This window comes from Streptomyces sp. NPDC058701 (genome assembly GCF_042715295.1).
Lineage (GTDB): Bacteria > Actinomycetota > Actinomycetes > Streptomycetales > Streptomycetaceae > Streptomyces.
The window spans coordinates 1-54,435 of sequence record NZ_JBHXSY010000036.1 but is presented as its reverse complement, the minus strand read 5'-3'; the positions used below and the strand labels follow the sequence as shown (position 1 = coordinate 54,435).

General features: G+C 73.6%; 57 protein-coding genes and 1 pseudogene (1 of these 58 only partly in view). 34 read left to right on the top strand and 24 right to left on the bottom strand.

The genetic code is table 11. The features are described from left to right. Nucleotides 1-99 carry the end of an amidohydrolase family protein gene (locus ACFWW8_RS29435; RefSeq protein WP_386533306.1) on the top strand. It extends 1,503 nt beyond the left edge of the window, so the window shows 99 of its 1,602 coding nt (coding positions 1,504-1,602); its start codon lies off the left edge, out of view; its stop codon occupies nt 97-99. Nucleotides 100-104: 5 nt separating this feature from the next. Next, complete coding sequence (locus ACFWW8_RS29430; protein WP_386533304.1) at nt 105-1,112, top strand: YdcF family protein; 1,008 nt, start codon at nt 105-107, stop codon at nt 1,110-1,112. 136 nt (nt 1,113-1,248) lie between these two features. Here ACFWW8_RS29430 and ACFWW8_RS29425 read toward each other — a convergent pair whose 3' ends face one another. Next, nucleotides 1,249-2,631, bottom strand: a complete 1,383-nt coding sequence (locus ACFWW8_RS29425; RefSeq protein WP_386533302.1) for a carbohydrate-binding protein — start codon at nt 2,629-2,631, stop codon at nt 1,249-1,251. Nucleotides 2,632-2,819: 188 nt separating this feature from the next. Between ACFWW8_RS29425 and ACFWW8_RS29420 the strand changes: the two genes are divergently transcribed. Continuing rightward, the gene (locus tag ACFWW8_RS29420) at nt 2,820-3,005 is read left to right on the top strand and encodes a hypothetical protein (RefSeq protein ID WP_386533300.1); all 186 of its coding nucleotides are present in this window, start codon (nt 2,820-2,822) and stop codon (nt 3,003-3,005) included. Nucleotides 3,006-3,226: 221 nt separating this feature from the next. Further along, entirely contained in the window at nt 3,227-4,093 is an 867-nt protein-coding gene (locus ACFWW8_RS29415) for a helix-turn-helix domain-containing protein (RefSeq protein WP_386533297.1), read from the top strand. A 118-nt stretch (nt 4,094-4,211) separates the two neighbouring features. On the opposite strand, the gene ACFWW8_RS29410 is transcribed toward ACFWW8_RS29415, so the two are convergent. Then, nucleotides 4,212-4,847 carry a TOPRIM nucleotidyl transferase/hydrolase domain-containing protein gene (locus ACFWW8_RS29410; protein WP_386533294.1) on the bottom strand — a complete coding sequence of 212 codons (636 nt, stop codon included), beginning with the start codon at nt 4,845-4,847 and terminating at the stop codon, nt 4,212-4,214. A 17-nt stretch (nt 4,848-4,864) separates the two neighbouring features. Next, complete coding sequence (locus tag ACFWW8_RS29405) at nt 4,865-5,821, bottom strand: LysR family transcriptional regulator (protein WP_386533292.1); 957 nt, start codon at nt 5,819-5,821, stop codon at nt 4,865-4,867. A gap of 107 nt (nt 5,822-5,928) precedes the next feature. On the opposite strand from ACFWW8_RS29405, the gene ACFWW8_RS29400 reads away from it, so the two are divergent. Together ACFWW8_RS29400 and ACFWW8_RS29395 are read left to right on the top strand one after the other, a co-directional pair. Next, nucleotides 5,929-6,375, top strand: coding sequence for a nitroreductase family deazaflavin-dependent oxidoreductase (locus ACFWW8_RS29400; protein WP_386533289.1), 447 nt, complete (start codon nt 5,929-5,931; stop codon nt 6,373-6,375). Between the two features lie 83 nt (nt 6,376-6,458). Then, nucleotides 6,459-7,097: a hypothetical protein gene (locus ACFWW8_RS29395; protein WP_386533286.1), complete on the top strand. Its 639-nt coding sequence runs from the start codon at nt 6,459-6,461 to the stop codon at nt 7,095-7,097. Here the strand turns inward: ACFWW8_RS29395 and ACFWW8_RS29390 are convergent. Further along, a complete protein-coding gene (locus ACFWW8_RS29390) occupies nt 7,018-7,509 on the bottom strand; it encodes an ATP-binding protein (protein WP_386533283.1) in 492 nt (163 codons plus the stop codon). The two genes, ACFWW8_RS29395 and ACFWW8_RS29390, sit on opposite strands and share 80 nt — an antisense overlap. Before the next feature lie 104 nt (nt 7,510-7,613). Here ACFWW8_RS29390 and ACFWW8_RS29385 point away from each other — a divergent pair, with 104 nt between their 5' ends. The 3 genes from ACFWW8_RS29385 to ACFWW8_RS29375 all read left to right on the top strand — a co-directional run bounded on the left by ACFWW8_RS29385 (nt 7,614) and on the right by ACFWW8_RS29375 (nt 9,103). Beyond that, a complete protein-coding gene (locus ACFWW8_RS29385) occupies nt 7,614-8,408 on the top strand; it encodes a Scr1 family TA system antitoxin-like transcriptional regulator (protein WP_386533280.1) in 795 nt (264 codons plus the stop codon). Next, complete coding sequence (locus ACFWW8_RS29380) at nt 8,405-8,659, top strand: DUF397 domain-containing protein (protein ID WP_386533278.1); 255 nt, start codon at nt 8,405-8,407, stop codon at nt 8,657-8,659. Before ACFWW8_RS29385 ends, ACFWW8_RS29380 begins: the two co-directional genes overlap by 4 nt. A 63-nt stretch (nt 8,660-8,722) precedes the next feature. Beyond that, complete coding sequence (locus tag ACFWW8_RS29375) at nt 8,723-9,103, top strand: DUF6083 domain-containing protein (protein ID WP_386533275.1); 381 nt, start codon at nt 8,723-8,725, stop codon at nt 9,101-9,103. On the opposite strand, the gene ACFWW8_RS29370 is transcribed toward ACFWW8_RS29375, so the two are convergent. Further along, entirely contained in the window at nt 9,061-9,627 is a 567-nt protein-coding gene (locus tag ACFWW8_RS29370; RefSeq protein WP_386533273.1) for a GNAT family N-acetyltransferase, read from the bottom strand. The genes ACFWW8_RS29375 and ACFWW8_RS29370 overlap by 43 nt on opposite strands. 257 nt (nt 9,628-9,884) lie before the next feature. Between ACFWW8_RS29370 and ACFWW8_RS29365 the strand changes: the two genes are divergently transcribed. The 4 genes from ACFWW8_RS29365 (at nt 9,885) to ACFWW8_RS29350 (ending at nt 13,032) form a co-directional block, all read left to right on the top strand. Beyond that, on the top strand, nt 9,885-10,484 hold the full coding sequence (locus ACFWW8_RS29365; protein ID WP_386533270.1) for a TetR/AcrR family transcriptional regulator: 600 nt from the start codon (nt 9,885-9,887) through the stop codon (nt 10,482-10,484). Further along, entirely contained in the window at nt 10,481-11,032 is a 552-nt protein-coding gene (locus ACFWW8_RS29360; RefSeq protein WP_386533267.1) for a dihydrofolate reductase family protein, read from the top strand. The genes ACFWW8_RS29365 and ACFWW8_RS29360 overlap by 4 nt, the downstream gene beginning before the upstream one ends. A 252-nt stretch (nt 11,033-11,284) precedes the next feature. After that, nucleotides 11,285-12,496 (top strand): pyridoxal phosphate-dependent aminotransferase, encoded by a 1,212-nt coding sequence (locus tag ACFWW8_RS29355; protein WP_351273347.1) that lies wholly within the window; start codon nt 11,285-11,287, stop codon nt 12,494-12,496. Between the two features lie 143 nt (nt 12,497-12,639). Next, entirely contained in the window at nt 12,640-13,032 is a 393-nt protein-coding gene (locus ACFWW8_RS29350; RefSeq protein WP_386533264.1) for a hypothetical protein, read from the top strand. Nucleotides 13,033-13,195: 163 nt separating this feature from the next. On the opposite strand, the gene ACFWW8_RS29345 is transcribed toward ACFWW8_RS29350, so the two are convergent. Further along, the gene (locus ACFWW8_RS29345; RefSeq protein ID WP_386533261.1) at nt 13,196-13,642 is read right to left on the bottom strand and encodes a hypothetical protein; all 447 of its coding nucleotides are present in this window, start codon (nt 13,640-13,642) and stop codon (nt 13,196-13,198) included. 143 nt (nt 13,643-13,785) lie between these two features. On the opposite strand from ACFWW8_RS29345, the gene ACFWW8_RS29340 reads away from it, so the two are divergent. Genes ACFWW8_RS29340 through ACFWW8_RS29325 form a run of 4 tightly spaced genes read left to right on the top strand, consistent with a single transcriptional unit; the run spans nt 13,786 to nt 18,308 of the window. After that, nucleotides 13,786-14,877, top strand: coding sequence for a hypothetical protein (locus tag ACFWW8_RS29340; protein WP_386533259.1), 1,092 nt, complete (start codon nt 13,786-13,788; stop codon nt 14,875-14,877). A gap of 2 nt (nt 14,878-14,879) precedes the next feature. After that, a complete protein-coding gene (locus ACFWW8_RS29335; protein WP_386533366.1) occupies nt 14,880-16,064 on the top strand; it encodes a toxic anion resistance protein in 1,185 nt (394 codons plus the stop codon). Continuing rightward, nucleotides 16,061-17,716 (top strand): substrate-binding domain-containing protein, encoded by a 1,656-nt coding sequence (locus ACFWW8_RS29330; protein WP_386533256.1) that lies wholly within the window; start codon nt 16,061-16,063, stop codon nt 17,714-17,716. The genes ACFWW8_RS29335 and ACFWW8_RS29330 overlap by 4 nt, the downstream gene beginning before the upstream one ends. Continuing rightward, nucleotides 17,703-18,308, top strand: coding sequence for a hypothetical protein (locus tag ACFWW8_RS29325; protein ID WP_386533254.1), 606 nt, complete (start codon nt 17,703-17,705; stop codon nt 18,306-18,308). The genes ACFWW8_RS29330 and ACFWW8_RS29325 overlap by 14 nt, the downstream gene beginning before the upstream one ends. Before the next feature lie 73 nt (nt 18,309-18,381). Here the strand turns inward: ACFWW8_RS29325 and ACFWW8_RS29320 are convergent, their stop codons facing one another. Beyond that, complete coding sequence (locus ACFWW8_RS29320) at nt 18,382-20,226, bottom strand: phosphoenolpyruvate carboxykinase (GTP) (RefSeq protein ID WP_386533251.1); 1,845 nt, start codon at nt 20,224-20,226, stop codon at nt 18,382-18,384. A gap of 350 nt (nt 20,227-20,576) precedes the next feature. On the opposite strand from ACFWW8_RS29320, the gene ACFWW8_RS29315 reads away from it, so the two are divergent. Next, nucleotides 20,577-21,194 (top strand): hemolysin III family protein, encoded by a 618-nt coding sequence (locus ACFWW8_RS29315; RefSeq protein WP_386533363.1) that lies wholly within the window; start codon nt 20,577-20,579, stop codon nt 21,192-21,194. Between the two features lie 43 nt (nt 21,195-21,237). On the opposite strand, the gene ACFWW8_RS29310 is transcribed toward ACFWW8_RS29315, so the two are convergent. Beyond that, nucleotides 21,238-23,307, bottom strand: a complete 2,070-nt coding sequence (locus ACFWW8_RS29310) for a thioredoxin domain-containing protein (RefSeq protein WP_386533249.1) — start codon at nt 23,305-23,307, stop codon at nt 21,238-21,240. Between the two features lie 151 nt (nt 23,308-23,458). Between ACFWW8_RS29310 and ACFWW8_RS29305 the strand changes: the two are divergent. Next, a pseudogene (locus ACFWW8_RS29305) lies at nt 23,459-23,824 on the top strand (Uma2 family endonuclease); the annotation flags it as partial. Between the two features lie 9 nt (nt 23,825-23,833). Here ACFWW8_RS29305 and ACFWW8_RS29300 read toward each other — a convergent pair. Then, entirely contained in the window at nt 23,834-24,664 is an 831-nt protein-coding gene (locus ACFWW8_RS29300; RefSeq protein WP_386533247.1) for a DUF4344 domain-containing metallopeptidase, read from the bottom strand. A gap of 155 nt (nt 24,665-24,819) precedes the next feature. Between ACFWW8_RS29300 and ACFWW8_RS29295 the strand changes: the two genes are divergently transcribed. Further along, nucleotides 24,820-28,212: a tetratricopeptide repeat protein gene (locus ACFWW8_RS29295; RefSeq protein WP_386533243.1), complete on the top strand. Its 3,393-nt coding sequence runs from the start codon at nt 24,820-24,822 to the stop codon at nt 28,210-28,212. A 151-nt stretch (nt 28,213-28,363) separates the two neighbouring features. Here ACFWW8_RS29295 and ACFWW8_RS29290 read toward each other — a convergent pair whose 3' ends face one another. Both ACFWW8_RS29290 and mca read right to left on the bottom strand, forming a co-directional pair. Further along, nucleotides 28,364-28,594, bottom strand: coding sequence for a hypothetical protein (locus tag ACFWW8_RS29290; protein ID WP_386533242.1), 231 nt, complete (start codon nt 28,592-28,594; stop codon nt 28,364-28,366). A gap of 2 nt (nt 28,595-28,596) precedes the next feature. Then, nucleotides 28,597-29,478 carry a mycothiol conjugate amidase Mca gene (gene mca, locus ACFWW8_RS29285; RefSeq protein ID WP_386533239.1) on the bottom strand — a complete coding sequence of 294 codons (882 nt, stop codon included), beginning with the start codon at nt 29,476-29,478 and terminating at the stop codon, nt 28,597-28,599. A gap of 118 nt (nt 29,479-29,596) precedes the next feature. On the opposite strand from mca, the gene ACFWW8_RS29280 reads away from it, so the two are divergent. Both ACFWW8_RS29280 and greA read left to right on the top strand, forming a co-directional pair. Continuing rightward, entirely contained in the window at nt 29,597-30,016 is a 420-nt protein-coding gene (locus ACFWW8_RS29280) for a DUF4307 domain-containing protein (protein WP_386533237.1), read from the top strand. Nucleotides 30,017-30,271: 255 nt separating this feature from the next. Further along, nucleotides 30,272-30,769 (top strand): transcription elongation factor GreA, encoded by a 498-nt coding sequence (gene greA, locus ACFWW8_RS29275; RefSeq protein WP_386533235.1) that lies wholly within the window; start codon nt 30,272-30,274, stop codon nt 30,767-30,769. Between the two features lie 85 nt (nt 30,770-30,854). On the opposite strand, the gene ACFWW8_RS29270 is transcribed toward greA, so the two are convergent. The 3 genes from ACFWW8_RS29270 to ilvA all read right to left on the bottom strand — a co-directional run bounded on the left by ACFWW8_RS29270 (nt 30,855) and on the right by ilvA (nt 34,245). Continuing rightward, the gene (locus tag ACFWW8_RS29270) at nt 30,855-31,724 is read right to left on the bottom strand and encodes an ABC transporter permease (protein WP_386533232.1); all 870 of its coding nucleotides are present in this window, start codon (nt 31,722-31,724) and stop codon (nt 30,855-30,857) included. Next, nucleotides 31,721-32,752 (bottom strand): ATP-binding cassette domain-containing protein, encoded by a 1,032-nt coding sequence (locus ACFWW8_RS29265; protein ID WP_386533229.1) that lies wholly within the window; start codon nt 32,750-32,752, stop codon nt 31,721-31,723. Before ACFWW8_RS29265 ends, ACFWW8_RS29270 begins: the two co-directional genes overlap by 4 nt. Nucleotides 32,753-33,012: 260 nt before the next feature. Then, the gene (gene ilvA, locus ACFWW8_RS29260) at nt 33,013-34,245 is read right to left on the bottom strand and encodes a threonine ammonia-lyase (protein WP_386533226.1); all 1,233 of its coding nucleotides are present in this window, start codon (nt 34,243-34,245) and stop codon (nt 33,013-33,015) included. A 236-nt stretch (nt 34,246-34,481) separates the two neighbouring features. Between ilvA and ACFWW8_RS29255 the strand changes: the two genes are divergently transcribed. From ACFWW8_RS29255 to ACFWW8_RS29245, 3 genes are read left to right on the top strand one after another with little or no spacing between them, the layout of a single operon-like run. Beyond that, complete coding sequence (locus tag ACFWW8_RS29255) at nt 34,482-35,003, top strand: MarR family winged helix-turn-helix transcriptional regulator (protein ID WP_386533224.1); 522 nt, start codon at nt 34,482-34,484, stop codon at nt 35,001-35,003. A gap of 59 nt (nt 35,004-35,062) precedes the next feature. Next, nucleotides 35,063-35,485 carry a sigma factor-like helix-turn-helix DNA-binding protein gene (locus tag ACFWW8_RS29250; protein WP_386533221.1) on the top strand — a complete coding sequence of 141 codons (423 nt, stop codon included), beginning with the start codon at nt 35,063-35,065 and terminating at the stop codon, nt 35,483-35,485. After that, entirely contained in the window at nt 35,482-35,736 is a 255-nt protein-coding gene (locus ACFWW8_RS29245) for a hypothetical protein (protein WP_386533218.1), read from the top strand. The genes ACFWW8_RS29250 and ACFWW8_RS29245 overlap by 4 nt, the downstream gene beginning before the upstream one ends. A 234-nt stretch (nt 35,737-35,970) precedes the next feature. Here ACFWW8_RS29245 and ACFWW8_RS29240 read toward each other — a convergent pair whose 3' ends face one another. Then, nucleotides 35,971-37,128, bottom strand: coding sequence for a cystathionine gamma-synthase (locus ACFWW8_RS29240; RefSeq protein ID WP_386533215.1), 1,158 nt, complete (start codon nt 37,126-37,128; stop codon nt 35,971-35,973). A gap of 73 nt (nt 37,129-37,201) precedes the next feature. Between ACFWW8_RS29240 and ACFWW8_RS29235 the strand changes: the two genes are divergently transcribed. Together ACFWW8_RS29235 and msrA are read left to right on the top strand one after the other, a co-directional pair. Then, nucleotides 37,202-38,308: a hypothetical protein gene (locus ACFWW8_RS29235; protein WP_386533212.1), complete on the top strand. Its 1,107-nt coding sequence runs from the start codon at nt 37,202-37,204 to the stop codon at nt 38,306-38,308. 180 nt (nt 38,309-38,488) lie between these two features. Then, a complete protein-coding gene (gene msrA, locus ACFWW8_RS29230; protein ID WP_386533209.1) occupies nt 38,489-39,151 on the top strand; it encodes a peptide-methionine (S)-S-oxide reductase MsrA in 663 nt (220 codons plus the stop codon). Nucleotides 39,152-39,261: 110 nt separating this feature from the next. On the opposite strand, the gene ACFWW8_RS29225 is transcribed toward msrA, so the two are convergent. After that, nucleotides 39,262-40,308 (bottom strand): NAD(P)-dependent alcohol dehydrogenase, encoded by a 1,047-nt coding sequence (locus ACFWW8_RS29225; protein ID WP_386533206.1) that lies wholly within the window; start codon nt 40,306-40,308, stop codon nt 39,262-39,264. A 238-nt stretch (nt 40,309-40,546) separates the two neighbouring features. On the opposite strand from ACFWW8_RS29225, the gene ACFWW8_RS29220 reads away from it, so the two are divergent. Beyond that, on the top strand, nt 40,547-41,443 hold the full coding sequence (locus ACFWW8_RS29220; RefSeq protein ID WP_386533204.1) for a helix-turn-helix domain-containing protein: 897 nt from the start codon (nt 40,547-40,549) through the stop codon (nt 41,441-41,443). A gap of 94 nt (nt 41,444-41,537) precedes the next feature. Here the strand turns inward: ACFWW8_RS29220 and ACFWW8_RS29215 are convergent, their stop codons facing one another. Then, nucleotides 41,538-42,794 carry an Ig-like domain-containing protein gene (locus ACFWW8_RS29215; protein WP_386533201.1) on the bottom strand — a complete coding sequence of 419 codons (1,257 nt, stop codon included), beginning with the start codon at nt 42,792-42,794 and terminating at the stop codon, nt 41,538-41,540. Between the two features lie 146 nt (nt 42,795-42,940). After that, nucleotides 42,941-43,282 carry a hypothetical protein gene (locus ACFWW8_RS29210; protein WP_386533198.1) on the bottom strand — a complete coding sequence of 114 codons (342 nt, stop codon included), beginning with the start codon at nt 43,280-43,282 and terminating at the stop codon, nt 42,941-42,943. A gap of 107 nt (nt 43,283-43,389) precedes the next feature. On the opposite strand from ACFWW8_RS29210, the gene ACFWW8_RS29205 reads away from it, so the two are divergent. Then, complete coding sequence (locus ACFWW8_RS29205) at nt 43,390-43,725, top strand: hypothetical protein (RefSeq protein ID WP_386533195.1); 336 nt, start codon at nt 43,390-43,392, stop codon at nt 43,723-43,725. Nucleotides 43,726-43,828: 103 nt separating this feature from the next. Here the strand turns inward: ACFWW8_RS29205 and hutH are convergent, their stop codons facing one another. The 5 genes from hutH to ACFWW8_RS29180 form a co-directional block, all read right to left on the bottom strand. Beyond that, nucleotides 43,829-45,370 (bottom strand): histidine ammonia-lyase, encoded by a 1,542-nt coding sequence (gene hutH / locus ACFWW8_RS29200; RefSeq protein WP_386533360.1) that lies wholly within the window; start codon nt 45,368-45,370, stop codon nt 43,829-43,831. A 188-nt stretch (nt 45,371-45,558) separates the two neighbouring features. Beyond that, on the bottom strand, nt 45,559-46,671 hold the full coding sequence (locus ACFWW8_RS29195) for a diguanylate cyclase domain-containing protein (RefSeq protein WP_386533192.1): 1,113 nt from the start codon (nt 46,669-46,671) through the stop codon (nt 45,559-45,561). Nucleotides 46,672-47,229: 558 nt separating this feature from the next. After that, on the bottom strand, nt 47,230-48,033 hold the full coding sequence (locus ACFWW8_RS29190; RefSeq protein WP_386533189.1) for an enoyl-CoA hydratase/isomerase family protein: 804 nt from the start codon (nt 48,031-48,033) through the stop codon (nt 47,230-47,232). Nucleotides 48,034-48,334: 301 nt separating this feature from the next. Further along, entirely contained in the window at nt 48,335-49,492 is a 1,158-nt protein-coding gene (locus tag ACFWW8_RS29185; protein WP_383932227.1) for an adenylate/guanylate cyclase domain-containing protein, read from the bottom strand. A 245-nt stretch (nt 49,493-49,737) separates the two neighbouring features. Beyond that, the gene (locus ACFWW8_RS29180) at nt 49,738-50,604 is read right to left on the bottom strand and encodes a biotin--[acetyl-CoA-carboxylase] ligase (RefSeq protein WP_386533186.1); all 867 of its coding nucleotides are present in this window, start codon (nt 50,602-50,604) and stop codon (nt 49,738-49,740) included. A 131-nt stretch (nt 50,605-50,735) separates the two neighbouring features. On the opposite strand from ACFWW8_RS29180, the gene ACFWW8_RS29175 reads away from it, so the two are divergent. The 4 genes from ACFWW8_RS29175 to ACFWW8_RS29160 all read left to right on the top strand — a co-directional run bounded on the left by ACFWW8_RS29175 (nt 50,736) and on the right by ACFWW8_RS29160 (nt 53,547). Then, entirely contained in the window at nt 50,736-52,331 is a 1,596-nt protein-coding gene (locus ACFWW8_RS29175) for an acyl-CoA carboxylase subunit beta (protein ID WP_386533183.1), read from the top strand. Between the two features lie 26 nt (nt 52,332-52,357). Next, nucleotides 52,358-52,567 carry an acyl-CoA carboxylase epsilon subunit gene (locus ACFWW8_RS29170; protein ID WP_386533180.1) on the top strand — a complete coding sequence of 70 codons (210 nt, stop codon included), beginning with the start codon at nt 52,358-52,360 and terminating at the stop codon, nt 52,565-52,567. Between the two features lie 88 nt (nt 52,568-52,655). After that, a complete protein-coding gene (mmpB, locus tag ACFWW8_RS29165) occupies nt 52,656-52,787 on the top strand; it encodes a morphogenic membrane protein MmpB (protein WP_267718349.1) in 132 nt (43 codons plus the stop codon). A gap of 145 nt (nt 52,788-52,932) precedes the next feature. Next, complete coding sequence (locus ACFWW8_RS29160) at nt 52,933-53,547, top strand: Maf family protein (RefSeq protein WP_386533178.1); 615 nt, start codon at nt 52,933-52,935, stop codon at nt 53,545-53,547. On the opposite strand, the gene ACFWW8_RS29155 is transcribed toward ACFWW8_RS29160, so the two are convergent. Beyond that, nucleotides 53,528-54,010, bottom strand: coding sequence for a hypothetical protein (locus ACFWW8_RS29155; protein WP_386533175.1), 483 nt, complete (start codon nt 54,008-54,010; stop codon nt 53,528-53,530). The genes ACFWW8_RS29160 and ACFWW8_RS29155 overlap by 20 nt on opposite strands. A gap of 358 nt (nt 54,011-54,368) precedes the next feature. On the opposite strand from ACFWW8_RS29155, the gene ACFWW8_RS29150 reads away from it, so the two are divergent. Next, nucleotides 54,369-54,435, top strand: a 67-nt coding sequence (locus ACFWW8_RS29150; RefSeq protein WP_373303219.1) for a biotin carboxylase N-terminal domain-containing protein, incomplete at its 3' end; no start/stop codon positions are given.

Here is a 54,435-nt window from a genome sequence, read left to right as displayed (position 1 = left end):
GGACGGCCGGTGATCCACGAGGGCCGCCGCACGGACGTCCTCGCAGGTCGGTCGGTACGCCGCAGCCCCGCGCCGGCCCCCGTCCGACCCCTACGATGAACGGCATGGTCGCCTTCACCCTCGCCGCGCTCTTCTTCCTCTCCTTCTGCGTCAGTGCCCGCCACGACCGCCGCGGGTTCCGCAACGCCGTCCTGCTCGGCCTGACGTTCATCACCCTGTCGTCCGCCCTGCTCCTCCAGGTGGACGAGCTGCCCGGCTGGGCCGCGCTGCTCGTCCTGCTGGTGGTGTTCGGCCTGCCCGCCCTCGGCATCCTGGCGCTGGGCGTCTTCCTCGTCGCCAACGGCGTGACCATGGTCCGCAAGGAGGGCGCCTACCTGCCCAACCTGCTGTCGATGCTGGCGGGTCTGGGGATCTTCGCGGTGCTCGCGCTGGTGGCCGCCGCGGGGGCCTTCGACTCGACCGCGGTGACCGGCGTCGCGGCGGTCGTCAGCGCGGTGGCCGCCTACGTCTCCTTCATCTTCATGTGCTTCCTCGGCTACGCCTACCTGTACGGCCGGATCAAGGTCCGCGGCGACGTCGACCACGTGGTCATGCTCGGCTCGGGCCTGGTCTGCGGTGACCAGGTGCCGCCGCTGCTGGCCTCGCGGCTGCGCAAGGGCAGGCAGATCTACGCGGCGCAGCTGGCCCGCGGCGGCCGCCCGCCGGTGCTGCTGGTCTCCGGCGGCAAGGGGAGCGACGAGAAGGTGTCCGAGGCCCGGGCGATGGCGGACTGGCTGATCGCGGACGGCGTCCCGGCGGAGCACGTCGTGCTGGAGGAGCGGTCGACGACGACCGAGGAGAACATGCAGTTCAGCCGGGAGCTCATGAGCGCGGACGACCCCGGCTACCGGTGCGTGGTGGTCACCAACAACTTCCACGCCTTCCGGGCCGCGATGATGGCCCGCAAGGCGGGCGTCAACGGCCAGGTGGTGGGATCGCCGACGGCCCGGTACTTCTGGCCGAGCGCCACCCTGCGCGAGTTCGTCGCGGTGTTCTGGGAGCACCGGACCGTGAACCTGGGCATCTGCGGGGTGATGGTCGCGGCCGGGGTGGCGGCGACGTTCGCCTCCTGACCCGCAGGGGCCGGGCGGACCTCGCTCCCGGGCGGGCGGACCTGCGTTCCGCCGGGGCCCGGACGCGCGGGCGGGGGCGCCGTGACTCCCCCCTTGGCAGCCACGGCGCCCCCTGTCCCCGGGTGGGGAGCGCCGGTCAGACGCGCTGCCAGAGCGCGGGGACGACCGGCGGCTCCCAGCCCGTCTGGGCCTGATGCCCCTGGAGGCACCGGTAGGTCGCGCCGCCGTGGGTGACGGAGGCGCCGGTCGCGTAGACCGTGCCCGCCTTCCAGGTGCCGCCCGGCTCGGGGTCGCCGGGACCGGGGCCGGGCCCCGGGCCGCTGCCCGTGGTCTTGAGGGTGAGGCCGTACGCGGACAGGATCGGGTTCAGCGGCTGGAAGAAGGTGGTGCCGCCGCTGGAGCAGTTCCCGGAGCCGCCCGAGGTGACGCCCTGGGCCTGGCTGCCGGAGATGTAGGAGCCGCCGGAGTCGCCGGGCTCGGCGCAGACCGTCGTGCGGGTCACGCCCGAGATGGTGCCCTCGGGGTAGGTGACGCTGGTGTTGTGCTGCTGGACCGTTCCGCAGTGCCAGCCGGTGGTCGAGCCGGAGCGGCAGACGGAGGCTCCGACGGGCTGCAGCACCGAGCCGGTGACCTGCACGTTCGCGCCGCCGCTGCCCTTGACGTACGGGGTGGCGGTCCACTGGGCGTTCGTCGCGACCCAGGCCATGTCGTTGCCGGGGAAGACCGAGGCCTGGAAGGACCCCTGGGCGACCTGGTTGAAGCCGCTGGTCGTGGTGCCGGCGCGGCCGCAGTGTCCGGCGGTGGCGAAGCCGTTCACCGTGCCCTTGGTGACGGGGAAGCCGACGGAGCAGCGCCCGCTGCCGTTCATGTAGTAGGCGTCGCCGCCGCGCAGGTCGTACAGCGGCCGCGGGGCCTCGGCCGTGCGGACCACGGTGACCAGGGCCGGGTCGGTGCCGGTGGCGGCCAGCAGCCGGGCCGCGGCGCCCGCCCGGGTCTCCTCGACGACCAGGCGGTTCGTGCGCGGGTCGGCGTACCGGACCGGGGTGGAAGCGTCGGCGGCCCGGTCCAGTACCGCCTTGGCGGCGTCCAGGTCGGCCAGGGTCCGGGTGACGACGGCGGCCCGGGCCCCGGTGGCCCGTATCGCGGCGGCGTCGGCGGCCCGGGTGGTGGCCACGGTGAGGGTGGCGGCGTCGGCGCCGTCCACCCAGGCCCCGGCGAAGGCGGCGCCGAGCCGGTCCCGGAGCCGGGCGGCGGTGGCCCCCGCCTCGGCCTCGTGGGCGAGCCGGGCCTTGGCCTGCGTGGGGGTCAGGCCGAGGTCCCGCCGCAGGGCGGCGAGCAGCTCGGAAGGTGCTTCGGCGGTACGGAGGGTGGCGGCGGCGGAGGTGGCGGCGGCGGAGGTGCCCGCGGTGGGGGCCGCGGTCGCGGGGGCGGGGCCGGCGGTGGCGCCGCCCGCCGCGGCCAGCAGCAGCCCGGCGGCGGCCAGGGCGGTACACGCCGCGCGGGCGTGTCGCTTGAGCATGGGGAATCTCCTCGGTTCGGTGGGGGTAACCGAAACCGTAGAAATCCGAACCACCCTGCGGGAGCTGTCGGTTGACCCCTCCCCCGGCGGTATGCCCGGGGCGGGCCGCCGGGGGAGGCCCGCCCCGGGGTGCGTTCATGGGGCGGGCGCCGCAGGATGGCCCCAGGGGGCATCGGAGGAGGTACGCGATGGACAGTGCAGCGGATCAGCAGCCCCAGCAGCCCGACCGGCTCTTCTCGGGCGGTGAGCGGCCGTACGACCCGGAAGACCTCGTGATGGTGCGCGGGATGGAGCCGACTCCGGAGCGGCTCGAGAAGGCACGCCAGATGATCGAGAAGGAGGGTCCGGCGGTCATCGAGCGCTACCTGCCGTAGCGCTCGGCGCGGATGCTGAAGACAGCCCCGGCCCGGGTCGCCCCCGGGCCGGGGCTCTCGCATGCGCCCGCCGGGCCGCCCGCCGCGCGCACCCCACGGGAACGCCGCCCGCACCCGACGGGAACGCCGCCCGCACCCGACCGGAACGGGCACAGGATGTCGGGTCCGGCGGGTCGCCGCCCGCCTAGCGTGGTGAGCACAAGGAACGAAGGGAACCGGACGTGCTGGAGCGACTGAACCGCGCCGTGGAACAGATCGAGGGCGACCTCGCGGGGTCCGTCGACGTGGCGGCCCTGGCGCGCACCGCGGCCACCTCGGAGTACCACCTGCGCCGGATGTTCTCGGCGCTGGCGGGCATGCCGCTGTCGGAGTACGTCCGGCGCCGGCGTCTCACCGTCGCGGGGGCGGACGTGCTCGCCGGGCGGGATCCGCTGCTGGACATCGCGGTGCGCTACGGCTACGGCTCGGGCGAGGCGTTCGCGCGGGCGTTCCGCGCCGTGCACGGCGTCGGGCCCGGCGAGGCGCGCCGCACGGGCTGCGCGCTCGTCTCGCAGCCGCGGTTGACCTTCCGTCTCACCGTCGAAGGGAACAGCAGCATGCAGTACCGCGTCGTGGACAGGCCGGACTTCACCGTGGTCGGCTTCAAGGCCCGGGTCCCCCTGGTCCACCTCGGGCCCAACCAGGGCATCATCGACTTCGTCCGCGGTCTCGACCCGGAGGCCCGCCGGCGCCTGGAGGAGCTCTCCGACCAGGAGCCGCGGGGCGCCGTCGCGGTCTGCGACGACCTGGACCCCGGCCGCGCCGAGGGCACCGAACTCGACTACTACCACGGGGTGATCACCTCCGCCCCGGCCCCCGAGGGCACGGCCGTCCTGCCCGTTGCGGCGGGCACCTGGGCGGTGTTCACCACCTCGGGTCCGGTCCCGGAGGCCCTCCAGTACCTCTGGCGGGACGTGTACGCGCAGTGGTTCCCCTCGAACCCCTACCGCGGCCGGCCCGGCCCGGAGATCCTGCGCACCCGCCTGTCCCCGGACGGGACGCGGGCGGACGCCGAACTGTGGCTCCCCGTGGAGCGGGAGGAGGCCTGACGCGACGGCCGGGGCGGCGGGTGGGCGGGCGTGCGTCAGCCGGTCAGCGAGCCTCGCCGGGAGGTCACAGGCCCGCGAGGTCAGAGGGCCGCGAGGAGGCCAGAGCGCCGGGAGAGGTTCAGAGCTCCGCCAGGAGGTCGTCGAGCGGGGCCGGGACCCGGTCCGGGGCGAGGGCCTCGACCAGCAGGCGGCCGTAGCGGATCTTGCGGCCCTTCTTCGTGCCGAGGAAGCGCCGCAGTTGCTGCGGCCGGGACCGGCCGTGCTGCGCGGGCTGGCGCAGGAAGGTCTGCCAGGCGCGGAGGTCCCCCTCGCCCCCGATGACCTCCTCGACCCGGTCCGTGCCGAGCGCGCGGATCAGCTCGTCCTCCAGGTCGGCCGCGCACACGAAGAAGCCCCGGTACGTCGCCCCGGCCCGCTCCAGGCCCCTTTCGTAGAAGCCCTGTTCGCCCGCGTCGCACAGGCCCGTCAGGCGCAGGCCGAGGCCGGGCGGCCCGAGCAGTCCGGCGTACCGGGCGACGCTCATGGCCCCGCCCATCGACACCACGCACACCCCTTCGGCGGCGAGGTCCCGGCCCCGGGCCCCGGCCAGCGCCTCGACGGCCGCGAGGTCACTCAGCCCCTCCAGCAGCACCGCCGTACGCACCCCCAGCCGCGCGGCGAGGTCACCCGCCGGCCCGCCGGGGCCGCCCGCCGCCCAGCCGTCGACCGCGTTCCGGAACGCCTCTGTGTCCGCCGTGCCCGTCGTGTCCGCCATGCGGCGAGTCTGCCCGGTCAGCGGCGCCACGGCACGGAAGTTTCCCCCGCCCCGGACGCCCCGGACGCCCCGGCCGAGCCGGCGAGGGCCTGCGCGTGCGCGGCCCGGGCGCGCTCCAGTACGTCCGCGGCCCGGCCCGCCGCCCGCGCCGCCGGGTGCCACCCCAGCAGGTGCCGCCACACCAGCGGGGTCCCGGCCAGCGGCCGGGCCACCACCCCCGGGGTGACCGGGAAGGTGGCCCGGCACAGCCCGACCGCCCGCCCGACCTGCACGAGGTGCACGCAGGAGGCGGTGTCGGTCTCGTAGACGCACGCGGGCGTGAACCCGGCCCGTACGCACGCCGCCGCGAAGCAGTCCCCGAAGCACCCGTCGCCCGGCACGTCCGTCCAGGCCTCGGCGGCCAGTTCCGCCAGGTCGATCTCCCGCCGGGCGGCCAGCGGATGGTCCTCGGCGAGCATCACGTACACCGCGTCCCGCGCCACCTCCATCCAGGCCAGGCGCCCCGGCTCCGGCGGCGCGCTCTCCCCGCAGACCCCGACCAGCGCGAAGTCCAGGCGCCCGTCGGCGACGCCCCCGGCGACGTCCTTCTCGGACCAGGAGGTGTACGTGGTCACCGGCACCCCGGGCTCCTCGCGGGCCAGCCGGTCCACGAGCCCGCCGAGCAGCGGTCCGTGCGTCCCGCCGAGCCGGTACCCGTCCGCCCCCTGCCGGGCGAACCGCACCGCCTCCTCCTGGAGTTCGCACACCGCGGGCAGCACGACGCGGGCCCGGTCCAGCACCAGTTCCCCGAGCGGGGTGACCCGTACGCCCTCCCGGCCGCGCACGAACAGCGCCCCGCCCAGTGCCCGTTCGATCCGCTTCAGCTGCGTGCTGAGAGCGGGCTGCGCGATCCCCAGCGCGGTGGCGGCCCGCGTCAGGCTGCCGGCGTCCGCCACGGCCCTGACGATCTTGAGGTGCCTCAGCTCCAGGTCCATGCCACGAGCTTGGTTCAGACCAGTGGGCGGGCGCTACGGGTCGACCGCATCCAGAATCGGCGCATGCTCGTTAGCCGCCCGGGGGCCACGACCCTAAGGACAGGTGAATGCACGCACTCGACGTCGACTGGGACCACCCCGTGGACCCGCGACCGGGCCCGCAGCTCGACCACGTACGCGCGTACGTCGCCTCCGTCGGCACCGACGGCCACCTCTGGCACGGCGTCCACACGCTCCTCCTCACCACGGTCGGCCGCGCCACCGGCCGCGCCGTCCGCACCCCGCTGGTCTACGGCGAGGACGCGGGCCGCATCATCCTGGTGGCCTCGGGCTACGGCGCCCCGCACCACCCCGCCTGGTACCGCAACCTCACCGCGCACCCCGAGGTCCGCTTCCAGGCCGGCGCGACCCTGCGCCGGGCCACGGCCCACACCGCCGGGCCCGCGGAGCGGGAGACGTACTGGTACCTGATGACGGGCCTGTGGCCCGCGTACGAGGAGGACCAGGCGGCCACCGACCGGGAGATCCCCCTGGTCGTCCTGCGACCGTTCTGACCGCAGCGGCCCGGAGCCCCCGGGGGTGTCGTCGAACTCGCTCCCGCCGGAACGACTTCGACGACACCCCCTAGGCTCCTGCCATGTACGCCACCGAAACGGCCCGCGGCCGCATACGGGCCTGGACCGCGCTCCCGTCCCCCGGCGGGGCGTGGTTCGCCTTCGCCACGGTCCTCGCGGTCATGGTCCCGCTGTGGCTGCTGACCGTCCTGGTCACCGAGGTCTCGGAGCACGTCGAACGCTGCTCGCACGGCATGATCGGCCCCGGCGGCGAATTCCGCGTGGAGGGCACGGTCTTCCCGTACGACGACACCTGCGTGTACCCGGACGGTACGGAGCTGTCGGCGATCGGCGCCCTGGCGTACGTGTGGTGGTTCTTCCAGACCGTCCTGCTCCTGCTGCTGATCGGCGCGTTCGCCCTGGAGTTCGCGCACCTGCGCCGCCCCGGGTCGCGGCGCCGCTTCGGCGTCCTGACCGCCGTCTCGGGAGCACTGGTGGTGGTGGCGTACGCGCTGACCTCCCCGCCGGTCCTGTCGTGCCGGCCCTCGGAGACCGCCGCGCGGACGGCGTTCCCGCCGCAGACGACCTGCTCGGGCCCGCTCGGCACGCGGGACCTGGTCCCCGGCTGGCTGCCCGCGCTGATCACGGTCCTGCTGCCGGCCTTCGCGGCCTCGGCGACGGGAACGGCCTGGCGGCGCCGCGCCGGCCGGGGCCGGTCCTAGGGGGGCTCACGTCACCGTCCGGCGGCACGGCGAGCTCGAACCACACCGCCTTCCCGATCCCGCACTCCCTCGGGTACGCCCCCCAGCCCTCCGCCAGCGCCGCCACGATCCCCAGCCCCCGCCCGGACTCCGCCAGCGGCCGGGGCTCCCGCGGGACGGGCAGCGCCCGATCGGCGTCCAGCACCTCCACCCGCAGCCGCTCCCCGTCGAACCGGCACCGCACCCGGATCTCCCGGCCGGGGACGCGGGCGTGCCGGCAGGCATTGGCCATCAGCTCGCTGAGCAGCAGGACGGCCGTCTCGGCGGTCTCGTCCGGCAGCTTCCACTCCCGGGCCTGGGCGGCGAGGCGGGCACGGGCGCGGGGGACGCTGATGGGCGCGCGGGGATAGCGCCACTCGATGGGGTGATCCATGGTCCATACGGTGGCGGCCGGGGTAGGGGCCGGGCGAGCAACAGCGCGTAGACGGGGGTCGTTTGTACACGCGCGGTACCGGTGGCAGAAGGGGGGAGGGACCGATGACCGAGGCATGGCGGTACGGCGGCAACCAGGTCAGGCTGTGGCGCACCGAAGCGGGCAAGAGCCGGGAGGAGCTGGCGGAGGAGGCGAACTACGACCCGGAGACGGTCAAGTCGATGGAACTGGGCCGCAGACGCCCGACGATGCAGCTGCTCCGGGCGGCGGATCAACTGTTCGGGGCGGGCGGCAAACTGGTGGCGGCGGCCGAGTACATGAAGCCGGAGCCGTTCCCGAAACGATCCGAGGAGTTCATGGCGGCGGAGGCGGAGTGCCTGGCCTTCAACAACTACGAACCGCTGCTCATCCCGGGTCTGCTCCAGAGCAAGGAATACATGCTGGCGTTGATGAACGACGCCACTCCGCCCATGGACGCCGAGACAATCGAGGAACGCGTCGGGAAGCGCTTGCAGCGTCAGGAGGCCATGGCCCGCCGCATCAAGACGCTCTACAGCTTCATCATCGCGGAGGGTGCGTTGCGCACGCAGGTGGGCGGCGCAGAGCTCATGCGCCGACAGATGGACCTGCTCCTGAAACTGAACGAATTGCGCAACGTATTCGTCCAGGTCCTGCCCACCGGCCATGCCTGCGGAGCAGCGCTCCACGGCCCGGTCGTCCTTCTGGAAACACCCGAACACAAGCTGTGGGCTTGGGCTGAAGGCCAGGAGACCAGCGCGATGTACTGCACCCCTGACAAGGTCAGCGCCCTCACCCAGACGCATGGCATGATCCGCATGAACGCCCTCAGCGCTGCGGAGTCGGCGGAGTTCATCAAGAGAGTCGCGGAGGAGCTATGAGGAACGATCTGACGTGGTTCAAGTCCAGCTACAGCGACGCGCAAGGCAGCAACTGCATCGAAGTCGCTCTTGATTGGCACAAGTCCACGTACAGCGACGCGCAAGGTAGCGACTGCGTCGAGGTCGCCGCCTGCGCCCACACCGTCCACGTCCGGGACTCCAAGCTCGGTGCGGCCGGGCCCCGGTTCTCCGTGCCGGCGGATGCCTGGGGCGCGTTCCTCGGCGGGGTCGCCACCCGTTCGGGGGATTGATCACCGTAACGGTGGCCTGACGGCTTCCTGAACCGCTACCAACAGAGCGGGGAAGGGGGACGGTTGAACACGAACACCCGCGAGCTGGACCAAGTCCGGCGCAGTGAGAACGGGCCGTTCCTGCTCGCGCAGGTACTGGCGGACACCCTCGTGACCATCGGCCGGCCGCGGCAGCCCGATGCGCGCGAGGGCCGCCCGGCCGTGTGCCGGCGCTGCGGCGAGGCCGCGTACTGGCACCGGACCGCGCACGGCCGGTGGGTCCTGATCGAGCCCGGCGCGGCGCCCTGCCACCTCGTACCGGAGGGCAAGCGGTGGCGCATCGCGGGCGACGGCACCGCCCTCAACCTGGGCCGGGCGGTCCCCTCGGACATCTGCCGGGTCAGCCACTTCGACGTGTGCGCTCAGGCCGCCGGCTCCCCGGCGGCGGCCGCGACGGCGCTGTAGGTGCGGCCCCCGGCGTCGTAGTCGCCGAGCGGGGTCATGCCGAAGCCGTCGACGTGGACCCGCCAGGACGGCGCGTTGCCCGCCTCGATGAAGGCGACGACGACCTCGGCGCGCGCCTGCGCCGCCACCGCGACGGCCATCGTGAACAGGCCGCGGGCCACGCCCCGGCCCCGGAAGGCGGCGTCGACCACCACGGGGCCGTACAGCAGCCAGCGCACCCGGCGGAGCGGGCGGTCCTGCCAGCGCAGTACGTCCTGGGCGTCGAGGAGCGCGCGCACCGGCGGGGGCGGGTCCGGGAGGTCCGCCGCCGTCGAGAGGGCGAGGAGCCCGGCCACCCGGCCCGCGTCGTCCGCGACCAGCAGTTCGCCGGCCCGGGCCATGGCGCGCAGCGCCTCTTCGTCGAACGCGCCCTGTACGAAGCCCCTGGTGCGGCGCTGCTCCTCCGTCAGGGCGTCGTGGTGGTTGGCGGCGAAGAGCGCGGCCATGGCCGGTGCGTCGGCTTCGGTGGCGTGTCGGTAGCGCATGCGGCCGATACTGCCCCTCGCCGGGCGCTTGCCGGGACACCTCACCGCACGCTCCGGCCAACTGGCTCAACGGGACGTCCGGGCCGGGCTCACGGGTGGTCGTAGACGGTGACGTCCACGTCGCGTGCGCACATCGCGCCGGTGACGAGGGGTTCGACGCGCCGTTGCGAGCCGGGCCCGTTACGCGGGAGACACCGGCCCGCTTTAATGAATGGCCAGTCATTTATTAATCTGCCCCAGGCAGCGAGGTGAGGACCGTGGCCGGACGCCCCCGCGGCATCGACGACGCGGCGATCCTGCGCGCCGCCGTGCGGGTCATGGGCCGGACCGGGCCCGCGCGGCTGACGCTCGGGACGGTCGCGGACGAGGTCGGGCTGGTGCCGGGGACGCTCTCGCAGCGGTTCGGGTCCAAGCGCGGTCTGCTGCTGGCCGTCGCCGAGCACGGCGTACGGGAGCTCGCGGAGCTGCCGGCGCGGGTCCGGGCCGAGCACTCCTCGCCGCTGGCCGCGCTGGCGGCCCTGACCGCCGGGTCCTGGGACGGGGTGACGACCGCGGAGGAGTACGCGCACCACCTGGCGTTCCTGTGCGCCGACCTCGCGGACCCGGAGTTCCGGCGCCTCGCCCTGGCCTCGCAGCAGGCCGAGGCGGCGGCCGTACGCACCCTGCTGGACGAGGCCGCGGCCGCCGGCGAGCTGCGCCCGGGCACCGATCCGGCCCGACTGGCCCCCGCGGTCCAGGCGGCCGTCGCCGGGGCCGGGCTGCTGTGGGCCGTGGACCGCGAGGGCACCTTCGCGGGGCGCCGGGGCGCCGCGCTCGACGCGGCCCTCGCCCCCTACCGACGAGAGGACACACCGTGAGCACCGCACGCACCGTGAACGCCCGGCGGCGCACTTTCCGTACGGCCGTCACCCTCGGCGTCAGCCTGGACGGCTTCATCGCCCGCGAGGACGGCGACATCGACTGGCTCACCACGCGCGGCGAGGAGGCCGGGGACACCGGCTACGACGCGTTCATGGCCGGGATCGACACGCTCGCGATGGGCCGCAGGACCTACGAGAAGGTGCTGACCTTCGGGTTCTGGCCGTTCGAGGGCAAGCGGGTGATGGTCCTGAGCGCGACGCTGACCGGCGACGACCCGCGGATCACCGTCCACCGCTCCCTGGACGCGCTGCTGGACGCCCTGACCGCCGCGGGCGCCCGCAGCGTCTACGTGGACGGCGGCCGGCTCGTACGGACCTTCCTGCGGGAGGGCCTGCTGGACGAGCTGACGATCACCACCGCGCCCGTCCTGATCGGGTCCGGAGTCCCCTTGTTCGGGGAGCTCGGCGGACGGGACATCGCGCTCACGCTGCGCTCCGCGCGGACCCTGGGCGGGGGCTTCACCCAGGCCACGTACGCCCTCTGAGTCCCCGGACCCGCGGGGTCACGGGGCCGATCCGACGGGGGCGCCGGGCGGGCGGAGGTGACGAGCGCAACACGCTGCGCGGCGCACCTCCCGGCCCCACCCATTCCGCAGGCCGGGACGTGGACCCGACCCCGGATTCCAAGGGTGGACCTCACCCCGACCCACCCATTGCCCGAAACGGTACATTTCACCCTCCGGCCTTCCCTCGGAATGCCGGGGACAGGCCGCACCGGGGCCCCGTAAGCTCCCGTCATGCAGGTGATCCAGTCAACGAAACTCGCCAATGTCTGCTACGAGATCCGCGGACCCGTCCTCGAAGAGGCGATGCGGCTCGAAGCGGCAGGTCATCGCATCCTCAAGCTCAACACCGGCAACCCCGCGGCCTTCGGCTTCGAGTGCCCGCCGGAGATCCTTGAGGACATGCTCCGCAACCTGGGCACGGCCCACGGGTACGGGGACGCGAAGGGGCTGCTCTCGGCGCGCCGCGCGGTCATGCAGCACTACCAGACCAAGGGCATCGCGCTGGACGTCGAGGACGTCTACCTCGGCAACGGCGTCTCCGAGCTGATCCAGATGTCGATGCAGGCGCTGCTCGACGACGGCGACGAGGTACTGGTCCCGGCGCCGGACTACCCGCTGTGGACGGCCTCGGTCTCCCTCGCGGGCGGCACGGCCGTGCACTACCGCTGCGACGAGCAGTCCGACTGGATGCCGGACCTCGCCGACATCGAGCGCAAGGTCACCGACCGCACCCGCGCGATCGTGATCATCAATCCGAACAACCCGACCGGCGCCGTCTACGACGACGAGATGCTGCGCGGGCTCACGGACATCGCGCGCCGCCACAACCTGATCGTCTGCTCGGACGAGATCTACGACCGGATCCTCTACGACGGCACCACGCACACCAACACCGCCGCGATCGCGCCCGACCTGCTGACGCTCACCTTCAACGGGCTCTCGAAGAACTACCGCGTCGCCGGGTTCCGGTCCGGCTGGATGGCGGTCTGCGGCCCGAAGAAGCACGCCGCCTCGTACATCGAGGGCCTCACGATCCTGGCGAACATGCGGCTGTGCGCGAACATGCCCTCGCAGCACGCCGTGGCCACCGCGCTGGGCGGCCGGCAGTCGATCGAGGACCTGGTCCTGCCGGGCGGCCGCATCCTGGAGCAGCGCAACGTCGCGTACGACCTGCTGACGCAGATCCCGGGCGTCACCTGCGTGAAGCCGAAGGGCGCGCTGTACGCGTTCCCGCGCCTGGACCCGTCCGTCTACAAGATCAAGGACGACCGGCAGATGGTCCTGGACCTGCTGCGGGCCGAGAAGATCATGGTCGTGCACGGTACGGGCTTCAACTGGCCCGACCCGGACCACTTCCGCATCGTGACGCTGCCGAACGCGAAGGACCTGGCGGACGCCGTGACGCGCATCGGGAACTTCCTGGACGGATACAGCCAGCCATAGGCGGACCCGGCCGGGCGGCGGGGCCGGGCGGGAGCCCGGTCCGGCCGGTCCCGCACGGGGCGTGCCCACATGTCAGGATCGAACTCAACTTTAGACGCGTTCCAATGTAGGCTGGTCTCCTGACTCACGCAGGAGGCGTCCTCATGTACGAACCGAGCCGCACCAAGTCGGTCGTCCGCGTGGGCGGCAACCGCGCCGGATACCCGCGGAGCAGCCGCAACGAGGCGCTGGACATCCAGCTCGCCGGCCACCTCTCCGCCCTCCTCGCCGTGACGGACGAGCTCGGTCTCGACGATGCCGCCGCCCGCATCGCCGGCCAGGTGGAGCGACTGCGCGGAGCCCAGCCGGCCCGCGCCGCCCTGCACGGGGTCCCGGACACCGCCGCCGCCCTGCACCAGCGGGCCCACGACCTCGCCGCCCGCGCCCTGCTCGTCGCCGCGTCCCGCGCCGACACCACGGCCGCGATCCTCGCCGCCGAGCGCATGGACGCCCACGCCGCCGCCCTGGACTCCATGGACCTGGCCGGCGCCCACTGACGGCCCCGGTCCGGGGCCGCGGAGGCTCCGGACCGGGCGCCACACACCCCGCGGGTCCGCCTCGCGGTGACACCCGCCGCTGATACGGCACATGACCCCCGGGCCGGTAGCCGCGGCCCCCGGTGCGGCCGCGCGGCTACGCCCCTCGCCCCGCTCGCCCCTCTCAGGGAGCCGTCGGGGTGGGTGGCGGGTCCGGGGTGAAGGTGGCCTCCGCGGGCCCGCACCACGGGGTCGACCCCGGTGGCCAGACCGGGCCCAGGGCCTCCGCGTGTTCCGTCGCCGCCGGGGCCACCCCCGGGATCCGGACCAGGGACCGGGCCGTGCGCCCGCCCGGCCGCCCCCGCGCGGAGTCGCGGAACTCCACCGTCACCACGTACGCGCCCGGCCCCTCGACCCGGCCCGCCGCCTCCACCGCGGCCACCACCCGGCGGCTTGCCGGATCGATTCGGCACCCGGTGACCCGTACGTCCTCCAGGGCGGCCCGCGGCGGCGGCGCCGCGGGCGGCCCCCCGCCGCTGGCCCACACGTACAGCGTCAGCGGGGCGAACACCAGCAGCCCGGCCAGCGTCACCAGCCCGACCAGCCAGCCCTGCCACTTCGATGCGCTCACGCCCATGCGACGATCCTCCCGGGCCGCCGCCCCTCCCACCAGCACCCACGGGCCCACACAGCATTTCGAAGTGGGACCGCCTGGACACCTGACGTTCATTCAACCCGCCGTGGAATGTGGGTTTCCGCGAGCACGCTGCACTCGTGAGACGCATCCTAGGAATCCTCCTGGGCCTCCTCCTGATCGGCGGCGTGGCAGCCGTCGTCCTCGCCAGGGGGCAGGACCCAGAACCCACGGCAACGAAGACCGTGCGCGGCGTCATCGGGTCGGAGAAGTCCGAGTTCTTCCGTGACCCCGGCGTCGTCAAAGCCCTCGCCGCACAGGGCTACACCGTGAAGGCCGAAACCTCCGGCTCCTGGGCGATGGACCAACTCGCCCTCGAGGACTACGACTTCGCCTTCCCCAGCAGCAGCGAACCGGCCAGGGAGATCGCGGCCGCGGCGGGCGTGAAGGGCGCCCAGGAGGCGAAGCCCTTCTACTCCCCGCTCGTCGTCATCGCCCGCGCCAACGCCGCCGAGGTCCTCACCGCGGGCGGCCTCGCCAAGCGGACCGGCAAGAACTCCGGGACCCTCCTCATGGGCCCCTTCCTCAAGGCCGCCGGCGAGGACCGCACCTGGCAGCAGCTGACCGGCGCCGCCGCCCACGCCGAGCTGACCGGCACGGTGTTCGTCAAGACCACCGACCCGGCCACGTCGAACTCCGGCGCGCTCTTCCTCGCCGCCGCCTCCACCGTGGCGAACGGCGGCAACCTCGTCGCCGACGACGCCGCCATCGACCGCACCGCGCCCCTGATGCACAAGCTGATCTCCGTCCAGGGAGCCCTGGAGCCCAGCACCGACGCCCCGTTCCGGGCCTTCATCAGCGGCAGCGGCGAACCGCTCATCCTCGTGTACGAGTCCCAGGTCGCGGCCATGCTCCTGCAAGGCCAGCAGCCCCAGGACATGGTCGTGCTCTACCCGGACACCACCGTCAACACCGCGCACACCTTCGTGCCGATCAGCGACGCCGCCCGGGACCTCGGCACCCTCCTCGCCACCGATCCCGGCCTGCGCGACCTGGCCCTGCGCCACGGCTTCCGCCCGCAGGACGGCGTGCCCGCGTTCACCGCGGCCACCGCGCAGCACACCGACTACCTCAACCCGGGGCTGACCGGCATCCGCCAGGTCGGCACCCCGACCGTCAAGAACCTGATGGCGCTGGCCGCGCGCGCCAAGGGCCAGGGGGACACACCGTGACACTGACACCACCCGAGGACGCCCCACTGGTCCTCACCGCGCCCGAGCCCGTCGCCCCCGTGCACCGGGAGCAGGCCTCCGGACTCGTCCCGCTCCAGGACGGCGTCCGTGAGGAGATGGCCCGCCGGGCCGAGGAGTACGTCGGGTCGCTCGCCGGGATCGACGCCCGCTCTCCCGAGTTCGCGGAGCGGATCGGCGAGATCGCCGGGCTCGGCTCCGCCGACGTCCGCTCCGCCGCCCAGCAGTCCAACCGGATGCTGGAGCGCACCGTACGCTCGCTGGGCTCCTCCGGAGCGGGCGGCGACGCCCAGGCCCGCGTGGCCGGCTCCCTCGTCGAACTGCGGCGCACCGTCGAGGACCTCGACCCGCGGGACGCGCCCGTCAAGGGGGCGCGGCGGCTCCTCGCGAAGCTGCCCGGCGGCAACCGGTTCCGCGACCACGTCGCCCGGTACGCCTCCTCGCAGGCCACCCTCCACGCGATCGTGGGCGCGCTCCGCGGCGGCCAGGACGAACTGCGCCGCGACAACGCCGCCCTGCACACCGAACGGGCCCGCCTGTGGGAGACCATGGGCCGGCTCCAGGAGTACGCGGTCCTCACCGAGGCCCTGGACGCGGCCGTCGTCCGGCGGATCGCCGAGGCGGAGGCGGCCGACCCGCGGCAGGCCGACGCCCTGCGCGCGGACGTCCTCTTCCCGGTCCGGCAGAAGCACCAGGACCTGCTGACGCAGCTGGCGGTCTGCGCGCAGGGCTACCTCGCGATGGACCTGGTCCGCCGCACCAACGAGGAGCTGGTCAAGGGCGTCGACCGGGCCGCGACGACCACCGTGTCCGCGCTGCGGATCGCGGTGATGCTGGCCTCGGCGCTCGACCGCCAGCGCCAGGTGATCGACCAGGTCAACGCGTTGAAGGGCACCACCGAGGATCTGATCCGGGGCAATGCCGAGATGCTGTCGACGCAGAGTGGCGAGATCCAGCGGATCGCGGCCGATCCGGCGGTGGGCGCGGAGACGCTGCGCGCGGCGTTCGCTCAGATCTACACGACGCTCGACGCGATCGACTCCTTCAAGGTGCAGGCCACCGAGAACATGGCGGCCACCGTGGAGTCCCTGGCGGGCGAACTGCGGCAGGCCTCCGCCCGTCTCGCGCGCACCCGCACCGCGGACGCCCTCGACGGCGGTGCGCGATGAACCCGCTGCGGCCGGGCGGCCGGCTCCGCGGCGGCCGGGCGGCGGCCCCGCTCGCCCGCCTCCTCGCGCTGGTCGCCCTCGTGGCGGCGAGCGCCTGCACCTCCTCCTCCCCCGCCGGGCCCGGCGGCGCCGAAGGGCCCGGCGGGTCGAAGCCCACCGCCTACAAGGAGGGCACCCTGCGGGTCCTGGCCTCCAGCGAGCTGGCCGACATGCAGCCGGTGCTCGACCGGGCGAAGAAGGCCACCGGCGTCACGGTGAAGCTGACCTGGTCCGGGACGCTCGACGCCGCCGAGCAGGTCGCCTCGGGGAAGGCGGACGCGGCGTACGACGCGATCTGGCTCTCCTCCAACGACTACCTGCGGCTGCGCCCCGAGGCGGCCGGGAAGCTCGCCAACGAGACCCCCGTGATGTCCTCGCCCGTCGCCCTCGGCGTGAAGCCGCAGGCGCTGGCCCGGCTCGGCTGGCAGCCCGGCGACGTCACGTGGTCGGCGGTCCACGAGGCGGTGGCCGCGGGCAAGCTGACGTACGGGATGACCGACCCGGTGCGCTCCAACTCCGGCTTCTCCGCGCTGGTGTCGGTGGCCTCCGGCCTGTCGGGGGCGCAGTCCGCGCTGACCGACGCGGACGTGAAGGCGGCCGCGCCGCGGCTGAAGGAGTTCTTCGCCGGGCAGAAGCTGACCTCGGGCTCCTCCGGCTGGCTCGCCACGGCGTACGCGAAGCGCGGGGACGTGGACGCGCTGGTCAACTACGAGTCGGTGCTGCTGTCCGCGAACCGGGACGCGCAGGCCGGTCTGACGGTGGTCCGGCCGCGCGACGGCGTGGTCACCGCCCACTACCCGCTGACGCTGCTGACCGCGGCCCCCGCCGGCGCCCGCGAGTCGGGGCGGGCGCTGACGGAGTGGCTGCGCGGCCCCGAGGCGCAGCAGGCGATCACCGAGCGGACGCTGCGGCGGCCGGTGGCGGCCGGGGTGGCTCCGGCGGTGGGCCTGGACGCGGAGAAGCGGCGGGAGCTGCCGTTCCCCGGGTCGCGGTCGGTGGCCGACGGGCTGCTGGCGAGCTACGAGAACGAGCTGCGGCGGCCCTCGCGGACGGTGTACGTGCTGGACACCTCGGGTTCGATGGCCGAGGAGGACCGGATCGGGCGGCTGAAGGCGGCGCTCACGGAGCTGACGGGCAGCGGGAGTTCGGGGCCCGGCCAGCGGTTCCGGGACCGTGAGGAGGTGACGCTGCTGCCGTTCGGCGACAAGGTGAAGAAGGTGCTGACGCACGTCGTGGAGCCGGGCGACCCGGGAGCCTCCCTGGACGCGATCCGGGCGGACGTACGGGGGCTGGAGCCGGCGGGGGGCACGGCCGTGTACGGCAGCCTGAAGGCGGCGTACCAGCACCTGGGGCGGGGGAACGCGGACGCGTTCACCTCGATCGTGCTGATGACGGACGGGCGCAGCGGGGACAAGGCGAAGGACTTCGACGCCTTCTACGCCGCACTGCCCGAGGCCGGGAAGCGGACGCCGGTCTTCGCCGTGCTGTTCGGCGACTCGGACCGTGCGGAGCTCGCCCACATCACCGAGCTGACCGGCGGGCGGCTCTTCGACGCCACGGACGGCACCGGCTCGCTGGACGGGGCCTTCGAGGAGATCCGTGGCTACCAGTAGGGCGCTCCGCTACCTGGAGTCGAAGAAGAACCTGGCGGGCTCGGCCTGCGGGGTCGCGGGGGTCGGCCTCGCCCTGGCCGGCGCCGCCGGCCCGTACTGGCCGCTGGTCGTAGCCGGGCTGTACGGGGCGGGCGCGCTGATCGCCCCGCCCGAGCGGGTCGCCCCGCCCGCGGTCCCGGACCCGGCCGAACAGCTGGGCGTCGTACGGGAGGACCTCGGCCGGCTGCGGGAGTACCTGGCGGAGGTGGAGCTGCCGCGCGCGGCGGGCGAGGCGCTGGCCGGGCTGCTGGAGCTGTATGCGGCGCTGCTCGACCCGCGGTGGGCGGCGGACGTGCTGGCCGCCGATCCGGAGGCGGCGCACGCGCTGGCGCGGGCGGTCCGCACGGACGTCCCGGAATGCGTGGACACCTACCACCGGACGCGGTGGTGGACTCGGCTGTCGCCGGGCGGCGAGTCCCCGGAACGGCACCTGGAGCGGCAGCTGTCGGTGCTCGTCGCGGAGGCGGAACGCGTAACGGCGGACCTCCACGAGGTGGAGGTCCGCCGTCAGCAAACGCACACGACCTACCTGGAGGACCGGGGTCGCTCCTGATCGGCGGGTGCGGCGGCGGGAACCGCTTGGTCGGGGGTTCCCACGTTCATGGCCCCGGTTGCGGGGCGGGCGCTCAGCCCAGGCGCTCGACGAGCGCGTGGTACTGGTCCCACAGCTCCTTGGGGGTGTGGTCGCCGTAGGTGTTGAGGTGCTCGGGGACCAGTGCGGCCTCGTCGCGCCAGATCTCCTTGTCGACCGTGAGGAGGAACTCCAGGTCGGCGGCGGGCAGGTCCAGGCCGTCGGTGTCGAGGGACGCGACCGTCGGCAGGATGCCGATGGGGGTCTCGACGCCCTCGGCGGTGCCGTCGAGGCGCTCGACGATCCACTTCAGGACGCGGCTGTTCTCGCCGAAGCCGGGCCACACGAACTTCCCCGCGTCGTTCTTGCGGAACCAGTTCACGTAGTAGATCTTCGGGAGCTTGGACTGGTCCTTGTCAGCGCCGACCTTGACCCAGTGCCCCATGTAGTCGCCCATGTTGTAGCCGCAGAACGGCAGCATGGCGAAGGGGTCGCGGCGCAGCTCGCCGACCTTGCCCTCGGCGGCGGCGGTCTTCTCGGAGGCGATGTTCGAGCCGATGAAGACGCCGTGGTTCCAGTCGAAGGACTCGGTGACCAGCGGGACGGCGGAGGCGCGGCGGCCGCCGAAGAGGATCGCGGAGATCGGGACGCCCTTGGGGTCCTCCCACTCGGGTGCGATCGTCGGGCACTGGGAGGCCGGGACGGCGAAGCGGGCGTTGGGGTGGGCCGCCGGGGTCTCGGACTCCGGGGTCCAGCGGTTGCCCTTCCAGTCGACGAGCTCGGCCGGGGCCTCCTCGGTCATGCCCTCCCACCAGACGTCGGAGCCGTCCGGGGTGAGCGCGACGTTGGTGAAGACGGTGTTGGCGTACATCGTCTTCATGGCGTTGGCGTTGGTGTGCTCGCCGGTGCCGGGCGCGACGCCGAAGAAGCCGGCCTCGGGGTTGATCGCGTAGAGGCGGCCGTCCTCACCGAAGCGCATCCAGGCGATGTCGTCGCCGACGGTCTCGACGGTCCAGCCGGGGATCGTGGGCTCCAGCATGGCGAGGTTCGTCTTGCCGCAGGCGGAGGGGAAGGCGGCGGCGATGTACTTCGCTTCGCCCTGCGGCGGGGTCAGCTTGAGGATGAGCATGTGCTCGGCGAGCCAGCCCTCGTCGCGCGCCATGACGGACGCGATGCGCAGGGCGTAGCACTTCTTGCCGAGCAGGGCGTTGCCGCCGTAGCCGGAACCGTAGGACCAGATCTCGCGGGTCTCCGGGAAGTGCGAGATGTACTTGGTGGTGTTGCACGGCCACGGGACGTCGGCCTGGCCCTCGGCGAGCGGGGCGCCCAGGGTGTGCACGGCCTTGACGAAGAAGCCGTCGGTGCCGAGCTCGTCCAGGACGGCCTTGCCCATGCGGGTCATGGTGCGCATGGCGACCGCGACGTAGGCGGAGTCGGTGATCTCGACGCCGATCGCGGAGAGCTCGGAGCCGAGGGGGCCCATGCAGAACGGGACGACGTACAGCGTCCGGCCCTTCATCGAGCCGCGGAAGATGCCCTGCTCGCCGGAGGAGCCCTCCCCTTCCCCGGTGAAGACGGCCTTCATCTCGGCCGGGGCCTTCCAGTGGTTCGTGGGGCCCGCGTCCTCCTCCTTCTCGGAGCAGATGAAGGTCCGGTCCTCGACGCGCGCGACGTCGGAGGGGTCGGAGGCGGCGTAGTAGGAGTTCGGGCGCTTCGCCTCGTCGAGCTTCTTGAACGTGCCCTGGGCGACGAGCTCCTCGCACAGGCGCTCGTACTCGGCCTCGGAGCCGTCGCACCAGACGACGCGGTCCGGCTGGGTGAGGGCAGCGATCTCGTCCACCCAGGAGATCAGTCCCTGGTGGGTCGTCGGGATGGTGGGAGCCGCGTTGTCGCGCGCCACGATTGCTCCTTGTTGAGGGGTTTGTTTGGTGTTTGCCCCGTGGGGGCTGCGACCCGGACGCTTCGCGCTCCGCTCATCCGGTGCCGACCGCACTCATCTGATCATCCGGTGGATGTGCGCATATGTCCAGAGGGCCTCTCACGTGAGCATCGCCACGTCCGTCAATCTTCCGTAAAGAGCACCGACGGAAAAGAGCACTGACGGAAACCTACGGACCCGTAGGTAACATGTGGGCCATGACTTCTGACGCCGCCGCCGCCGGACCGGCCGAGGCCGTCCAGGCCACCGAGCCCTCGCCGATCGTCCAGGCCCTGGAGTCCGCCGAAGCCGCCCTGGAGGCCAAGCCGCTGATGCGCGGCTGGCTGCACACCGGGATGTTCCCGGCCGTGGTGATCGCCGGTCTGGTGCTGATGGCGTTCACCGACTCCACCGAGGCGCGCGTGGCCTGCGGCGTCTACGTCCTCACGGCCTGCCTGCTCTTCGGCGTCAGCGCCGTCTACCACCGCGGTACGTGGGGGCCGCGCGGCGAGGCCGTCCTGCGGCGCCTCGACCACGCCAACATCTTCCTGATCATCGCGGGCACCTACACCCCGCTGACCGTCCTGCTGCTCCCCCCGTCCACCGGGCGGACGCTGCTGTGGGCGGTGTGGATCGCGGCCGGCGCCGGCATCGCCTTCCGGGTCTTCTGGGTCGGCGCTCCGCGCTGGCTCTACACCCCGTGCTACATCGCCATGGGCTGGGCGGCGGTCTTCTTCCTGCCCGACTTCATGCGCACCGGCGGCATCGCCGTGCTCGTCCTGGTGATCGTCGGCGGCCTGCTGTACAGCGTGGGCGGGGTCATCTACGGCATGAAGCGCCCCAACCCCTCCCCGCGCTTCTTCGGCTTCCACGAGGTCTTCCACTCGCTGACGCTGGCGGCCTTCGTGGCCCACTACGTCGGCATCTCGATCGCCGCCTACCGGCACTGACGGCGCGGCGGGCGGCCGCGGTGACCGCCACACCCCGCGACCGTCACACCCCGCGGGAGGCCTCCGCCCCCACCTGCTCGGCGAGTTCGTCCGGATCCGTCGTGGGCCGCGCGCAGACGAAGTGCCGGCACACGTACGCGGTGGGAAGGCCCTCCACCAGCGTGCGCTCGGCCAGCAGGGGGAACTCCCCGCCGCTGCCGTCCGCCGCACGCGGCAGGCCCGTCGCCACGACCGCCCCGGGAGCCGTCCCCAGCAACGCGACCCGGTGCAGCTCCGCCCGCGCCGGGTCCTCCGGGGCGCCGACCACCGCCACCTCGCGCGGACCGTCGAGCAGCGCCTCGGCCACCGCCAGCCCGTGCCCGATGAAGCGCGGGGCGCGCGGACCGAGCGCGTGCACCACCCCGAGCGCCTTCTCGGCCGCCGTCCGGTGCGGCTCCGAACCGGTGTGCGCGGCGTACGAGAGCAACGCTCCCGCCGCCGCCGTCCAGCCCGACGGCGCCGCCGTGTCGGTGGGGTCCTGCGGCCGCCTGATCAGCTGCTCCGCGTCGTGCGCGGTGTCGTACAGCGACCCGTCCTCGGCGGCGAACAGGTCCAGCACCAGGTCGACGAGGAAACCCGCGAACTCCAGCCACACCCCCTCGCCGGTCACCGACGCCAGCGCGAGGAACCCCTCCGCGACGTCGCCGTAGTCCTCCAGCACCCCGGCGTTCGCGCCGGCGCTGCCGTCCTTGCTCGTCCGCGCCAGCCGGGCGCGGCCCGACGTCACGTCGAAGTGGACCCGCACCAGCAGGTCGGCGGCCTCCGTCGCCCGCTCCACCAGGTCGGGCCGGTCGAAGTAGGCCCCGCACTCGGCGAGCGCGGCGACGGCCAGCCCGTTCCAGGCCGCCACGACCTTGTCGTCCCGCCCGGGCGCCGGGCGCTCCGACCGCGCGGCGAGCAGCCGCTCCCGGATCGAGGCGATCCGCCCGGCCTCCGCCGCGGGACCGTCCTGGGGCAGCTGGAGCACGGAGGCGCCGTGCTCGAAGGTGCCCTCCTGCGTCACCCCGAAGTAGGAGGCCGCCAGGTCCGCGTCGTCCTCCCCGAGCACCTCCCGCAACTGGGCCGGCGTCCAGGCGTAGTACGCCCCCTCGACGTGCTCGCCGGTCAGCGGGTCCGCGCTGTCGGCGTCGAGCGCGGAGGCGAACCCTCCGTGCTCGGTGCGCAGCTCCCGGACCATGAAGTCGGCGGTCTCCAGGGCCACCCGCCGCGCGAGGTCGGACCCGGTGGCCCGCCACAGGTGCGCGTACACCCGGCAGAGCAGGGCGTTGTCGTACAGCATCTTCTCGAAGTGCGGGACGACCCACTCCCGGTCCACCGCGTACCGCGCGAACCCGCCGCCGAGCTGGTCGTAGATGCCGCCCCGGGCCATCGCCTCGCACGTGTCGGCGGCCATCTGCAGCGCGCCCTCGGCCCCGGTGCGCGCGTGGTGGCGCAGCAGGAACTCCAGCACCATGGACGGCGGGAACTTCGGCGCTCCGCCGAACCCGGCGTGCACGGAGTCGTACTCCCGCGTCAGCCCGAGCAGTGCCTGCGCCAGCTCCCCGGCCCCCGGGGTGCCGGCCTTGCCGTAGTCCAACTGCCGCCCGGCCAGGTCCCGTACGATCCGCTGCGCGACCTCCGCGACCTCCTCGGGCCGCCCCACCCAAGCGGCCCGCACGCCTTCGAGGACCTGCAGGAAGGACGGCATGCCGTGGCGGGGCTCGGGCGGGAAGTAGGTCCCGAAGTAGAACGGCTCGGCGTCGGCGGTGAGGAACACCGTCATGGGCCAGCCGCCCTGCCCGGTGGCGGCCTGGACGGCCTCCATGTAGACGGCGTCGACGTCGGGCCGCTCCTCGCGGTCCACCTTGACGTTGACGAAGTGCTCGTTCATGTAGGCGGCGACCAGCTCGTCCTCGAAGGACTCGTGAGCCATGACATGGCACCAGTGGCACGCGGAGTAACCCACCGACAGCAGAACGGGGACGTTGCGCCGCCGCGCTTCCTCGAAGGCCTCCGGCGTCCAAGGCCACCAGTCGACGGGATTGTCTGCATGCTGAAGCAGATAAGGCGAGGTCACACCAGCCAACCGGTTCATGAAACCCAGCCTCTCACAATGCCCGGCACCGTCAGTGGGGCCCGCACGGACTCTGCCCCACTCGGCCGGAATCGGGCGCCCCGGCAGCGCAGGGCAGCAGGCTGAGCCGGGCAGCGCTGGAACTGCCCAGGCTCCTCGAAGGAGGCACGCCATGACCGCCGAGAGGGTGGCGCCCGCGTGGATGCACACCCAGATCAGCGCGGAGCAGTACGACTCCTGGTCCGAGGAGCAGTGCGCCGGCATCGAGATCGTGGACGGGATGGTCGTCGTGGGCCCGAGCGCCTCCAAGCGGCACCACCGGCTGGCGCGGATCCTGGCCGACGAACTGGACTCCGCGGCCGGTCCGGACTGGAACGCCGACACGGACTTCGACGTCCGCCTCCAGGACGTTCCGCTCACCAACCGCCGTCCGGACGTCATCGTCTACCGGGCGGAGACCATCGACCTCACGCCCACCCGCCCCGACCACGTGCTCCTGGTCGTCGAGGTCGTGTCGCCCGGTTCGGAGACCACGGACCTGCCCCGGTCAGCGGCGGAGCACGGGGGTCAGGGCGCGGGTCCACGTGGTGCGGGCTTCGGGCCAGGTCGTGGGGCACGTCGCGCGGGCCGGGGACGCCAGGTCGGGGTGCCGGGCGGGGTTCTCGCCGTACACGGCGCAGCGGTGGGACTCCGCGCGCTCGGCGGGCGGGGCGTGTTCGTCGTCCGGGTCGGGGGCGGGGTCGGCCGCGGCGGCGCGGTCGTAGGAGCGGGCCGCGGTCAGGAGGGTGTCCGCGCCCGCCGGGCCGTCGCGGAGCAGCATCAGGCGGGCGAAGCCGTCGGCGGCGTCCTCCTCGGCGCGGTCCCCGTCGGCGGGGAGGTCCAGGGCGTCGAGGAGGGCGTGGCCCGCTTCGTGGTGGATCGTCTCGCGGACGATCTCGGCGAGTTCCGCGTCCCGGTTCCCGCCCGGGTTGGCGTCCCGGTTCCCGCCCGGGTTGCCGTACGGGATCGCGCCCGGGTTCCCGGCCGGGCTCGGGGCGGCGGCGGGGGTGAGGAGGGCGCGTTCCTCGGTCAGGTCGTCGTAGCAGAGCTCGATGCGGCGGGTCCGCGGGTCGTAGCCGCTGCCCTCTCCGTCACAGGACCGGGCGACGACGGCGACCTCGTGGGGCAGGGCGAGGTACGCGTTGAGGTGGGCGAGGGCCGGTTCGGCGATCCGCCCATTGCGGAGGAAGAGGTGGTTCGCCCGGTCGGAGGCGGCCGGTTCCTCGTAGCGCAAGGTGAATCCCGTCGCCGCCGGTTCCGATGCCGGGCCGGCGCATCCGGACGCCGTCGGCAGCAGGGCCGATGCGCACAGTGCCAGGGTCCCCCACCGTCGGCTCATGGGGTCAGGGTAGGCCGCCGGGACGGGCGACGCTCCGTCAACTTCGTGCGGGAACCGTCGGTTGCCTCTGATCTCGCTCAGATTCCTCGTGTTGGCGTTCCGCACCCCCGACACTTGGGAATCGACTCGACCGGAACTCTCGGAGGGGGACGCCGATGCGGGACAGCCATCGCGGTGAGGCCGAGGCGCTGTTGGGACGGGCCGTGGACGAGGAGGCCCGGCGGAGCGCGGGAGCGGCCGGACCGCCGGTCGACAGGACGGCGCTGCTGGCCCGTGGCAGGGAGGCGCTGGACGCGTTGTCCGCGCGCGCGGCGCCGGAGTACGAGGCGTACGTACGGGCCCTGGACGAGGCGGCGGCCGGGGACGTGTCCCTGGGGCAGGCCTTCCGGCGGGGCAACGCGTCGACGGCGCTGCTGGCGGTGGCCGTCGCGGCGGCCGCCGCGGTCGGGACCGACCTCGCGCTCGGGGTCGCGGCCGGCGCGTCGCTGACCGCGGGGGCCGTCGTGGGCGTCGCCGGGGCGGCGGCCACCGTGGCCAGGGTGACGGCGGTGCACCTGCCGGCCGCGAACCGGCGGGCCGGGGAGCTGGGCCGGCCGGGCGGCGCCGAACAGCTGCGGCTCCAGTGGCTGACGGCGCTGGAGGTGCGCGGGATACGGCCGTTCCTGGAACAGCAGCGCGCGGTGGCCGCGGCGGCGCGCACGCCCCGGAAGGTCCCGCGCCAGGCGCCGACCCCGCTGCGCGGGACGGACCGCAGCGCGGAGGCCCGGCGGCGCAGCGTGCTGGAGCAGTCGTTCGGACAGCTCCCGGAGCCGGCGGGGCCGTTCGCGGGGCGGCGGGAGGAGCTGACGCGCGTCGCGCAGTGGGTGCGGGCGGCGCGGGCCAGTACGGAGACCCGGCCGGTGGTCGTGGTGCTGCACGGCGAGCCGGGGGTGGGGCGTACGGCGCTGGCGCTGCGGGCGGCGCACGCCCTGCGGGACCAGTTCCGCGGTGCGTGCGTGGTGGACCTGCGGGGCGGCGGATCGGAGGCCCCGCTGTCGACGCGGGAGGCGCTGCTGCACCTGCTGAACCGGCTGGGCGCGCCCCGGGAGCAGCTGCTGTTCCGCGAGGGCGCTTCGGCGGAGCAGCAGGTGCGGCGGCTCGCCGAGCTGTACCACCAGTATCTGCGGGGGCTGCCCGTGACGGTGGTGCTGGACGACGCGGTGGACGCGGAGCAGGTACGGCTGCTGGTGCCGGAGCGGTCGGAGAGCCTGGTGCTGGTGACGGCGCGGGAGCCGCTGGACGTGCCGGCGGAGCTGTCGGCGTGGGTGCACCAGCTGCCGGTGGAGCGGCTGGCGGACGCGGAGGCGGAGGAACTGGTCCGGTCCGCGGCCGCGGAGCCGGGACCCGCGCGGTCCGCACGGTCCCCGGAGCCCGGCCGGACCGACGTCCGCCCGAGCGGCCCCGGCGGCACGACCAGCCCCGGCGGCACGACGGGATCAGGCACGCCGAGCCCCGGCCGCATGAGCCCCGGCGGCACGACCGCCCCCGCCGCCCCCGCCCCCGCCGTCGACCCGGCGGCCGTCGCCGCCGCGGTGCGGCTGGGCGGCGGGCTCCCGCTCGCCCTGCGCATGCTCGCCCCGCCGGCCCGCGCCGGCCGGGTGCCGGACGCCGAGGAGCCCGGCACGCCGGGCGGAGGGCATCCGGTGGAGCGGGCCCTGCGCGCCGCCGACGCCCGCCTCACCGATCCCGCCCGGCAGTTGCTGCGGCTGCTGCCGCTGGCCGGGCGGGCCTCCCTGGGCGGGGCCGCGGCCGCCGCGCTGGCGGACGTACCGGAGCAGGCGGCGCTGCGCACGCTGGAGGAGCTGTGGGAGGCGGGGCTGATCGAGCGGGTGCGCGGCCAGCGGTTCCGGATGCACGACGCGGTACGGGCGTACGCGGCGGCCCGGCCGGCCTCCGACGAGGAGCGGGCGCGGGCCTCGGCGGCCCACGAGCGGCTGATCCGCAACTACGCGCAGCTCGCCGACTCGGTGATCCGGATGGTCGACGGCAAGATGTCGACGCGCGCGAACCACTTCGGCGGGCACGGTTTCACCTCGCTGGACGCGGCGCTGCGCTGGCTGGACGACGAGTCGTCCGTGATCACGGCGGCGCTGCGGCACACGGAGGGCGTGGACCAGCAGGCGGTGCTGGACCTGCTGGGCGCGCTGTGCGACTTCTGCCTGCTGCGCGGGGACCTGTACCGGCTGGGGGAGATCGACGAGCTGACGCGGGCGGTGGCCGCCGGCCACTCCGGTGGTTCCGGGGAGCAGCCGGGGCGGCTGGTCCGGTCGGTGCAGTGGCGTACGGGCATCGCGGCGCGGCAGCTCGGCGAACTGGACAAGGCGCGGACCACGCTGACCTCGGTGGTGGACCAGTACATGGAGGCCCACCAGGAGGCGGGCGCCGCGATGGCGCTGGTCTCGCTCGGGATCACCCTGCACCACCAGGGCAACCTGCCGGAGGCGGCGGTCCGCATCCGGGAGGCCCTGGTGCTCCAGGAGCCGGCGGAGCTGGCGGGCGACCGGGCGTGGGGGCTGCACGCCCTGGCGGCCGTCGAGCGCGATCTGGCGCACTTGGGCGAGGCACTGTCCCTGCTGGAGCGGTCGCTGGCCCTGCACCGGGAGAACGAGAGCGTGCACGGCGAGGCGTGGGCGCACTTCCAGCTCGGCCAGGTGCATCTGCGGCTCGGCGACGTGCCGCGGGCGGAGGCGGAGCTGCGGCGGGCTCTGGACCTGTACGGGCGCACGCGCGACGACCGCGGCGAGGCGTGGGCGCTGACCCAGCTGGGCCGGGCCCGCGTGGTGGACGGCGATCCGGGGCCTGCCGTGGAGCGGCTGACCGAGGCGCTGGCCCGGCACCGGGACGCGGAGGACGCGCGCGGCGAGGCGTGGACGCTGTACTACCTGGGGCAGGCGCTGGAGGAGGGCGGCGAGCGTGACCGGGCGGTGCGCGAGCTGGAGCGGGCCCGGACGATGTTCTCGCGGATGCGGGACGTGTACGGGCTGGCGCACGCCCGCCACCACTCGGGGCGCGTGACGCGGGACCAGCGGGCGGCGCAGACGGGCAACCTGAAGAACTCCGGCTTCGCCCGTCAGCTGCTGGTGGACGCGCGGGCGGACTTCCGGCGGATCGGGCTGGCGCACGGGGAGGCGTGGACCTGCCTGGAGCTGGCGGTGGTGGACGCGGGGAACGGGCGGGTCTCGCAGGCGCTGGGGCTGTGCGAGGAAGCGGTGCGGCTGTTCGTCTCGTACGGGGACCGGCGCGGGGAGGACTGGGCCCGCTTCCTGCGGTGCACGCTGCTGCCGTACGCGGTGCCGGGCGCCCCGGAGGAGGCGCGCGCGGAGCTGTCCCGGCTGTCGGCGGCCCCGCACCCGGCGCGGGACCGGCGCCTGGAGGACTGCCTGGAGACGTACGGGGTGGTCCTGGGCCGGGGGGTGGACCCGGCGGAGGGCTGGCAGGCGTGGCGCCTGGGCCTGGTCCCGAACCTGCACGCGCGGGAAATCATGGGCGTCCCGGTCCCCCTGGCGTGACCGAGGCCCCGGCTCCGACCGTGGCCCCGGCCCCGACCGCTGCCGTCCCACCGCGGATCATGCGCATGCCGACCCCCGCCGCCCACCGGTTCTCGCGGGGCGGCGGTACCGGGTCCGGGGCTACGGGGCTACGGGGCTACCGGGTCCCGGGCTACGGGGTCCGGGTGCCTTCGGCGGTCGTCCCCGGGGCGGTCGGCTCGGGGGCCTCCTGGAAGTCGACCCGGCCCATGTGGCGGCTCATCGACTTCATCAGGCCCCACACGCCGAGGGCGAGGGCCGCGAACACGAGGAAGCCGAGGATCCCGGGGGTCACCTTGTTCTTGTCGAAGGTGTCCCCGGCCAGCGGAAGGAGCTCGTTCAGTGCTGCCTGCGTAGCGCTCATAGCTACGCATTCTCCCGGATACCCGCGAAGAGGTCGGACTCGGGGAGGGAAGTGTCGACGAGCGACTTCGCCAGCTCGTACTCCTCCGTCGGCCAGACCTCCCTCTGGATGTCCATCGGAACGCGGAACCAGCCGCCGTCGGGGTCGATCTGCGTGGCGTGCGCGATGAGGGCCTTGTCGCGGATCTCGAAGAAGTCGGCGCAGGGGACGTGGGTGGTCAGGGTGCGTTCCGTGCGCTCGAACTCCTTCCACCGCTCCAGCCACTCGCCGTACGGGGACTCCATGCCGCGAGCCAGCAGGGCCTCGTGCAGGGCGACGGTCCGCGGCTTGTTGAAGCCCTGGTTGTAGTAGAGCTTCTGCGGCTGGTAGGCGGGGCCGAACTCGGCCTCCGGGTACTTCACGGTGTCGGTCGCGCCGTCGAACGCCACCATCGTGATCTTGTGGGTCATGATGTGGTCGGGGTGCGGGTAGCCGCCGTTCTCGTCGTACGTGGTGACGACCTGCGGCCGGAAGGCGCGGATCTTCTTCACCAGGCGCCCGGCCGCCTCGTCCACGTCCGCCAGGGCGAAGCAGCCCTCGGGGAGCGGGGGCAGCGGGTCGCCCTCGGGGAGCCCGGAGTCGACGTAGCCGAGCCACTCCTGGTCGATCCCGAGGATCTCGCGCGCCTCGTCCATCTCCTTGGCGCGGACCTCGTGGATGTTCTCCTCGATGTACTTGTCGCCCTGGAGCTTGGGGTTCAGGACCGAGCCCCGCTCGCCACCGGTGCAGGTCACGACGAGGACGGGCACCCCCTCGGACACGTACTTGGCCATGGTGGCCGCGCCCTTGCTCGACTCGTCGTCGGGGTGGGCGTGCACGGCCATCAGTCGGAGCTGCTCGGTCAAGACGGGATCCTCTGCAATTCGGTGGTGACGACGTCTCTATAGTGACTGAATCGGGGGATGGAAAATTCCGGGGTGGCCCGCAGGGCCCGGCCTCCGGGCCTCGCTGAAGGGACGATCGATGAGCACGGTGCGCCAGGGGCTGCCCGAGGGCCGGTACGGCCGGTCGGCGGACGAGCGCGCGGACCGGAAGCTCAAGATCGTCGGATCGGTGCTGGGCCTGGCCCTGCTGGGCGTCGTCGGCTGGATCGGCTGGGGCTACGTCGCGGGCAAGAGCGTCAGCGCCGAGGTGATCAAGTTCCAGGTGGTCTCCGACACCGAGGTGAAGGTCCACCTGGAGGTCCGCAAGGAGACCTCGGTCACCGGGGTCTGCACCCTGAGCTCCCAGGACGAGGGGCACGGCGAGGTCGGCCGGGCCGACTTCACCTTCGCCCAGCCGTCCGGGCGCGTGGACGAGGTGGTCTCGCTGAAGACGACCGGCCGCGCCACGATGATCGAGCTGGTCGCGTGCCGGCCGGCGGCCTCCGGCCCCACGGGCTGACGCCGCCGCCGCGCCCGGGGTCACCGGGCGTCGCACGGAGGCCGTCGGAAGCGGTCCGGTAGCCACCGGAGGGCTTGCGGGACACGGCGCGGCGGGCTCCGGGCGGCAGGATTCGCACTCCTGCGCGGGTGGTGTCGCGGGTGCCCCGGGCGGGCAATGAACCCCCTGGGTCCTCCCCCTTTTCTTCCCGAATTGTTAGGCTCGTGGTTTCGCCCGCCGCTGGCGGCTAGTCCCCTGTACCGACGAGGAGCACCCGTGACCCAGACGAGCGAGAGCGTCACCTGGCTGACCCAGGCGGCGTACGACCAGCTGAAGGCGGAGCTGGACTACCTCTCTGGTCCCGCCCGCACGGAGATCGCGACGAAGATCGCAGCCGCCCGCGAGGAGGGCGACCTGCGCGAGAACGGCGGTTACCACGCGGCCAAGGAGGAGCAGGGCAAGCAGGAGCTCCGCGTGCGCCAGCTCACCCAGCTCCTGGAGAACGCCAAGGTCGGCACGGCGCCCGCCTCGGACGGCGTGGTCGCCCCCGGCACGCTCGTCAAGATCGCTTTCGACGGTGACGAGGACGACACCACGGAGTTCCTGCTCGCCTCGCGCGAGTACGCCTCCTCCGACTTCGAGACGTACTCCCCGCAGTCCCCGCTGGGCACCGGCGTGATGGGCAAGGCGATCGGCGAGGACGCGGAGTACGAGCTGCCGAACGGCAAGAAGGCCTCGGTCAGGATCCTGGACGTCAAGCCGTTCACCGGCTGACCGCTCCACCCCCTTCGTACGTGACGATGCCCGGCCGGGTCCTCCCGGCCGGGCATCGTCACGTGGGGCGCCGGGCGCCGGACGGCTAGACGCTCGCCGAGCGGTACTTGCGGACCGCGAGGGTCCGGAAGACCACGATGATCAGCACCGACCAGATCAGCGAGGCCCAGACCGGGTGGACCATCGGCCAGGCGTCCGACGGGGAGACACCGGGGTTGCCGAAGAGCACGCGACAGGCCTGCACGGTGGCGCTGAACGGGTTCCACTCGGCGATGGGCTGCAGCCAGCTCGCCATGTTCTCGGTGGGCACGAAGGCGTTCGAGATGAACGTGACGGGGAAGAGCCAGATCAGGCCGCCCGAGGTGGCCGCCTCCGGGGTCCGCACCGACAGGCCGATCAGCGCTCCGATCCAGGAGAAGGCGTACCCGAGCAGCAGGAGCAGGGCGAATCCGGCGAGGGCCTTGGAGATGCCCTCGTGGATGCGCCAGCCGACGAGGAGCGCCACGATCGCGAGGACCACCAGGGTCAGCGCGGTCTGGACGAGGTCGGCCAGCGTCCGGCCGGTGAGGACCGCGCCGCGGGCCATGGGCAGCGAGCGGAAGCGGTCGATGAGGCCCTTGTGCATGTCGTCCGCGATGCCCGCGCCCGCACCGGCCGTGGCGAAGGTGACGGTCTGCGCGAAGATGCCGGCCATCAGGAAGTTCCGGTAGTCGACGGCGCTGGTCGAGCCGCCGATCATCATCGAGCCGCCGAACACGTAGCTGAACAGCACGACGAACATGATCGGCTGGATCAGTCCGAAGATGACCATCTCGGGGATGCGGGACATCCGGATGAGGTTGCGCCGGGCGATCACGAGGGAGTCGTTGACGCCCTGCACGAGGCCGCCACGCGGGCGGGGCGCCGTGAGCTCCCGGCTCGGTGAGGCGCCGGGGGTCGGGGAGGTGAGGGTCACTTCGCCGTCTCCTTCCGGGCCGCCGTGCGGCCCTTGGCGGCGGGCGCGTCCGACGCGCCCGCGGGGCCGCCGTCCTCCCCCGCGTCCCGTTCCGCCGCATGACCGGTCAGGGAGATGAACACGTCGTCGAGGGTGGGGCGGCGCAGGCCGATGTCGTCGATCTCGATGCCCCTGCCGTCGAGTTCGCGGATGACCTCGGCGAGCAGCTTGGCGCCGCCGGAGACCGGCACGGTCAGCTTGCGGGTGTGGTCCTCGATGGTGGTCTCGCCCGTGCCGAAACCGGCAAGGACCTCGCGGGCCGTGCCGATGTGCTGCCGGTCGTGGACGACCACCTCCACGCGCTCGCCGCCGGTGCGGGCCTTGAGCTCGTCGGAGGTGCCGCGCGCGATGACCTTGCCGTGGTCGACCACGCAGATGTCGTGCGCGAGGTGGTCGGCCTCCTCCAGGTACTGGGTGGTGAGCAGGAGGGTGGTGCCGCCGGCGACCAGCTCCTGGATGATCCCCCACAGCTGCTGGCGGTTGCGCGGGTCGAGTCCGGTGGTCGGCTCGTCCATGAACATCACGGGCGGGCTGACGACGAGGGCGGCCGCGAGGTCGAGGCGCCGGCGCATGCCGCCGGAGTACGTCTTGGCGGTGCGGTCGGCGGCGTCGGCGAGATTGAAGCGCTCCAGCAGTTCGGCGGCCCGGGCCTTCGCGGCGCGGGCCTTCATCTGGTAGAGCTGTCCGACCATCTGGAGGTTCTCGCGGCCGGTGAGGTACTCGTCGACGGCGGCGAACTGACCGGAGAGGCCGATCGCCCGCCGGACCTCGTTGGGGTGCTTGAGCACGTCGATCCCGGCAACGACGGCCTTGCCGCTGTCGGGCTGCAGGAGGGTGGTGAGGACGCGCACGGCCGTGGTCTTGCCGGCGCCGTTGGGGCCGAGCAGGCCCAGAACGGTGCCTTCCGGGACATCGAGGTCCACGCCGTCCAGAGCCCGCACGTCACCGAAGGTCTTGACCAGTCCTTCGGCGTATATGGCGCCTGGCATAGGGATTCTCCCAGTGGGAATCGGGTGTTCGAATCGGGTGTTTCCTAGGCAAATCCTAGGGGTGCCGAGCGCGGCCCGCCCGGTATTTCGGGGGATCCGGCCGCGAGCGGGACCGCACCGTCCGGGCGGACCCTATCGCGTCATATCGCGTACGGCCACGCCTTTTACCGACCCGGTCTCCAGCCGGTGCCCCGGCGTCTCCCCACCCGTCTTCAGCCGGTGTCCCGCCCCGCGTCCCCACCCGCTCCGTCCGGGCGGGCTCAGCCCATCACCCTGTACCCCGCGCCGTGCAGCGACCGCGCGACCTGCGCGCAGTGCTCCGGGCCCTTCGTCTCCAGGTGCAGCTCCACCTCCACCTCGGTGAGCCCCAGCCGCGGGTCGGTGCGCACGTGGCTCACGTCCAGCACGTTCGCGTCGGACCCCGACAGCACGCCCAGCAGCCCGGCCAGGGCCCCCGGCCGGTCGGTCACGCGCAGCCGCAGCGACAGGTAGCGGCCCGCCGCCGCCATGCCGTGGCGCAGGATCCGCTGGAGCAGCAGCGGGTCCACGTTGCCGCCGGACAGGACGGCCACGACCGGTCCGGCGCCGTACCGCTCCGGCTCGCTCAGCAGCGCGGCGACCGGGCTGCACCCGGCCGGCTCCACCACGAGCTTGGCCCGCTCCAGGCAGAGCAGCAGGGCGCTGGAGAGCGCGTCCTCGGAGACCGTCCGCACGTCGTCGAGGAGTTCACCGATGATCTTGAACGGGACGTCGCCGGGGCGGCCGACCTTGATGCCGTCCGCCATCGTGCTCGGGTGGTCGATCGACACCGGGTGCCCGACCTTGAGCGAGGGCGGGTACGCCGCCGCCCCGGCCGCCTGCACCCCGATGACCCGTACGTCCGGCCGCAGGGCCTTCACCGCGACCGCGATGCCGGCGGCGAGGCCGCCGCCGCCGATCCCGACGAGGATCGTGCGCACCTCGGGGCACTGCTCCAGGATCTCCAGGCCCACCGTGCCCTGGCCCGCGATGATGTCGCGGTGGTCGAAGGGGTGGATGAACACGGCCCCGGTGCGGTCCGCGTACTCCTGGGCGGCGGCCAGGGTCTCGTCCACCACCTCGCCGTACATGCGCACCTCGGCGCCGTACTCCCGGGTCGCGGCCACCTTCGGCAGCGGCGCCCCGACCGGCATGAACACCGTCGAGCGGACCCCGAGCAGGGACGAGGCCAGCGCCACGCCCTGCGCGTGGTTGCCCGCGCTGGCCGCGACGACGCCCGCCGCGCGCTGCTCGGGGCGCAGGCCCGCGATGCGCACGTACGCCCCGCGCAGCTTGAAGGAGCCGGTCCGCTGGAGGTTCTCGCACTTGAAGTGGACCGGGGACCCGGTGAGCGCGGAGAGGTGCCGGCTGCCCTCCATCGCGGTGACCCGCGAGACGCCGGACAGCATCTTCTGCGCCCCCCGGATGTCGTCGAGGATGACCTGGGGAACGGGCTGGGGCACGCGGTAGTTCATGCCGCCAGTCTCGCAGCCCCCGCCCGGCCCGGCTCGGGACGCCGGCCCCTGAGACGGGGGCCGGAGCCGCCCCGGGCGCGGACCGCCGCCAGAGGCGATATCCCGCCATCCGGGACGGCCGCGGAGCGGGCTCGCGCACGGGCCGCACGAGTTCTCGTACGAGGCGTACGGGCCGCCGTACGGCCGCGTACTCTGTCCCCCAACCTTGTCGGACCACGCGAAGAGAGCCCACGGCCATGCCTTCCACCCCGGCCAATTCCGACCTGCCCGTGGCGGCCGAAGCGCCCGCCGGAGGCGGTCTCCTCGACGCGCTCCAGCACCAGGTGGCGGTCTTCGCGCGCCGCGCCGAGCAGACCCGCCTGGGCGGCGTCGGCCAGGCGCGCAACTCGATGGACCGCGCCGCGTACCTGTTGCTGAACCGGCTCGACCTGGAGGGCCCGATGGGCGTCAAGGCGCTCGCCGGCGGGATGGGCATCGACTCCTCGACCGTCACCCGGCAGGTCGCGCCGCTGGTCGACAGCGGTCTGGTCAAGCGGACCTCGCATCCTGAGGACGGGCGGGCCGTGGTGCTGGCGCTGTCCGGGCGCGGGCTGGCGCGACTGGAGGAGGTCCGCTCATCGCGGCGCGAGCTGATGGCGCGCGTGACGGAGGGCTGGAGCGAGGACGAACGCGAGTCCTTCACCGGGCTGCTGACCCGGTTCAACCTGTCGCTGTCGGAACTGATGGCGGCCGTGTCCGACGCCGGCCCGGCGTCCTGAACGGCTCGCTGCGTCCGACCTCTTGACCGGGGCGGCCCCGGTGCCCGCACTATGGCGCCATGCGGGCGGTGGACCACCGGGGAGGCCCCTACGCGGAGTTCGAGGCCTTCGTCGCGGGTGCGGCGGGGCGGCTCCTGCACGTCGCGATCCTGCTGACCGGCGACGCCGAGTCGGCCCGGCGGCTGCTGGCGGGCGCGCTGGCCCGTACGTACGCGGACTGGCGGCGGCTGCGCGGGGACGACCCGTACGACTTCACCCGCCAGGAGTTGTGCGCCGCCTTCGCGCGCACGGGCTGGCGCCACCACGGCGGCACGGGCCTGCTGGCCCGGCTGAGCCCGCTGGAGCGGCTCGTGCTCGTGCTGCGGGTGTACGAGGGGGTCGCCGACGAGGTCGCGGCCGCGCAGCTGGGGCTGCCGGTGGAACGGGTCCGGGTGCTGTGCAACCGGGCGGTGGCCGCGATGCGGTCCCGGGAGGCGGCGTGAGCGGGTTCCCGGACCGGAAGGAAGCCGAGGTCAGGCGGGTGCTGGACGCCCCGTACCCGGTGGTGCCGGCCGGTCTGGCGGCGGGCGCTGCGGCCCGCGGCGACCGGATCATGCGGCGGCGGCGGGCGCTGCAACGGCTCGGCTGGGCCCTGCTCGTCGCGGCGGCGGCGGCCTTCACGGTCTGGGCCTCCGTGACCCGCCCCTGGACGGTCCCCCCGAGCGGCATCTCCCCACCCCTGGAAGGCTGGTAGCCCCGCAGCGCCGGGCCCCGTCGACGGCGATCCGTCCCGGCCGGGGAACATCCAGCCCCGGTGTCGGCGGTCCGTCCCGGCCGGGGAAAATCCAGCCCCGCCGGCGTTTGAGGCGCGGGGTCCGGGGCGGAGCCCCGGCAACGACGCGGCACGCACCCGGGCCCCGGGCCCCGCCCGGCGGAACCGGCGGAGGGCACCGGTACGAACACCGGCAGCCCCCCGCCAGCGGCACGGCTAGCCCAGCGCCCGCACCAGGTCCGCCACGAGGTCATCGGCGTTCTCGATGCCCACCGACAGGCGGATCAGGTCCGCCGGGACCTCCAGGGCCGAGCCGGCCACCGACGCGTGCGTCATGCGGCCCGGGTGCTCGATCAGGGACTCGACGCCGCCCAGGGACTCGGCCAGCGTGAAGATCTCGGTGCGGCCGCACACCGCGACGGCCTCTTCCTCGCCGCCGGCGACCCGGAAGGAGATCATGCCGCCGAAGTTGCGCATCTGCTTGGCGGCGACCTCGTGCCCCGGGTGCTCGGGCAGGCCCGGGTAGAGGACCTGGGTGACCTTGGGGTGGCGGGCCAGCATCTCGACGACCTTGCCCGCGTTCTCCGCGTGCCGGTCCATGCGGACGGCCAGCGTCTTGATGCCGCGCAGCACGATCCACGAGTCGAAGGGGCCGGCCACCGCGCCCATGGCGTTCTGGTGGTAGGCGAGCTCCTCGCCGAGCGCCGCGTCGGCGGCGACCAGGGCGCCGCCGACCACGTCGGAGTGTCCGCCCATGTACTTGGTCAGCGAGTGCACGACGACGTCCGCGCCCAGGGCCAGCGGCTGCTGGAGGTAGGGCGAGGCGAAGGTGTTGTCGACGACCAGCTTGGCGCCGGCGGTGCGCGCGATGTCCGCGACCACGGTGATGTCGGTGATGCCGAGCAGCGGGTTGGAGGGGGTCTCGACCCAGATGACCTTCGTCTTCGGGGTCAGGGCCGCCCGCACCGAGTCCGGGTCGGAGGTGTCGGCCACCGACCACTCCACGCCCCAGCGGGAGACGACCTTCGCGAAGAGGCGAAAGGTTCCGCCGTACGCGTCGTTCGGGATGACCACGTGGTCCCCCGGGGAGAGCAGCGTACGGAGCAGGCAGTCCTCGGCGGCGAGCCCGGACGCGAAGGCGAGGCCGCGCCGGCCGCCTTCGAGCGCCGCGAGGTTCTCCTCCAGCGCGGTGCGGGTCGGGTTGCCGCTGCGGCTGTACTCGTAGCCGTCGCGCAGGCCGCCGACGCCGTCCTGCTTGTACGTGGACACCTGGTAGATCGGTGGCACGACCGCACCGGTCCGGGGGTCCGCCGTATTGCCCGCATGGATGGCGCGGGTCTCGAAGCTCTGGTGCTCGTGGCTGTGGTCGCTCATGGTCCGATGCTATGCCCCGACCGGGGGCCCCCTCTATTGGCCTGTCCGCCCCTCGGTCTGGTTCGCTGGGGACATGGAGATTTTGTGGTTGCTGTTCTCGATCGGCCTGCTCGTGGCCATCGTCGGCCCGTACATACGGCGCAAGCGCGGCGGCATCCGGCTGGCCGCGCCCGGCAGCCCCGACGCCGCGGACCCCGAGAACTACGGGTTCGCGCGGCAGGAGCAGCTCGACATCCGCGTGCCCGGGCCCGACCAGGACCTGATGGACGCCCTCGGCAACGTGCAGCGCAGCGGAACGTGGCAGGCGGCGTCGGGGCTGCTGGCCGGCACCCCGAAGGAGGGCGAGCGGCGCTGGCAGCGCGTGCAGGCCTTCGGCGGCGCGGCGGCGCTGGAGCTCGTACAGCAGCCGGGGGCGGGCGCGCAGTGGCTGAAGGCCTGGCGGCTGGAGGCGGAGAAGGACGCGGGCGGCGCGCAGGTGCACGCCGAGCTGCTGGTGCAGCAGGCGTGGCGGCACTCGGGCGGGGTCGGTTCCGACGACCACCGCATCATCCTGGAGGAGGCCCGGGAGGCGTGCCGCAAGGCGGCGCTGCTCGCGCCCGGCGACCCGGTCCCGTACATCACGGAGCTGGCGATCGCCCGCGGTCTGGCCTATCCGGAGGCGGAGTTCGACGCGCTGTGGGCGAAGGTCATCGACCGCGCGCCGGACCACATGGGCGCGCACATCGCGGCGCTGCACTACTGGGGCGAGAAGTGGCACGGCTCGCGGGAGAAGGCCGACGCGTTCTCGCACGCGGCGGCGGCCCGCGCCCCGCGGGGTTCGCTGCTGGCGGCGCTGCCGCTGTTCGCGCTGTACGAGAACCTGCCGGACGTGGTCCTGGTCGGAAGCTTCTGGCAGAGCGCGGTCGTGACGCGGGCGGTGGAGGGCGCGCTGTACGCGGTGCACACCGCGCGCCAGGACGACCCGATGCTGGCGCACGTACGGCACCTGCTGCTGTCGTTCCTGGTCAGCATGGAGCGCTGGGCGGAGGCGATGGAGCAGGTGCGGCACGTCGACGGTTACGTGGGCGCGCTGCCGTGGTCGGCGACGCCCGACCCGGCGGCGGCGTACGCGGTGCACCGCGCCCTGGCCGTCGCGGGCTACGAGGCGAACGGCGGCTCCCCCGCGACCCTGCCGCGCTGACCCGCGCACGGCGCCGGGGCCGGGGCGGCGGGCGGCGGGGGCGTGACGGCGGCTCGGCCGGCGCTCACCGAGGGCCCGCCGTCAGCCGCGGGCCCTCGGCGGTCAGCGGCGGGGTGGCCGGGGAGGGGCGGGAATCCCGGCCCGCCCCCGGTCGTTCACACTGCAACAAGGAGGGAATCCATGTTCTCGTACCGCCGCACGCCCGAGCTCCCCACCCGCGAGGAGGCCCTCACGGGCCGTCCGGAACCGCTGTTCGCCGTCCCCGACCGCCACACCGTCCTCGGCAACCCGCTCTCCGGGCCCTACCCCGCCGGCCTGGAGGTCGCCGACTTCGGGCTGGGCTGCTTCTGGGGCGCGGAACGCAAGTTCTGGCAGACCCCGGGGGTGTGGACCACGCTCGCCGGATACCAGGGCGGCTTCACCGAGAACCCCACGTACGAGGAGGTCTGCTCGGGCCGCACCGGCCACACGGAGGTCGTCCGGGTGGTCTTCGACCCGTCGGCCGTCTCCTACGAGGCCCTCCTGAAGCTGTTCTGGGAGTCCCACGACCCCACCCAGGGCTTCCGCCAGGGCAACGACGTCGGCACCCAGTACCGCTCCGCCGTCTACACCCACTCCCCCGCCCACCAGGCGGTGGCCGAGGCCTCCCGCACGGCCTACCAGCAGGTCCTGACGGCCTCGGGCCACGGCGAGATCACCACGGCGGTCCTCCCGGCCTCCGAGCGCCCCTTCTGGCCGGCCGAGGCGGGCCACCAGCAGTACCTGGACAAGAACCCCGGCGGCTACTGCGGCATCGGCGGCACGGGCGTCTCCTGCCCGATCGGGGTGACCGGCGCCCCGTAACCCCCGACGGCCCCGGTCGCCGCGCCTCACCCGTTCGGGTGGGGCGCGGCCGGACCGTCATCCGCTCCCGTGCGGCGCGCCGCACGGGACGCGCCGCACGGGACGCGCCGTCAGATGGTCGCCGTGTCGATCACGAAGCGGTAGCGCACGTCGCTCGCCACGACCCGGTCGTACGCCTCGTTGATCTGGTCGGCGCCGATCAGCTCGATCTCCGCTCCCAGCCCGTGCTCGGCGCAGAAGTCCAGCATCTCCTGCGTCTCGGCGATGCCGCCGATCATCGAGCCGGCGAGGGTCTTGCGGCCGCCGATGACGGAGAACAGGTTCAGCGACACCGGCTCCTCCGGGGCGCCGACGTTCACGAACGCCCCGTCGACCTTCAGCAGCGCCAGGTAGGCGTCGAGGGGGAGCGGCGCGGAGACGGTGGAGACGATCAGGTCGAAGTGTCCGGCCAGCTTCTCGAAGGTGGTCTCGTCGCTGGTGGCGTAGTAGTGCGAGGCGCCCAGCTTGAGCCCGTCGTCCCGCTTGCGCAGGGACTGCGACAGCACGGTGACCTCGGCGCCCAGCGCGTTCGCGATCTTCACGCCCATGTGGCCGAGACCGCCGAGGCCGACGATGGCCACCTTCTTGCCGGGACCGGCGCCCCAGTGCCGCAGCGGCGAGTACAGCGTGATGCCGGCGCACAGCAGCGGGGCGGCGACGTCGAGGGCGACGCCCTCCGGAATCCGGAGAGTGTAGTTCTCGTCGACGACGATGTGCGTGGAGTAGCCGCCGTAGGTGGGCTCGCCGTTCTTGTCGAGGGCGTTGTAGGTGCCGGTCATGCCCTTGACGCAGTACTGCTCCTGGCCGCGCAGGCAGTACTCGCACTCCCGGCAGGAGTCGACGAAACAGCCGACGCCGACGCGGTCGCCGACCTTGTGCAGGGTCACGCCGGAGCCGACCTCGGCGACGACGCCGGCGATCTCGTGGCCGGGCACCATCGGGAAGATCGCCTCGCCCCAGCCCTCGCGGGCCTGGTGGATGTCGGAGTGACAGATGCCGGCGTACTTGATGTCGATGAGGACGTCGTGTTCGCCGACCGGGCGGCGCGGGACGGTGGTGCGCTCCAGCGGGGCCTTGGCGGCGGGGGCCGCGTAGGCGGGTACCTGGGTGACGGACATGGTGGGGCTCCTCAGCGGTGACGCGGTAGGGGTGTGCGGTGCGGCGCTGCCGTGCCGTGCGTACCGGTGGCGGCGCCCGCTCGTACCGGGGCGGCGTCTGCGCCGCGGTACGCGTTCCAGCGTGCCCCGCGCGGCGGGCCTCACCCAGCCCCCTGCCCTGCCTAGGACTGCCGGACCTACCACTGGCGGGGTCAGGCTGGGGCCCGCGCCCCGTGCGCCGCCCGGAGATACTGGCGGTATGGACCAGCTTGATCAGCGAGCCGAACTCGGCGAGTTCCTGCGCTCCCGCCGGGCCCGCCTGCGCCCCGAGGACGTGGGCCTGCCCGACTACGGGCGCCACCGGCGCGTCCCAGGCCTGCGCCGGGAGGAGCTGGCCCAGCTGGCGGGGGTCTCGGTCGCGTACTACACGCGGCTGGAGCAGGGCAACGGGCACAACGTGTCGGCGGAGGTCCTGGACGCGATCGCGCGGGCCCTGAGGCTCGACGACACGGAGTACACCCACCTGACCCACCTGGCCCGCCCCAGGACCCGCAAGCAGCGCAGCCGCGCGCACCGCCCCCAGCAGGTGCGGCCCGAGCTGCGCACGCTGATGGACGCGATGGACGGCGTACCGGCGTACCTGGTGGGGCGGCGGCAGGACGTCATCGCCTGGAACCGGCTGGCCGCGGCGGTCTTCGGGGACTTCGGGGCGCTGCCCGCGCAGGAGCGGAACCTGGTGCGGCTGGTGTTCCTCGACGCGGCGACGGCGGAGCTGTACGCCGACTGGGAGTGCCGGGCCTGCGAGGTGGTGAGCAACCTGCGGATGTACGCGGGCCGGCACCCCGAGGACGAGCAGCTCTCCGCGCTGGTCGGCGAGCTGTCGGTGAAGAACGAGGAGTTCCGGCAGCTGTGGGCGGCGCACACGGTGGCCGCGGACAAGACCCACGGGGTGAAGCGGCTGCGGCACCCGCTGGTGGGCGAGTTGAGCCTGGCGTTCGAGACCCTGCGGCTGCCCGACGACGCGGAGCAGGCGCTGGTGCTCTTCCACCCGGCGCCCGACTCCCCGTCGTCCGACGCCCTGCGGATGCTGTCGTCGTGGTCGACGCCGTCGGCCGCCCCGGAGCCCTCCCCGGCCCCGCCGCAGGCCCTCACCTAGGCCGGACGGGGCGCCCCGGCGCGCACGGAGAAGCGGACGGCGGGACCCTTTCGGGCCCCGCCGTCCGCCGGGTTCTCTCACGCGGACCGGGAGGTCAGACGGCCGCGCCGGCCTTCCACTCGGCCCAGCCCATGTTCCAGCCGTTGAGGCCGTTGTCGGGCTTGATGGTCTTGTCGGGGGAGTTGACCACGGTGACGACGTCGCCGATCAGCGAGTTGTCGAAGAACCAGGCGCCGGGCTGGTTCGGGTCGTTGGCACCCTTCGCGTCGTTCAGGCCGACACAGCCGTGGCTGGTGTTGGCGCTGCCGAAGATCGAGTCCGCTCCCCAGTAGTTGCCGTGGATGAAGGTGCCGGAGTTGGACAGCCGCATCGCGTGCGGGACGTCCTTGATGTCGTACTCGCCCTTGCCGTCGTCGTCCGTGAAGCCGACGGTGGCGCCGTTCATCCGGGTCTCCTTGAACTTCTCGGAGATCACCATCTGGCCGTTGTACGTCGGGTTCTCGGGGGAGCCCGCCGAGATCGGGATGGTCTTGAGGACCGCGCCGTCCCGGGTGACCGTCATCTTCTTCGTCTTCGCGTCGACCGTGGAGACCTGGCTGCGGCCGATCTTGAAGGTGACGGTCTTGCTCTGGACGCCCTGGACCCCGGGAGCGCCCTGCACGCCCTCCAGCGCCAGCTTCAGCGTGACGGTGGAGTTCGCCTGCCAGTACTGCTCCGGGCGGAAGTCGAGGCGCTGCGATCCGAACCAGTGGCCGACGACCTCCTGGCCGCTGCTGGAGCTGACGTTGATGGCCGCCTGGACGGCCTTCTGGTCCTTGATCGGCTTGTTGAAGGTGATCGAGACCGGCATGCCCACGCCGACGGTCTGACCCTCGTCCGGGATGAACGAGCCGACGAAGCTGTTCTCCGGAGAGACGGTCGTGAAGGAGGCGTTCTCGTGCGCCTCGCGCCCGTCGGCGTCCTTCGCGGTCGCCGCGAGGGCGTACTTCGTGGAGCGCTTCAGGGCGCCGTCGGGCTTCCAGCTCTTCCCGTCGGCAGCGATCTTGCCTGCCACGGCCGCGCCCTCGGAGCTCTTCAGCTCCACCTTGGTCAGGGTGCCGTCGGTGACGGCCACGTTGGTGGCGTCGTTGAGGCCGACGTTGGTCGCGCCGTCCTTGGGAGTGATGGCTATTCGGGCCTTGGACGCGTCCTTGGCCGCCGCCGCGTCGACGTCCGCCTGGGACTTGCTGGTCTCGCTCGCGCTCGGCTTGTCACCGCCCTCGCCGCTGCAGGCCGAGAGCACCAGTACGCCGCCGAGCACGGCGGATACGGCCACCAGGGACCTTCTCCGCCGCTTGCTGTCCGTCCTCAACACGTCACTCCATCGTCGCCGGGTACCCCGCGGCTGCCGTCGCGGGGATGGCCGGGCAGGGGACACAGCCCCCTGCCTCGTCCCTGACAACGCGTTGACGTCGGAGTGCGGTTCCACCATCCGTTGGGATGTGGGCAACCCCACGGTCAGGCGTTGTCGGTTTCTTGGTCGAAGTCCCCATCTTCCTCGTCCAGGTCCCACTCCATGGACTCGGGGTCGTATTCAACGGGCTCGCTGCTCCAGGAGGCCTGCGCGAGCTCCACCCCGGGGATGTCCACGACCAGGTCAGTGGGGTCGACGAGGTAGGCGAGGGCCTCCGACTCGTCCTCGCGGACGGCGGACTCGGCGTGGCCGCGCTCCTCGTCCGGCATGAACTCGTCGGCCTTGATGTGCGCGAGGGCGGCTCCGGTGAGTGCATCCGGATCGGGCACCTCCAGTACCAAATCGACCCGAAGCCGTACGTACCGTGATGTCTCAGAAGGTTCCATACGACGGAGGGTAAGCCCGGGGAACCCCCGGCTTTCCCACGACCCGCCCCTTTCCGTAGCATCACCGCACACGGCCAATTCGCTGCTGCCACAAGGGGGATCGCACCGTGTCCGCACGCCGACCGCTGCTCACCGCTCTCGGAGCGACCACCCTCCTCGCCGCCCTGTGGTTCGTACCCTCGGCGGGTGCCGCCGCGCCGGGTCCCGGCGCGGGCCGTTCCGGCGCGCCCGCCGCCGCGAACGGCACGGGCCCCGCCGCCACGGCGACGACCGGAACCATCACGGGCGGGGCCGTCCCGCACGCGGCCGGGAAGCCCGCGCCGCTCCTACTCGCGGACACCGGCTCCGTGGACACCACCCCGTACCTGCTGGGCGGCACCGCCTGCCTGGGCCTCGGGGCGGGCTTCGTGGTCTTCTCGGTGCGCCGCTCCCGGGCGGCCTAGAGCCGGAACCCGCGGGCGCCGGGGCGACGCCCCCGGAAACGGAAACGGAAGGGGCCGCCCCCCGTCGGGGGGCGGCCCCTTCCGCTGCGCGACGCCGGCCGGATCAGGCCAGCGGGCCCGTCACCGGTTCCACGGCGGCGAGGAGCCCGCCCGTACGGACGAACTCGTCCGCGGCGGCCAGGTCAGGGGCGAGGAAACGATCCGGCCCGGGACCCTGCACGCCCGCCGCCCGGGCGGCGGCGATGGCGGCGCGGCTGGCCGGGGCGGGGGTCAGCCCGTGGCGCAGCTCGATGGCGCGGGTGGCCGCGTACAGCTCGATCGCGATGATCCGCGTCAGGTTGTCGATGGCGGTACGGAGCTTGCGCGCCGCCGACCACCCCATGGACACGTGGTCCTCCTGCATGGCGGAGGAGGGGATGGAGTCGGCGGAGGCCGGGACCGCGAGCCGCTTCATCTCGCTGACCAGGGCGGCCTGCGTGTACTGGGCGATCATCAGACCGGAGTCCACGCCGGCGTCGTCCGCCAGGAACGGCGGCAGGCCGTGGCTGCGGTTCTTGTCGAGCAGCCGGTCGGTGCGGCGCTCGGCGATGGAGCCGAGGTCGGCGGCGGCGATGGCGAGGAAGTCCAGCACGTAGGCGACCGGGGCGCCGTGGAAGTTGCCGTTGGACTCCACGCGTCCGTCGGGCAGGACCACCGGGTTGTCGACGGCGGCGGCCAGCTCGCGGGAGGCCACGAGGGCGGCGTGCGCCATGGTGTCGCGGCCCGCGCCGGCCACCTGGGGGGCGCAGCGCACGGAGTAGGCGTCCTGGACCCGCGGGGCGGTCTCCTCCTGGTAGTGCCGGACGAGCCCGGAGCCCTTCAGGACGGCGGCCATGTTCGCGGCGGAGGCGCCCTGGCCCGGGTGCGGGCGGATGGCGTGCAGCTCGGGCGCCAGGACCTTCTCGGTGCCGAGCAGCGCCTCCAGGGTGAGCGCGGCGGTGATGTCGGCGGAGGTGTACAGCCTGCCGAGGTCGGCGAGGGCCATGACCAGCATGCCGAGCATGCCGTCGGTGCCGTTGAGGAGGGCCAGGCCCTCCTTCTCGCGGAGCTCGACGGGCTCGATGCCCGCCTCGGCGAGCAACTCGCCGGCGGGGCGTACGGTCCCGTCCGGGCCCTCCGCGTCACCCTCGCCCATGAGCGCGAGCGCACAGTGGGAGAGGGGCGCGAGGTCGCCGGAGCAGCCGAGGGAGCCGTATTCGTGGACGACGGGGGTGATGCCCGCGTTCAGCACGTCGGCCATGGTCTGGGCCACGGAGGGGCGGACTCCGGTGTGCCCGGAAGCGACCGTCTTCAGCCGCAGGAACATCAGGGCGCGCACGACCTCCCGCTCGACGCGCGGCCCCATGCCGGCGGCGTGCGAGCGGACGATGTTGCGCTGGAGCTGGGCGCGCAGCTCGGGGCTGATGTGCCGGGAGGCGAGGGCGCCGAACCCGGTGGACACCCCGTAGACGGGCTCGGGCTTGGCGGCGAGGGCGTCGACGATCGCGCGGGCGCGGGCGAGCGCGTCGAGCGCCTCGCCGGACAGCTCGATCCGGGCGTTGCCGCGGGCGACGGCGATGACGTCCTCGGCGGTGACCCCGGACGTCCCCACCACGACAGTGTGCATATCCATATTCAGCACCCTACGGACTGAATCCCTTCATGTCACTAGCGACTTCTACGAGGGCTCCTTACGCGGCTCCGGCCCGTGCCGCGGGAGGCGGGGACGGGGGCTCCCGACCGCGCCGGGGGAGGCGGGGGCAGGCGCGGGGCGGGCCGCGTTCCCGCCCCCGCGAGGTCCCGGGGGCCTGCCGGTCACTCGCGGCCGCGGAAGCGGCGGCGGTCGCCGGGCCCCTGGGGCGGGGCGTCCGCGAGGCGCACCACGGCCGTGTCCCGGCCCGCGACCACGGGCTTGGCGGAGCGCGCGGCCTTCGCCTTGTACTGGGCCGCGTCCGCAAGCCGGAACAGCCGCCGGGAGGACTTCACCAGCCCGATCGGATCCCCGGTGGAGGCCACCCCGATGGCGACGCCCTCCCCCAGCTCCAGCTCGGCCGCCCGGGCGCACACCTCCTCGGCGACCCGTACCACCTCGTCCGCCGTGGGCCCCGCGCTCACCAGGCAGAACTCGTCCCCGCCCAGCCGCGCCACCAGCGCGCCCGGCAGCATGGCACCGCACAGGCTCAGCACGGACCCGAACCGCTCCAGCAGCCGGTCGCCCATCGCGTGGCCCAGGGTGTCGTTGACCCTTTTGAGCCCGTTGAGGTCACAGACGGCCAGACTCACCACGGCCCCGGTGCGCCGGTGCTCCTCCAGTGCCTCGTCGAGCCGCATGTCCACCGCCCGCCGGTTGGCGAGCCCGGTCAGCGGATCGGTGAAGGCGAGGCGCCGGGCCTCCGCCAGCCGCTCGTTCTGCGCGAGCCCCGCCGCGACCACCGCGGCGAGGACGGTCGCGAACTCCGCGTCGTCCTCGTCGAAGTCCGGAAGGCCCTCGTCCCGGGCCACGTACAGCTCCCCCCAGGCCCTCCCGCTGAGCACGATCGGCGCCACCACGCACGTACCGCGCCCGCGGCGGCGCAGGCACTCACCGCGCCGTCCGGGACGGTTGCCCGCGGCGCTCTCGACCCAGGCGTGCGGGCCGCCGCCGCCGGCCCAGCGCTCGTGCAGGAACTCGGTGATCTCGGGGAAGTCGTGCACGGGGTAGGACTCGTCCTCGGGGAACTCCTCCTCGCCGGCCCGCCGCTCCCCCTCGTTCACGAGCACCCGCAGGCGGCCCCGCTCCCGCTCCCAGGCGGAGATCGCGGCGAACGACCCGTCCATCGCCACCCGCGCCCCGCGCGCGGCCGCCCGCACGCTGTCCTGCGGCGCGCACGCCGCGGCCATGGCCTGCGCGAGTCCCACCACGGCCCGGAGCCGTGCGTCTACGCCCATCACCCCAGGTTAGGGGGTTTGTCTGATTTAGTGATAATTTGGCGCGGCATTCCACCACCCCGAAGTCCCGGCGCCACCCGGCCCGGGCCCGGGCCGGGTGGCGCCGGGGCACGGCCGCTGACGGAGCCAGGGGACCCGACGCCGGCGCAACCGGTCCGGTACGGGAGGCGGGCCGTCGCACGGCGGCTCCGCACTACGGCCGTTCGACCGGCCGCGGGCCGAGCCGCCGACAGCGGCTGCTCGCCGGGCGCTCGCGCGGGGCCGGGCGGCGCCACGCCCGACCTGGGCCGGGCCGGTCAGGCCCGGCGTGGCGGGGCGGGGCGAGGCATGACCGGGCCAGGCCGGGCGCCGCCGGACCAGGGCCGGGCCTGACCGGGCCTGACCGGGCCTGGGCCTGACCTGGGCCTGACCTGGGCCTGACCTGGGCCTGACCTGGCCCGGCCAGGCCTGGCCTGACCTGGGCCGGGCCGGGCCGGGCCGGTTAGGTTCGGCGTGGCGGGGCCCCGCCTGGGCCGAGCCGGACAGCGCCGGGCCGGGCCGGTCAGCGCACGGCCGGGGCTACTGCCCGGGCCAGTTCGGCTTCCGCTTCTCGTTGAACGCCGCCACGCCCTCCGCGCGGTCCCCCGAGAAGGCCACCGTGCGCCAGGCCGCGTCCTCGATCTCCAGACCGGCCTGGAGGTCCATCCCGTGCCCCAGCCGCAGCGCCCGCTTGGCCGCCCGCAGCCCCACCGGGGAGTTCGCCGCCATCCGGGCCGCCAGCGCCAGTGCCTCCGCCGTGTCCGTACCGGCCGCGACCACGGAGTCCACCAGCCCCAGGGACAGCGCCTCGGCGGCCTCGACCCGGCGCGCCGTGAAGATCAGCTCGGCGGCCCGGGCCGCGCCCACCCGGCGCGGCAGCAGCTGCGTGCCGCCGCCGCCGGGGATGACGCCCACGGACACCTCGGGCAGGCCGACCACCGTCGTCTCGTCGGCGACGATCACGTCGCAGGCCAGCGCCAGCTCGAAGCCGCCGCCGAGGGCGTACCCGTGCACCGCCGCGATCGTGGGCATCGGCAGCTCCAGCACGCCCCCGTACGCCCCCCGCGTGGTCGGCCGCTGCCGTACCAGCTCGGCGTCCGACAGCGAGTTCCGCTCCTTGAGGTCCGCCCCGACACAGAAGGCCCGCTCGGCGGCCGAGGAGACGACGACGACCCTCACGGACGGATCGGCGGCGAGACCCGCGCAGGCCGCCCCGATGGCGCGGGCCATCTCGGTCGAGACCGCGTTCATGGCCTTCGGGCGGTCCAGGACCAGCTCCACGACCCCGTCATCGCCGTGGCGGCGCACCGATACGAATTCCGACTCGACAGCCGACGGTTCCACTGGCACAGGCCCTCCCGGTTAACGAACGTTACCGGGATCCTAGGGGGTGCCGTCCGCGCCGGACCAGGCCCGCACCCGTCGCCCGCACGCCGCACCGCACACCGCACCGCACACCGCACCGCACACCGCCGCCGCCGCACCGCACACCGGCCGCCCGCATCTCCCCGGGCCCGCCGGAGGCCCGCGCCGCGCCCGGCACCCGCCCGACCGGTCCGCGGCCCCGACGCCCCCGCCCGGCCACCCCGCCGCACGGGTGCGCCCGGCCCCGCTGCGCGCACCCCGCCCACCCGGCCGGGAGGCCCTACGCCGAGCCCGCCCGCTTGCGCCGCGTCAGCGACCACGGTTCCACGACGCCGAGCCCGCGCACGGGCCGCTGCCACATCGGCTGGAGCGCGAAGCGGTACCCGCCGCCGCCCTCCTCCGACTCGGCCTCCTTCTCCGACACCGGCGCGGCCCCGGTCCGGCCCAGCTCCTCGGCCATCGCGCCGTCCACCAGCACCGCGTCCTTCGGCGCTATCGACGTCAGCCTGCTCGCCAGGTTCACCGTGGTCCCGAAGACGTCGCCCATCCGGGTCGTCACCGTGCCGAAGGCGATCCCGACCCGCAGCTCGGGCATCTGCGGGTCCGCCTCCATCGTCTCGATGAGCCGCAGCGCGATCTCCGCCGCCGTCGCCGCCTCGTCGGCGCAGTACAGCACCTCGTCGCCCAGCGTCTTGATCAGCCGGCCGCCGTGCGCGGCCACCAGGTCCGCCGCCGTCGTCTCGAAGGCCTCGACCAGCTCGCCGAGCTCCTCCTCCTCCAGCCGCCGCGTCAGCCGGGTGAAGCCCACCAGGTCCGCGAAGCCCACCGCGAGCCGCCGGTCGACCATCTCCTCGTCGTCCGCCACCTGCACCACCCGCCCGGTCGCGGCCGCCAGCTGGCGCCGCCACACGTAGACGAGGAACTCCTCCAGCTCCGGCAGCAGCAGCTCGACCAGCGGGTACGTGACCTCCGTACGGGTCATCCCCGGCTCAGGCGGCTCCGTCAGCCCCTCCAGGAACGAGTCGATCTGCCACTCCGCCAGCCGCGCCGTGGTCTGCCCGGTGGACCGCGCCACCTGCACCGCCATCGGCTCGGACAGCAGCCCGGCCTCCACCAGGCCCGCGAGCCGGCGCAGCGCCAGTACGTCCGCCTCCGTCAGCGCCTTGGCCTGGCCGATGTCGGCGAAGCCCATGGCCCGCCAGAAGCGCGAGGCCAGCTCCATCGAGACGCCGGCACTGCGGGCGGCCTGGAAGGGGGTGTAGCGGCGCTCGGCGCCGAGGATCAGCTGCTCCAGCCGGATGGCGAGCGGATCCGCCGTCGGCTGCGCCGTGTAGTCGACCTCGTGGTGGGACGTGTGCTGGTCCCGCCCGATGGGGGTGCCGGGACCGGTCCCGGGCCCGTTGGAGGAGGCGCTGGGCGAAGGGTCGTCGACGGTCAAGGGCCGCCTCCTGTCCATTCCGTGCGCAATGCCCTGCCGAACCGGTTGATCACCACGAGCACTGGGATCGCCTAAACCATACGGCAGGTGTGCCGTAGCTCACTCCCCCTGCTCGTTCTTTGAGCACTCCCCCGCCCGCGCCCAGGTCGGCCCGGCCCCTGGGCCGTACGGGGGAAACGGGCGGGGAGCCGCGTGGACGGCGGGGCGGGGCGGGAAACGGGCGGGGAGGCGGCCCCGGCGGTGCCTCAGTGGACGGAGCGCAGGTGGATCACGTCGCCCGCGCCCACCGCCTCGTGCCGGTCCTCGGCCGTACGGATCACCAGGCGGCCGTCGGCGTCCACCGCTTCGGCCGTTCCGGTGAGGGTGCGCCCGCCGGGGAGCTCCGCGCGCACGTGCCGGCCGAGGGTGGCGCAGCCCGCCGCGTAGGTCTCCTGGAGGCCGCTGGCGGCGGGGTCTCCGCCGGCCGCGCGCCAGTTCCCGTACCACTCCTCCAGGGACCGCAGCACGGCCCGCAGCAGGGGGTCGCGGTCGGTGACGGACGCCTTGGCCAGGGCGAGGGACCCGGCGGCCGGCACCGGCAGCTCGTCCTCGGTGAGGGTGACGTTGAGCCCGATCCCGAGAACCACTCCTTCGGCGACCCGCTCGGCGAGGATCCCGCCGGCCTTGCGCTCGTCGCCGTCCACGGTGACCAGCAGGTCGTTGGGCCACTTGAGGGCGGTGTCCACGCCCGCCGCCCGGGACAGCCCGGTCGCGGTGGCGACCCCCGCCAGCAGGGTCAGCCAGCCCCAGCGCTCCTGCGGCACCGCGTCGCCCGGCTTGAGCAGGACGGAGAAGAACAGGCCGGACCGGGGCGGCGCGACCCAGCTGCGGTCGAGCCGCCCGCGCCCGGCGGTCTGCTCCTCGGCGACGAGCACGGCCCCCTCGGGCAGCGTCGCGGCCCGGGCGGCGAGGTCGCTGTTGGTGGACCCGGTGGCGGGGACCACCTCCAGGGAGGTCCACAGGCCTCCCTCGACGACGAGGGCCCGCTGCAGGCCCGCGGCGTTGAGCGGCGGCCGGTCCAGGCTCGACCAGCGTCCGGCGGAAGCTCCGGCTGATGCATCTGAAGGCGTCATGCAACCCAATGTAGGTGTGTCAAACGCCGCACTGCCGAGCGCCATGCCCGCCGATACGCTACGCACCAGTAGCCAGCAGTAGTCAATCAATTGACCAGGCCGTTGACACCACGCAGGGAGCCGCGACCCCGATGTCACAACCGTCAGAGCCGATCGACATGCACACCACCGCGGGCAAGATCGCGGATCTGCAGCGCCGCGTCGACGAAGCCACCCACGCCGGGTCCGCGCGGGCCGTGGAGAAGCAGCACGCCAAAGGAAAGCTGACGGCGCGCGAGCGGGTGGCCCTGCTCCTGGACGAGGGGTCCTTCGTCGAGCTCGACGAGTTCGCCCGGCACCGCTCCACCAACTTCGGGCTGGAGAAGACGCGGCCGTACGGCGACGGCGTCGTCACCGGCTACGGCACCGTGGACGGGCGGCCCGTCGCCGTCTTCTCGCAGGACTTCACCGTCTTCGGCGGGGCCCTCGGCGAGGTCTACGGCCAGAAGATCATGAAGGTCATGGACTTCGCGCTGAAGACCGGCTGTCCGCTCGTCGGCATCAACGACTCCGGTGGCGCCCGCATCCAGGAGGGCGTCAGCGCTCTGGGCATGTACGGCGAGATCTTCCGCCGCAACGTTCACGCGTCCGGCGTGATCCCGCAGATCAGCCTCGTCGTCGGGCCGTGCGCCGGCGGCGCCGTGTACTCCCCCGCCATCACCGACTTCACGGTCATGGTCGACCAGACCTCGCACATGTTCATCACCGGCCCGGACGTCATCAAGACCGTCACCGGCGAGGACGTGGGCTTCGAGGAGCTGGGCGGCGCCCGGACGCACAACGCCACCTCCGGCGTGGCCCACCACATGGCCGGGGACGAGAAGGACGCGATCGAGTACGTCAAATCGCTGCTCTCCTACCTGCCGTCGAACAACCTCTCCGAGGCCCCTGCCTTCCCCGAGGAGGCCGACACCGCGGTCTCGGACACCGACCGCGAGCTCGACGTCCTCATCCCGGACAGCGCGAACCAGCCGTACGACATGCACACCGTGATCGAGCACGTGCTGGACGACGCGGAGTTCCTGGAGACGCAGTCCCTGTTCGCCCCGAACATCCTCACCGGCTTCGGCCGGGTCGAGGGCCACCCGGTCGGCATCGTCGCCAACCAGCCGATGCAGTTCGCCGGCTGTCTGGACATCGACGCCTCCGAGAAGGCGGCCCGCTTCGTCCGGACGTGCGACGCGTTCAACGTCCCGGTGCTGACGTTCGTGGACGTACCGGGCTTCCTCCCGGGCACCGACCAGGAGTACAACGGGATCATCCGGCGCGGCGCGAAGCTGATCTACGCCTACGCCGAGGCCACCGTCCCCCTGATCACCGTCATCACCCGCAAGGCCTTCGGCGGTGCCTACGACGTCATGGGCTCCAAGCACCTCGGCGCGGACCTCAACCTGGCCTGGCCGACCGCCCAGATCGCCGTGATGGGCGCGCAGGGCGCGGTCAACATCCTGCACCGGCGGACCATCGCCGAGGCGGAGGCCGCCGGCGAGGGCGAGGAGACCCGGGCGCGGCTCATCACCGAGTACGAGGACGCGCTGCTCAACCCGTACACGGCCGCCGAGCGCGGGTACGTCGACGCGGTGGTGATGCCGTCCGAGACGCGCGCGCACGTGGTGAAGGGGCTGCGCCAGCTGCGCACCAAGCGGGAGTCCCTGCCGCCGAAGAAGCACGGCAACATCCCCCTCTAGACCGCCGAGACCGTGAGGAGCGCACAGTGGTGATCAAGGTCGTCAAGGGCAATCCGACCCCGGAGGAGCTGGCCGCCGCACTGGCGGTGGTCCAGGCGCGTGCGGCGGCGCTGGCATCGGCACCGTCGGAGGCGCCGCGGGTGCCCGACGCGTGGTCCGCGCCGTCCCGGCTGGCGGCGCACCGGCTGCCGCAGCCGGGGCCGGCCGCGTGGGGCCGTACGTACTGGCCGGGCTAGCCCGCGCGCGAAAGATGGTGTGAACGGGGGGTGGCGCCTGAGTACGGGTACTCAGGCGCCACCCCCGTCCCGGGGCCAGGATCGGGGCATGCTCTGGTCCGATCCGAAGAACGAGCCCCCGAAGGACATGCGCGACGCGCAGGCGATGATCCGGCGGCTGACCCTGGTCCTGGGGCTCGCGATGCTCGTGGTGGTCTACGTCCTGGGCGTCGGCTTCTAGACCGCGTCCCGCGCCGCTCTCCCGGGCGCCGGCTTCCGGACCGCGGTCCGCGCCGCTTCCCGGGGCGTGCCCCGCGACCGCTCTCCGGGGCCTCCTCCGGGTCGTCCCGGACCGCCTCCGGGGGCCCCGTCCGCGCGCCCCTACGATGGCCCCCATGACTGCCGAACCGCGCTCGCTCGTCCTCGCCTCCGCCTCCCCCGCCCGGCTGAACCTGCTGCGGCAGGCCGGCCTCGCCCCGCACGTGATCGTCAGCGGTTTCGACGAGGACGCCCTTCAGGCCGACTCGCCGTCCGAGCTGGCCCTGGCCCTCGCCGAGGCCAAGGCCGGCGTCGTGGCGGGCCTGGAGGAGGCGGCGGGCGCCCTGGTCATCGGCTGCGACTCCGTGCTGGAGCTGGACGGCGAGGCCCTGGGCAAGCCGGCGGACGCCGAGGAGGCCACCGCGCGCTGGAAGTCGATGCGCGGGCGGTCGGGCGTGCTGCGCACCGGGCACTGCGTGATCGACACGGCGGACGGCCGCCGGGTGTCGGCCACGGCGTCCACGACGGTCCGGTTCGGCGAGCCGACGGACGCGGAGGTCGCGGCGTACGTGGCCAGCGGCGAGCCGCTCCACGTGGCGGGCGCGTTCACCCTGGACGGGCTGTCGGCGCCGTTCATCGACGGCATCGACGGGGATCCCGGGAACGTGATCGGCCTGTCGCTCCCGCTGCTGCGCTCCCTGCTCGGCGAACTGGATGTATCCATCACGGATTTGTGGGCCTGAGCTCCCCGAACGGCGGTGGCGGCGGCGTGTCCCGGGCCGCCGCGCGGCCCTCGGGCACCGGGGCGTAGAGCATCAGGACCAGGACGAGCAGACACAGGATCAGCATCAGCGCCACGAAAGCGGCCCAGCCGACGAGTGCGACGGCGAGGATGCCGAGCACTCCGTGGGTGACGGCGGCGGTGAACAGGACGATGCGGGCGAAACGGCCGGGGGCCCGGTCGCGCACGGCGGCGACGGCGACGAGCACGGCGCACAGCACGAGGAAGGCTCCCATGCCGGCGCCGAGTCCGTACGTCGCCGTGGACATGAGGTCCGGGTCGCTCCCCGCGATGGACATCGACTGGTTCTGCGTCGTGCGGCCCAGCACGACGTGCACGAGCACGAGCACCGCCGCTTCCGCGACCAGCACGATCGCGGCCAGTGCGGCCACGAGTCTGCGCAGCACGACGTCCACCCCCCACACGTCACAAGCGTGTTCGACGCCTGGAGGCTACTAACGGGTAAACGTGCGGACAAGGGGTCGGGCCCCCTGGGTTGCGGAAGGAGCCCCCGGCGTGGCGATCAGGCAAAGAAAACGCGGGCCGTTCGTAGGGACTCCACAAAGAATCACCCGGGCCCGCTGACCGGCCGGACAGAGACCCCGGCCACACGACAGGGTTACTGTGCAGTCGGGGATCCCCCTGACCTGGGGCGCCACAAGGGTTTTCCGCTGGATCGGACCACGCGTCACATTCCGTGTGGGCAAGGTCACCACCGGGAAAGGGTCGAAAGGCCGTGTGGGCTGTCCCTAAACTCAGCTTGTTTTCAAGGAGGGAGCCATCGTGCGCAAGGTGCTCATCGCCAACCGTGGCGAAATCGCTGTCCGCGTTGCCCGGGCCTGCCGGGACG

What these genes read in the sequence shown, in the direction of transcription:
- ACFWW8_RS29175 (WP_386533183.1), top strand. Translation starts at nt 50,736, where the DNA reads ATGTCACAACCGTCAGAGCCGATCGACATGCACACCACCGCGGGCAAG.
- hutH (WP_386533360.1), bottom strand. Translation starts at nt 45,370, where the DNA reads ATGCACACTGTCGTGGTGGGGACGTCCGGGGTCACCGCCGAGGACGTC.
- ACFWW8_RS29265 (WP_386533229.1), bottom strand. Translation starts at nt 32,752, where the DNA reads ATGCCAGGCGCCATATACGCCGAAGGACTGGTCAAGACCTTCGGTGAC.
- ACFWW8_RS29385 (WP_386533280.1), top strand. Translation starts at nt 7,614, where the DNA reads ATGACCGAGGCATGGCGGTACGGCGGCAACCAGGTCAGGCTGTGGCGC.
- ACFWW8_RS29225 (WP_386533206.1), bottom strand. Translation starts at nt 40,308, where the DNA reads ATGTCCGTCACCCAGGTACCCGCCTACGCGGCCCCCGCCGCCAAGGCC.
- ACFWW8_RS29310 (WP_386533249.1), bottom strand. Translation starts at nt 23,307, where the DNA reads ATGAACCGGTTGGCTGGTGTGACCTCGCCTTATCTGCTTCAGCATGCA.
- ACFWW8_RS29290 (WP_386533242.1), bottom strand. Translation starts at nt 28,594, where the DNA reads ATGAGCGCTACGCAGGCAGCACTGAACGAGCTCCTTCCGCTGGCCGGG.
- ACFWW8_RS29255 (WP_386533224.1), top strand. Translation starts at nt 34,482, where the DNA reads ATGCCTTCCACCCCGGCCAATTCCGACCTGCCCGTGGCGGCCGAAGCG.
- ACFWW8_RS29425 (WP_386533302.1), bottom strand. Translation starts at nt 2,631, where the DNA reads ATGCTCAAGCGACACGCCCGCGCGGCGTGTACCGCCCTGGCCGCCGCC.
- ACFWW8_RS29220 (WP_386533204.1), top strand. Translation starts at nt 40,547, where the DNA reads ATGGACCAGCTTGATCAGCGAGCCGAACTCGGCGAGTTCCTGCGCTCC.
- ACFWW8_RS29420 (WP_386533300.1), top strand. Translation starts at nt 2,820, where the DNA reads ATGGACAGTGCAGCGGATCAGCAGCCCCAGCAGCCCGACCGGCTCTTC.
- ACFWW8_RS29370 (WP_386533273.1), bottom strand. Translation starts at nt 9,627, where the DNA reads ATGCGCTACCGACACGCCACCGAAGCCGACGCACCGGCCATGGCCGCG.
- ACFWW8_RS29405 (WP_386533292.1), bottom strand. Translation starts at nt 5,821, where the DNA reads ATGGACCTGGAGCTGAGGCACCTCAAGATCGTCAGGGCCGTGGCGGAC.
- ACFWW8_RS29180 (WP_386533186.1), bottom strand. Translation starts at nt 50,604, where the DNA reads ATGACGCCTTCAGATGCATCAGCCGGAGCTTCCGCCGGACGCTGGTCG.
- ACFWW8_RS29250 (WP_386533221.1), top strand. Translation starts at nt 35,063, where the DNA reads ATGCGGGCGGTGGACCACCGGGGAGGCCCCTACGCGGAGTTCGAGGCC.
- ACFWW8_RS29400 (WP_386533289.1), top strand. Translation starts at nt 5,929, where the DNA reads ATGCACGCACTCGACGTCGACTGGGACCACCCCGTGGACCCGCGACCG.
- ACFWW8_RS29295 (WP_386533243.1), top strand. Translation starts at nt 24,820, where the DNA reads ATGCGGGACAGCCATCGCGGTGAGGCCGAGGCGCTGTTGGGACGGGCC.
- ACFWW8_RS29410 (WP_386533294.1), bottom strand. Translation starts at nt 4,847, where the DNA reads ATGGCGGACACGACGGGCACGGCGGACACAGAGGCGTTCCGGAACGCG.
- ACFWW8_RS29240 (WP_386533215.1), bottom strand. Translation starts at nt 37,128, where the DNA reads ATGAGCGACCACAGCCACGAGCACCAGAGCTTCGAGACCCGCGCCATC.
- ilvA (WP_386533226.1), bottom strand. Translation starts at nt 34,245, where the DNA reads ATGAACTACCGCGTGCCCCAGCCCGTTCCCCAGGTCATCCTCGACGAC.
- ACFWW8_RS29390 (WP_386533283.1), bottom strand. Translation starts at nt 7,509, where the DNA reads ATGGATCACCCCATCGAGTGGCGCTATCCCCGCGCGCCCATCAGCGTC.
- ACFWW8_RS29160 (WP_386533178.1), top strand. Translation starts at nt 52,933, where the DNA reads ATGGCCCCCATGACTGCCGAACCGCGCTCGCTCGTCCTCGCCTCCGCC.
- ACFWW8_RS29330 (WP_386533256.1), top strand. Translation starts at nt 16,061, where the DNA reads ATGAACCCGCTGCGGCCGGGCGGCCGGCTCCGCGGCGGCCGGGCGGCG.
- ACFWW8_RS29300 (WP_386533247.1), bottom strand. Translation starts at nt 24,664, where the DNA reads ATGAGCCGACGGTGGGGGACCCTGGCACTGTGCGCATCGGCCCTGCTG.
- ACFWW8_RS29315 (WP_386533363.1), top strand. Translation starts at nt 20,577, where the DNA reads ATGCGCGGCTGGCTGCACACCGGGATGTTCCCGGCCGTGGTGATCGCC.
- ACFWW8_RS29280 (WP_386533237.1), top strand. Translation starts at nt 29,597, where the DNA reads ATGAGCACGGTGCGCCAGGGGCTGCCCGAGGGCCGGTACGGCCGGTCG.
- ACFWW8_RS29380 (WP_386533278.1), top strand. Translation starts at nt 8,405, where the DNA reads ATGAGGAACGATCTGACGTGGTTCAAGTCCAGCTACAGCGACGCGCAA.
- ACFWW8_RS29210 (WP_386533198.1), bottom strand. Translation starts at nt 43,282, where the DNA reads ATGGAACCTTCTGAGACATCACGGTACGTACGGCTTCGGGTCGATTTG.
- ACFWW8_RS29355 (WP_351273347.1), top strand. Translation starts at nt 11,285, where the DNA reads ATGCAGGTGATCCAGTCAACGAAACTCGCCAATGTCTGCTACGAGATC.
- ACFWW8_RS29430 (WP_386533304.1), top strand. Translation starts at nt 105, where the DNA reads ATGGTCGCCTTCACCCTCGCCGCGCTCTTCTTCCTCTCCTTCTGCGTC.
- msrA (WP_386533209.1), top strand. Translation starts at nt 38,489, where the DNA reads ATGTTCTCGTACCGCCGCACGCCCGAGCTCCCCACCCGCGAGGAGGCC.
- ACFWW8_RS29395 (WP_386533286.1), top strand. Translation starts at nt 6,459, where the DNA reads ATGTACGCCACCGAAACGGCCCGCGGCCGCATACGGGCCTGGACCGCG.
- ACFWW8_RS29350 (WP_386533264.1), top strand. Translation starts at nt 12,640, where the DNA reads ATGTACGAACCGAGCCGCACCAAGTCGGTCGTCCGCGTGGGCGGCAAC.
- mmpB (WP_267718349.1), top strand. Translation starts at nt 52,656, where the DNA reads ATGCTCTGGTCCGATCCGAAGAACGAGCCCCCGAAGGACATGCGCGAC.
- ACFWW8_RS29235 (WP_386533212.1), top strand. Translation starts at nt 37,202, where the DNA reads ATGGAGATTTTGTGGTTGCTGTTCTCGATCGGCCTGCTCGTGGCCATC.
- ACFWW8_RS29195 (WP_386533192.1), bottom strand. Translation starts at nt 46,671, where the DNA reads ATGGGCGTAGACGCACGGCTCCGGGCCGTGGTGGGACTCGCGCAGGCC.